Genomic DNA, 56,475 nt, shown 5'->3' on the forward strand with positions numbered 1-56,475 from the left:
CCACCTTGCGCGAACCGGCCACCCTCGGCGACCGGCTCGACATGGTCTTCAAGGGCACCGCCATTGCGCAGGGCAGCGGTCGTGCCGTGGTGACGGCGACCGGCATGGACACGCAGGTGGGCGCCATCGCCGAAATGCTCAAGGCGACCGCCCAGGAAGGCACGCCGCTGCAGAAGGAAGTCGCCCGCATCGGGCGCATGCTCGGCATCGCAGTGATCATCATTGCCCTGGTGGTGGTCGCAACCGTTTTGCTGCTGTCGGAGATTCACAGCGCGGCCGATGTCATCGATGTGCTGCTGCTAGGTGTTGCGCTGGCCGTGGCAGCCGTTCCCGAAGGGCTGCCGGCGATCCTGTCGGTGGTGCTCGCCCTGGGGGTTCAGCGAATGGCCAAGCACAACGCGATCATCAAGAACCTTTCGTCGGTGGAGACGCTGGGCTCCGCCTCGGTCATCTGCTCGGACAAGACCGGCACGCTGACCCGCTCGGAGATGACCATTGAACGGGTCATGACCGCTTCCGGCGGAACCCGTATCACCGGGGTGGGATACGCTCCCCACGGCCAGGTGGAACACGAGGGCGCCAGGCTCGGTGCCGGAGCGCTGCATGCCGAGCACGTGGTGGTGCTCAGCGGGGGCAGCCTGGCCGGCAACGCCGACCTGCGCCAAAGCGAGGATGGCGCCTGGGAGATCCACGGCGACCCCACCGAAGCGGCCTTCCTGGTGGCCGAGCGCAAGCTGGGCCACGCCGAAATGCGCGAGCGGCGCGAGCGGCGTTTCGAGCGCATTGGCGACATCCCGTTCACCTCCGAGCGCAAGATGATGTCGACGATAGCGCTCGACCACGAACACGGCGATACGGTTGTTGTGGTCACCAAGGGCGCGCCGGATGTCCTGCTCCAGAGATGCAGCCTGGCGCGGGTAGGAATGGAGTCGGTCGAACTCAACGACGCGCTGCGGGCGAAGATTCTGGCCGACGTTGAGACGCTATCCGATGCCGCGCTGCGCACGCTGGCTGTGGCCTACCGCCCCCTCGGCCCCGACGAGAACCCGCAGCTCACGGACACCCTGGAACACGACCTCATCTTCGTCGGCACCGTGGGCATGATCGACCCGCCGCGCGAGGAGGCGGCGCAGGCCATTGCCGAGGCGCGGCGCGCCGGCATCCGGATCATCATGATCACCGGCGACCACCCGCGCACCGCCGCCCGCATTGCCGCAGACCTGGGCATCGTCGATGCCGGCGCCACGGCGCTGACGGGCGCCGAGCTCGATGCGCTCGACGATGCGGGGTTCGCGGAGGCGGTGCGCAAGACGTCGGTCTATGCCCGGGTGGCGCCCGCGCACAAGCTGCGCATCGTCGACGCGCTGCAGGCCCACGGAGACATCGTCGCGATGACGGGCGACGGCGTCAACGACGCGCCGGCGCTCAAATCGGCAGACATCGGCATCGCGATGGGCATGACCGGAACCGAGGTGACGAAAGAGGCGGCCAAGATGATCCTCGCCGACGACAACTTCGCAACCATCATTGAGGCGGTGCGCGAAGGTCGCGGAATCTTTGACAACATCCGCAAGTTCCTGCGTTACCTGCTGTCCTCGAACATGGGCGAGGTGCTGACGGTGTTTCTCGGTGTGGTGGGTGCAGGCGTGATCGGACTGACGGGCACGCAGACCGCCGCCGGCGGCGCAGTGGTGCTGCCGCTGCTGGCCACGCAAATCCTGTGGCTCAACCTGATCACCGACTCCTGGCCCGCGCTGGCGATGGGCGTGGACCCGCCAGCGGACGACGTCATGGCCCGCAAGCCGCGCCAGTTGGGTGAGCGGGTCATCGACGCCCGCATGTGGGCCGGGGTACTCCAGATTGGCGTGGTCGTGGCCATGGTGACCCTGCTGACCATGGACCTGTACCTGCCGGGCGGGCTGATAGAAGGCACACAAGACCTCGCCACCGCACGCACCGCGGGCTTCACGGTACTGGTGTTCGCCCACCTGTTCAACTGCTTCAACGCCCGCTCCGAAACCACCAGCGCGTTCACACGCCTATTCGTCAACCCCTGGCTGTGGGGCGCGGTTGCCCTGTCGGCGCTGCTGCAGGTGGCGGTCGTCAACCTCGGTTTTCTCAATCTGGCTTTCAGCACCGTGCCGCTGACACTCGATCAGTGGCTGGTCTGCGCCGCGATGGGCAGCGTCGTGCTGTGGTTCAGTGAACTGCGCAAACTGGTGGGTCGCGCGCTGGACCGGCGCGCTGACGCCCGGGGCGCGCGCCTCCGGTCGAAGCCCTGAATACTGGCCTGATCTGACCACTCACACCCCTCCAACACTGGAACCTTCCGTGGAACTCCTGCCCTCCTCCGTGATGTCCATCGTGTCGGCCCTGGCTGCGGCGCTCGCCGCCGGCGCCGTGGTCGGCCTTGAGCGCGGCTGGCGCGAGCGTGAACGCGCTGAAGGCAGCCGTGTCGCGGGACTGCGGACCTTCTCGCTGTTTGGCCTGCTGGGCGGCGTGCTGGGTGTCCTGAGCGAAACCCTGGGCCCCTGGCCAGTGGCCATGGGGCTCGCCGGCCTGTCCCTCCTCGGGGCGGTGTCCTATCGCGAGAACGTTCGCATCCATGGCAGCCTGAGCGCGACCACCGCCGTCGCCGCGCTGCTGACGTACGCGCTCGGCGCGCTGGCCGGCACAGGCCATACCGCCATCGCGGTGGGCACGGCGGTCGTCGTCGCGGTGCTGCTCGACCTCAAGCCCACACTGCACCGCTGGCTGCGGCTCGTGGAGCACAGCGAGCTCAGCGCGGCGCTGCAGCTGCTGGTGCTGTCGGTCGTCATCCTGCCGCTGCTGCCGGACGCCGGCTACGGCCCCTACGCCGCGCTGAACCCTTATCGCCTGTGGTGGGCGGTGATCCTGATTGCCGGCATGTCCCTGTGCGGCCATATCGCGATGCGGTTCACCGGCCCCCAGCGCGGCATCTTCTGGACCGGCTTGCTCGGCGGCCTGGCCTCCTCGACCGCAGCCACGCTCATGCTCGCCCGGCGTGCCCGGGCGGAACCGGCGCTCACCGATGCCGCAGCGGCCGGCACATTGGCCGCGTGCGGGATGATGTTCCTGCGCATAACGGTGATCGTGTTCACGCTTCAGCCTGCGCTCGGGCGGCCGCTCGGGGTTCCCATGGTGGCTGCAGGCGCCACCCTTCTCGGCCTGGCCGCGTGGCAGCGAAAACGCGGCACGTCTGGCGCTGTCGCGTCGGAGGGCGATCCTATCGCGCCCTTCGGCCTGAGCACAGCGCTCGGCTTCGGCGCGTTTCTCGGCCTGATGGCCGTGCTGACCCAGGCCAGCAAGGCGTGGTTGGGCGACCCCGGCCTGTATGCGCTGGCCACACTGTCGGGGCTGGCCGATGTCGACGCCATCATCATCAGCGTGATGAAAATGCAGGCGGCAGGCGGCTTGGCAGTGACCACCACCGTGGCCGCCGTGGGCCTCGCAACCGCTGCCAACATGGTGGCGAAGGCTTGCATTGCTGCCGTGATCGGCGGGATGCCGCTCGGTCGCCCTGTCGCAGCCGGTTATGGCCTGTCGATCGCTGCCGGCTCGGCCGCCGCCGCTCTCATGATGCTGAGGTGAGCGAGGCGGAGTTCAAAACTGCCAGCGGAAGATCCGTGGTGCAGCTTCGCCCTGGCGCGCCAGCTTCAGCTCAATCGCCGTGGGCCAGGGCGCGGTCATGGCGAACTCGAGCAGGCCCTCACGATGATGTCCGCCGGGGGCAGCACCCGTCCAAGCCAGCGGCCTGATCTCCCGGCCATCGGCTGTGACCAGCGTTGCGGTATTTACCAGGTCATCGTTAAGGTCGCTTCTTCGCAGGAATGCGACGCCATGCCAAAGAAACGATTGCCATGTTGTGCTCCTTGTTCATACCGTCTTGAACGACGCAGCGCTCGCCGAATCCTTCACCATGCGCGTCACGCACCAGTCCGCGTAAACGGTGCCCAGCAGTCTGCCGAGCCAGCGTCCCGGCCAACCAGACGGCAGGTTGTAGTCGATCCAGACGCGCAGCTGGGTCTTCCCGCCCTTGGGCGTCAGGTCAAAACCCATCCGGTACGGGCCGATCAGCAGCAAGTGCGGTTCGCCCCGGGTTTCCCAGGTTTTCAGGACAGGGGGGTTGGTACTCACTCACCACCTCTTCAACGCTTAGCGCAATACCCAGAACCCGCCCTTCCAGGCGTATCCATGAGCCGACAGCCTGGCCCTGCTGACGGTCGGTCGTGATTTTCATCGCGGCGCCGGCCATCATCAGTGACGGCTTTTCCATGTGCGCCGCCAGCCGCCGGTGATCACCCAGAAAGGCAAACAGGTCCGGGGGGCTGGCCGCAATGCCGGCCGTCGCCTCCCGATGGAACTGAAAGCGCGGGCTCACAACCGGCTCCGCCGCAGGCGCAGGGCGTTGCCGATCACCGACACCGAGCTGAAACTCATGGCCAGCGCGGCGATCATCGGCGACAGCAGCCAGCCGGTCAGCGGGTACAGCACACCGGCCGCGATGGGAATGCCCGCTGCGTTGTACAGGAAGGCGAACATCAGGTTTTGCTTCATGTTGCCCACGGTGGCTTCCGACAGCGAACGCGCGATGGCGATCCCGCGCAAATCGCCCTTGACCAGCGTAACCTGCGCGCTGTTCATGGCCACGTCGGTGCCGGTGCCCATGGCCACGCCGACATCGGCCTGGGCCAGCGCGGGCGCATCGTTGATGCCGTCCCCCGCCATCGCCACCACGCGGCCTTCCTTCTGCAGGCGCTCGACCAGCCGCAGCTTGTCGGCCGGCTTGACCTCGCCATGCACCTCGTCAATGCCCAGGCGCGCGCCGACAGATTTGGCCGTGGTCAGGCCGTCGCCGGTCGCCATCACGATTCGCAGACCGGCCGCTTTGAGCGTTGCCAAAGCCTCGGGCGTACTGGACTTGATCGGGTCGGACACGGCCAGCAGACCAATCAGCCGTCCCTCGGCGGCGAGGTGCATCACGCTGGCGCCTTCCGCGCGCAAGGCCTCGGCCTGCGGCACCAGGCTATCGACCGGGATGCCCATTTGCTGCATCAGGGCGGTATTGCCGAGCGCCAGTTGGCGCCCTGCCACCTCCCCGCGCACGCCGATGCCGGAGCCGGACTCGAAGTTGTCCACCTTGTCCAGCGCCAGGCCCCGCTCGCGGGCCGCGGCGACGATGGCGTCGGCCAGCGGGTGCTCGCTGCCCTGGTCCAGGCTCGCCGCGAGGCGCAGCACTTCTTCAGCATCAATTCCGGGGGCCGGGATGGCGCGATCGAACCGCGGGCGTCCCTCGGTCAGGGTGCCGGTCTTGTCGATGATGAGCGTGTCGATCTTGCGCAGGTTCTCGATGGCCGCCGCATCGCGGAACAGCACGCCCCGCGTCGCGCCAAGACCCGTGGCCACCATGATGGACATCGGCGTGGCCAGGCCCAGGGCGCACGGACACGCGATGATCAGCACCGCGACCGCGTTGATCAGGCCGAAGACCCAGCGCGGCTCGGGCCCGAACAGCCCCCAGCCAAAGAACGTGAGCAGTGCAACCAGCACCACGGAAACCACAAAATAGCCCGCGACCACGTCGGCCATGCGCTGCATCGGGGCTTTGGAACGCTGGGCCTGCGCAACCATCTGGACGATTTGCGCCAGCATGGTGGCCGCGCCGACCCGCTCGGACCGCATCACCATGGCGCCACTGGTGTTGAGCGTTGCGCCTATGACCTTGTCACCGACGCGCTTGGTGACCGGCAGCGGCTCACCGGTGAGCATGGACTCGTCCACCGAGCTGCCGCCTTCGACAACCACACCATCGACGGGCACCTTCTCGCCGGGTCGAATGCGCAGCATGTCGCCGACATGGACGTGGTTCAAAGGCACGTCCTCCTCACTGCCGTCGGCCCGGATGCGCCGGGCAGTCTTGGGTGCCAAGCCGAGCAGGGACCTGATCGCGGCCGACGTCTGCGACCGCGCCTTGAGCTCCAGCACCTGGCCCAGCAGCGTCAGCGAGATGATCACGGCAGCCGCTTCAAAATACACGGCCACGCGTCCCATGGACACAAACGAGGCCGGAAACACCTGGGGTGCAACGGTCGCCACCATGCTGTAGACGAAGGCGGAACCGGTTCCCAGACCAATCAGCGTCCACATGTTGGGGCTGCGATTCAGCACGGACTGCCAGCCACGCTGGAAGAACGGCCAGCCAGCCCACAGCACGATGGGCAGGGACAGGACCAACTCGATCCAGCTTTGCACAGCCATGTCAAACCAGTTCAGCCTGTGGCCGAACATCGCCATCACGGTGACAACCCCGGTCAGCGGCAGCGTCCACCAGAAGCGCCGCTGGAAATCGACAAGCTCCGCGTTCTCGCCCTCTTCGAGTTCGGGCAACAGGGGTTCGAGGGTCATGCCGCACTTGGGGCAGTTGCCGGGATGGTCCTGGCGTATCTCCGGGTGCATTGGGCAGGTGTAAATCGCGCCAGCGGGCGCTGGCGCCTCCTGCCCGGGAGTCAGCTCCGGGGCGACGAATCGAGCCGGGTCTGCACCGAACTTGCTCTTGCAGTGCGCGCTGCAGAAGTAATAGAGCCGTCCATCATGCTCGTGCCAATGCGCGGAACGCGCTGTGACGGGCATGCCGCACACCGGGTCGTTCAGGGACGTTGATTCAGCGGCCCCAGCGCCATGCGCATGGGGCATGGCAGGGTGCCCGCTGTCTGCCGTTTCAAGATGCATGGGCTCTGGCGAACGTAAGGATGGCGTGTGAGGATTCATGTCTATACCTGAGTCTGAAATTCATGACATTGCCTGCCAGGTATCCTGATCCAGAATCACCTTGCGTTTTTCATATTCTTCCGCGCTGATTTCGCCGCTCGCCAGGCGACGGCGCAACACCTCGTGAGGCGTCTCACGCGGAGGCTCACGGTGCACGGGAGATCCACCCCGACCCCAGAAGACCAGCGCGATCACCACGGCAATCCAGAACAACCACCACAGGGTATGCATGCCCATCATGTAACCGTAAAACATACAGAATCCTTTGACCGTTGCCTTTTACTTTTACCTTTAACGTTTGGTTGTCACAGGCTCAGCCTGCGGTTGAAGCCTGACTCCAATGAGGGAAGAACCGGGGCGTTCGCCGGGCGTAGCTCTCGTAGGCGTCGCCGAATTGCGCACGCATTTCCGCTTCTTCAGTGATCGCCAGACGCCCGTACATGGCCAGCAGCATCGGGAACATCAACAGCGTGAGCAAGGTGGGCCACTGGAACAGGAAGCCCAGCATGATCAATGCAAACGCAACATACTGCGGATGCCGGATGCGCGCGTAGGGGCCGGTGGTCGCCAGCGCGCCGCGGCGCTGGGCGTGGTACAGCACATTCCATGCGCTCGACAGCAGCCAGAAGCCGCCGCCGAGGAAGACATAGCTGGCGATGTGCAGCGGTCCGAGGTGCGGATCACCTTTGGCGCCCAGCAGCGTCGACCACAGGTGACCGGTGTCATGGGACAGGATGTCCAGACCCGGATACCGGGTCTGGAGCCAGCCCGACAACAGGTAGAGGGTCAGCGGGAATCCGTACATCTCGACAAACAGGGCCACGATGAAGGCCGAAAATGCCCCAAAGCTTCGCCAGTCACGCGTCGTGGCCGGCTTGAAGAAGCTGAAGGCAAACAGGATGAAGACGGCCGAGTTGAGGATGACCAGCAGCCACAGCCCGTAGGCCGGTTGATCGTGGCTCATGATGGTCCTCGCTGGTCCGGTTGATCCGGCTGGTTTGGTCTTTGTGGCCCGGCTCTGGGCCGGTGATGGCCATGGTGATGACCATGCCCATGGTGCATGAAGAGGTGCATCAGGGGACAGGCCAGCAACAGCAAATACGGCAGCGCGCCGAACACATGGGCACGGTGTTCTCTCAGCAGGAAATACGCGGCGATGGCACCCAGCACGAACAGGCCGAGGGCGTAGCGCGAACGCCAGAAGCCCCTGGGTTCAGCGTCATGCTGGTCGTGGCCCGGGTCGTGGCCAATTTCGTGGTTCATTTCGTGGTTCATTTGCTTCTCCGGAAATGCAAGGCGATCAACGCGTCAGGCGGTTGAGCACCCAGGCGAAGAATGCCCCGGCAAGCAGGGCCACGCGCTGAGCACGAAAAGCACCGCCAGGAACCCGGCCCAGGCGAAGGGCCGCTGTTGCACCAGCGGGCTGAAGTCCATGCCGTGGAACAGGTTGTTCATGAGCCCCAGGAACGGGCCGGGTGCCAGCGCCCAGACCAGTGCGCACAGGGCATAGAACACCCCGACGGTGATGGCCAGCGCAATGCCTGTGCGAAGGGGCGGCAGGGTTGTCGGGTTCATGATGAGGGCGCCTTCATTTGGTAGCCGGTGGGGGCAGTCGATCCATCATCATCTGCATCATGGACTGCATCATGTCCATGCGCTTTTCCATCATCTGCTGGCGCTCGTTCATGGTTCCCGCCATGGGTTTGCCGCCCTGCATGCCGCCCATGGGGCCCATGCCCGGGCCGCCCATCATGTTCATCGTCGCCATGCCCTCCTGCATGGTCTTCATGTGCTCGGCCATCAGCGCGTTGCGCTCTTCCGGCGTCTTGGCGTTGGCCATCTTTTCGCGCATCTCGCGCATGGCTTTCATCTGGCGGTCCATGGCGGCCATGCGATCGGCACTGGCCGGCCCGGGGGCAGGACCTGCCTGCCCGGCCGGAGGCTGGCCGGCCGCGGCAACGTTCGGGTGATGCTGCGCATGTTCTGCAGCGGTCTGCGCCCAAACGCCGACGCCTGCTGAAGCCAGGGTGATACCCAGTACGGTTTGATGAAGGTGTGACATGGTTAACTCCAATCGTGAAAGTCAAGGTGAACAGGCAACCGCCCCGGGGTAGCGACAGGCCGGCAAGCCAGCCCGGCGCCAATTTCATGTGTCTACGCCCTCGCCGGCGTACCGTTCGTGCCCGGGCAACTGGGCCTGCAGCGACCGCACCTGGCGCTCCAGTGCCTCGATGCGATTGAGGTAACCGAAGAGCAGCGCCACGGTGAACAGGTCCAGGTCGAAGTCCATACGCAGCCTGCCGACGCTACGCAGCGGCATGACGTATTCGGCGCTGAAGAGACGCTCCACCCGGTGCTGCTCCAGCGGCCGCAGTGCGCCGTACTCCACCAATTCGTCCAGTTCGGCCGCACTCAGACCGCAGGCCCGGGACAAGTCGGAGATCGTCACGGTTTCGCGGGCGTCCAGCCAGGTGTATTCAAGCGACTGTGTTTTCATGTTGCTTCTCCTTGTCCACGACGTCGTGGGTTGAAGTGCGAGCTACGGGCCAACTCCTGGAACAACTCACGCTCCCGCGCGGTCAGGGTGGCGGGTACGTCAACATGGATGACGGCATACAGGTGGCCGCGCCCGCTGCGGCCGTTGGCCAGGCCCCGCCCGCGCAGGCGCAGCTTGCGCCCCGAGCGCGTGCCCGGAGGCACCGTGAGCATCACCGGCTCGTCCAGCGTGGGCACTTCCACATCGGCGCCCAGCGCCGCCTCCCACGGCGCAAGCGCCAGGTCGAAGTACAAGTCGTGGTGGTCGGCGCGGAACACCGGATGCGGTGCCAGCGTGATGTGCAAATAGATATCGCCGTCGGCGCCACCATGGCTGCCCTTGCCACCCTTGCCGCGCAAGCGCAGCTTCTGGCCTTCACTCACGCCCGGCGGAATGGTGACCTCCAGGGTACGCGAGCCGCCCGCCTCGTGCGCCAGATCCAGGTTGAGCCGGGTGCCCCGGTGCGCCTCTTCCAGGCCAATGCGCACAACCGTCTCGTAGTCGCGCCCATGCAGGGGCACCGGCCCGCGCCGCGAGCCACGGTGCCCGCGGCCCAGCGCAGCCAGCAGGTCGGCCAGGTCGATGTCCTCGAACGACTGTCCGTCCGAGGCGTATTCATGGCTCCATTGCGGCGGCGGCGCGAACTCTTCACCGGCCGGGCGGCGACCGAGCTCGTCGTACGCAGCGCGCTTCTCGGGGTCCTTCAGCGTCGCGTACGCCTCTGCCACCTCCTTGAACCGGGCTTCGGTGCCGGGCGCCTTGGAGACATCCGGGTGGTGCTGGCGCGCCAATTTACGGTAGGCCTTCTTGATCTGTTCGGCATCGGCGTCCCGCGGCACATCCAACGCGGCGTAATAGTCCTTGTATTTCATACCGGTGCCGCCTTCAGTGCACGTGCATCTCGAAGACCCGCGTCAGGCCGACCAGGTTGACGATGCGGATGTGGCGCTTGTCGACTTCAAGCAAACCCTGCTGCTGGAAGGCCGAGAAAGTGCGGCTGACGGTTTCCAGCTTCATGCCCAGGTAGCTGCCGATTTCGGCGCGCGTCATCCGCAGGTGAAATTCGCTGGCCGAGTAGCCGCGGGCCTTCAGGCGCTGCGACAGGTTCAGCAGAAACGCCGCCAGCCGTTCCTCGGCGTTCATGCTGCCCAGCAGCAGCATCAGGCTGTGCTCCCGGATGATCTCGCGGCTCATCAGCCGGCTGACCATGTTCTGCATGCTGGCGTTACCGCTTGCCAGCCGGGTCAGTTGTGCATAGGGAATGACGCAGACCTCGGTATCCTCCAGGGCGACAGCGCTGCTGGCGTGCTTGCCGTAGGCCACGCCGTCCAGGCCAATCAGCTCTCCGGCCATGTGAAAGCCACTGATCTGCTCGCGGCCATCGGCCAGCATCAGGCTGGACTTGAAGGTGCCGCTGCGCACGGCATAAATGAACTGAAAGTGGTCGCCCTCGTCAAAGAGCGTCTGGCCAGCCTTGACCTTGCGACGCCCGAACGTCAGGCTGTCCAGGCACTCCACGCCGCCGTCTGTCATGCCGCAGGGCAGGCACAGATCGCACAGGTGGCAGCTGGAGCAGGGTATCCCCAAAGGCGCGACCTGCGCGTCCCCCATGGCCTGTCGAATCGGAATGACCCGCAGGTCGCTGGCGGGTGCTTCCTGCGTACGCTCCTGTGTGCGCTCCTGGGTGCGTGTGAGTGTGGCGGTTGACATGATTTTCCCCTTGGTGAGACGGTCGTCAATGCGCAGGGTGCTGCGATGCTCCCGCAACAGCCTGGGCAAGTTGATCGGATTCGGTGCTTTTGTCGAGGAAGCGGACAGCACCCTCGCGCAGGTAGCGCTTGCGGTAGGCAGGGCCCGCGTTGTTGCTGAAGACGACGAAAGCGATTTGGGGTGCGGCCTGACGCACGGCGCGCAATACCTGCAGGCCCGAACCACCGTCCAGCTGGGCGTCCAGCACCACCACATCGGGCGCCGTGGCCAGAATGCCGTCGATCGACGCCTGCGGCGTCTCGGCCTCACCAACAATGGTCATGTCGCTGACGCCGAGCATCGTAGCGACACGACCGCGGATCAGGGCCGAATCGTCGGCCAGGAAAACCTTGACGGAGGAGGGGACATCAGCCATTGAGTCAGTGTGCTCGTGCCTGGGCCGATGCACCATCGGTGGTGGCTGAATTCCCCCGTCGGAAAAATCCGGAACGGCGATGTCCACTGCACCGAGGCCGCCTAGGAATTGTCCGAGCGGCAAGCAGGCTTGCCCGGGTCTGGGGGCTGGCAGAGGGTCGGCCCCGGCGCCCTGTGACCCGACGGCGGACCGGGCCGGCGGTCAGTGCGCCATCAGCACCGGCAGGGTCATGGACTGCAAAACTGCCCGCGAGGTGCCTCCCACCAGCCACTCGCGCGCGCGGCTATGGCCGTAGCAGCCCATCACCAGCAGGTCGGCTGTGAGGTCGAAGGCGCATGACAGCAGCAGCTCGCCCAGCCCGTCGGGTTCGTCGCCCTGGCGATGCCAGGTCGCCTCAACGCCATGGCGCTTCAGATAGCCAGCCAGGTCCAGCGCAACGCCACCGACGACGGGCTCGTCAGCCGACCAGCTGACCACATGAACACGCTGCGCACTCTGCAGCAGGGGCATGGCCGCGGTGACAGCATGCGCCGCCTCCCGCGTCGGCTTCCAGGCGATCACCACCGCCTCGCCGACGGTCGGCGGCACCACGGCGTAGGGCAGGATCAGGGCCGGCCTGCCACTGATCGCCATCACGGTTTCCGCGAAATCGGATGGCACGTCCGAGGACTCGATATCCGAAGGGTCGTGCTGGCCCAGTACCAGCAGGTCGGCATAAAACGCCTGCTGCGCGAAGGCACCGGCCACGGGATAGTCGGTCAGCTCGCCCCAAGAGACCGGTACGCCGGTCGAGGCCAGCGCGCGATCGAAGGTGGTGCGCGCCCTGGCCAGCCGCTCGTCGTCAACCTCGCGCAAGCTGACGGCGGTACCGGGGCCGAGCGTGGGCGCAAACGGCGGCATCGCGAAACTCGGTGTGACCGCATAGAGCGCGGCCACCGCGGCACCGTGCCGCCGCGCGAGCTGGCGTGCGAACTCCAGGCGCGGCGCCGCGCGCCGCGAGGCGTCAAAGTGAACCAGCAATTGCATCAGGGAGGATTTCATGGAAGCACTCCATCGAGAAGTTGCGGTCCCCCCACGGTAACGCGCCCCGCACCGGCGCCTGTTAACAATCGTCAATCCCCTTCCCGAAAGTGGGGGCAGCACCCCACAAGGATGAGGGCGCAGCGCCGCAGACCGCCGCGCCCCGGCGTCACGGTATCAGCCCGGTTGCTCCGGGCCGGGCCTGCTTACCTCCCTGCCTGCCGACCTGTAACCAGGCTCACGCCGGCAAAATCCGCTTCACTTTTCATGGCAGCTTCGGCAGGCAGAAAGCGCGCTGGAGAGCATATTTTTCAACAGAGGCTGGATGCGGGAAGCCAGCGCCTCGTCGTAGGCGAAGGGCGGCACTTCTTGCATGTACAGGCTCTGGCACATCTCCAGCTGCACAGCGTGCACATTGCTGGACGGCTGGCCATAGTGGCGCGTGATGTAGCCGCCCTTGAAGCGGCCGTTGACGGCTGTCGTGATGCCGGAAAGCGCAGCGCAGGCCTGCGCGACCGATGCGGTGATGGCTTCATGGGCGCTGGCGCCGTCGGCCGTCCCGATGTTGAGGTCGGGCAACGTGCCATCAAACAGCCAGGGAATCTGCGAACGGATGCTGTGGGCATCCCACAGCAAGGCATAGCCGTGCAGGGCCTTGAGACGCGCCAACTCGGCGGCCAGGGCCGCATGGTAGGGCTGCCAGTAGGCCTCGCGCCGCCTTGCGCGCTCATCGGGAGTGGGCTCGCGACCGGGCTGGTAGAGCGGCGCACCCGAGAAAAACCGGGTGGGGCAGAGTTCGGTATTGGACGCACCGGGGTACATCGGGGCGTCATCCGGTGGGCGGTTGAGGTCAATCACATAGCGTGAATAGTGCGGCGTCAACACACTGGCGCCGATTTCCGGCAGGAAGCTGTAAAGCGTCTGCAGGTGCCAGTCGGTGTCTTCCACTTTCAGCGCCTCGGGCATGTAGGCCGCCTGCAGCTCCGGTGGAATGGCCGTGCCGATATGCGGCATGCTCACCAGCAGGGGAACCGTGCCGTGCCGCAAGGTACAGGCCGGGTTCTGATCCCCCTGCCCCACCTGATTCGCCTCGCTTGCCCCGCTGACTTCATTCATCTGATTCACTCCATTCATCTCACTGACTCCATTGATCATTGATATTGACAAGGTCACTTCCCCGCTCATTTCCCGCTCATTTCACTGCTTCCTCATGCCTGGAACTTTCCGGCAAAGCTGTAGCGCGAACCGGGGTACACCAGCCGTGCCACGCTGGCAATGTGGGCGCCGCTCACGGTGCGGCGCATCATCGCCAGGCAGGCTTCGCCTGGCTTGATGTCGAGGTGCCTGGCCTCCAGTGCTGTCGGCAGGCAGGCTTCAATTGAATAGCTGGCTTCGGTGAGCGGCGCTTCTTCCAGCAGGTGGTAGGTGGGCGTCGTCTGCGTGAAGTCGGTCTTCAGGTAGTTGGGTGCCGCCGCCGGGTTGACATAGCGGTCTTCGTACTGGATGGGCACGCCGTTTTCCAGATGAATCAATATGGTGTGAAACACACGCCCGCCCGTGCGCAGGCCCAGGGTGCGCGCCACGTCGGCGCTGGCTTTTTCGGACTCCGCCCGCAACACCCGCGAGCTATGGGTGTGGCCCCGCTCAATGACTTCCTCATGAATATCACGAATGGTCAGCGTTGAAGAAATGCGGTGCAGCTCGGCCACGAAGGTTCCCGAGCCCTGGATGCGCGTGACCAGGCCCTCGCCCATGAGCTCGCGCAGCGCACGGTTGACCGTCATGCGGCTGACGCCAAATTGCGCCATCAGCACGGCCTCGCTGGGCACCGGATCACCGGGCCTCCAGGTACCGGCACTGATGCGCGTTTTGATGAATGCCTTGACCTGCCCATAAGCGGGCAATGGAGTGGTTGCCATTTTTAGCCGGAGTAAGAAAAAACAATTGGCGCCCTCTAAAAGAGGCTGCCGCAGGCCGTAGATTACTCCAGTTGACACAAGTTGTATAGACAACTACGATTTAACCAACCAAAGCCTGAAGCCCGGGCCCGAAGCTGCGCCAAAGTTTTTTCTTTTTGTTACATGGAGCCTGTCTCATGTCGGATCTCATGCCGGATCTTTCCAACACCCCCTTCCAGGGTAGCCAGGCCCGCCCGGTCCGCGCCCCCCGGGGAAGCTCCCTCACCTGCGCCAACTGGCAGATCGAAGCGGCTTACCGCATGATCCAGAACAACCTGGACCCGGAAGTCGCGGAAAACCCCGACGAACTGGTGGTGTACGGCGGCATTGGCAAGGCGGCGCGCAACTGGCCGGCGTTTGATGCCATCCTGGACTCGCTGCGCAAGCTCAAGGCCGACGAGACGCTGCTGGTGCAGTCCGGCAAGCCGGTCGGCGTGTTCCGCACCCATGCGGGCGCGCCGCGCGTCCTCATCGCCAATTCCAACCTCGTGCCCAAATGGGCCACCTGGGAACACTTCAATGAACTCGACCGGGCCGGCCTCATGATGTACGGCCAGATGACGGCCGGCAGCTGGATCTACATCGGCACGCAGGGCATCGTGCAGGGCACGTATGAGACCTTTGTGGAAGCGGGCCGCCAGCACTTCAATGGCGACCTGGCGGGCCGCTGGGTACTGACGGCAGGGCTGGGTGGCATGGGTGGCGCGCAGCCGCTGGCAGCCACCTTTGCCGGCGCCTGTTCCCTCAACATCGAATGCCAGCAGTCGCGCATCGACTTTCGCCTGAGGACGCGCTATGTGGACAAGCAGGCCGCCAACCTCGACGAAGCGCTGGAGATGATCCAGCACCACACGTCGCGCAAGGAGGCCATCTCCATTGCGCTGTGCGGCAATGCGGCCGAGATCGTGCCGGAACTGGTCAGGCGCGCGCAGGCCGGCGGCATCCGCCCCGACATCGTGACCGACCAGACCTCGGCCCACGACATCATCAATGGCTACCTGCCGGCGGGCTGGACGGTGGCCCGATGGCAGGCCGCGCAAAAGAACCCGGCGCAGCATGCCGCGCTGACAAAAGCCGCCGGCGAGTCCTGCGCGGTGCACGTCAAGGCCATGCTGGCTTTTCACGCCATGGGCATTCCCACCGTGGACTACGGCAACAACCTGCGCCAGGTTGCCAAGGACTTCGGCGTGGCCAATGCCTTTGACTACCCCGGCTTTGTGCCCGCCTACATCCGGCCGCTGTTTTGCCGCGGCGTCGGGCCTTTCCGATGGGTGGCGCTGTCGGGCGATCCGGAAGACATCCGCAAGACCGATGCGAAGATGAAAGAACTGTTTCCCGACAACAAGCCCCTGCACCGCTGGCTTGACATGGCCGAGGAGCGCATCAGCTTCCAGGGCCTGCCGGCGCGCATTTGCTGGATTGGCCTGGGCGAGCGCCACCGGGCGGGCCTGGCCTTCAACGAGATGGTGAAAAGCGGCGAGCTGAAGGCGCCCATCGTGATCGGCCGCGACCACCTCGACAGCGGCTCCGTCGCCTCGCCGAATCGCGAAACCGAGGCCATGCAGGACGGCAGCGATGCCGTGAGCGACTGGCCGCTGCTCAATGCCCTGCTCAACACGGCCAGCGGCGCCACCTGGGTCAGCCTGCACCATGGCGGCGGCGTGGGCATGGGTTACTCGCAGCACGCAGGCGTGGTCATTGTGTGTGACGGTACCCCCGAAGCGGCCGAACGCATCGAGCGCGTGCTGTTCAATGACCCGGCCACCGGCGTCATGCGCCATGCGGATGCGGGCTATGAGATCGCCCGCCAAAGCGCCAGAGACAACCACCTGAACCTGCCCATGATGGGAGCCTGAAACATGTCCGACCATAACGTTGACGCTACCGCCGAAATCTACCTGACCTACCTGAACCACCCTGACGTGCAGGCACTGGCCCTGACCGATGCCGAAATCATCGGCGCCGTGGAGCAGGCGCTGCATGCGCAAGGCCTGCAGCAAACCACCATCGAGCCGCGCATGCACCTGGTGCCGGAAAAGGATTACCCGGGCCACTTCAATGTGTTGCGCGGCTACATCCGCCCGTTGGGCCTGGCCGGCGTGAAGGTGGTGGGCGACTTTTACCGAAATTATGAAATCGGCCTGCCGTCGGAGCTGGCGGTGCTCAACCTGTTCAACCCGAAAAACGGCTCGCCGATCGCCATCATCGACGCCTCCGACATCACCGACATGCGCACCGGTGCCATCACCGCGCTGGGTGCAAAACACCTGGCGCGCAAGGACTCCAAAGTGCTGGGCCATATCGGCGCACGCGGCACGTCTTACTGGAATGTCCGCCTGCTCGACTCGATCTACCACTTTGACGAAATCCGCGTTCATTCGCGCCGGCCCGACAGCCGCAACGCCTTCGCCGCGCGGCTTGAAAAAGACCTGGGCAAGAAAATCACGGTAACGGAAGACTGGGAGTCCTGCGTACGCGGGGCCGACATCGTGGTGGAGGCTTCGCGGCTGGAAAAACCCGAACCAATGCTCAAGACCGAATGGATCAAGAAGGGCGCCTGCGTGATTCCCTACGGCACCATGAGCGCGGTGGAACTGTCGCTCACCGACATCATGGACAAGATGGTGATGGACGACTGGGGCCAGGCCAAGGCCGGGCCTTTTGGCGCCCTGCGCGCCCATGTGGACAGCGGCAAGCTGTCGGAAAAAACGCTGCATGCCGAACTGGGGCAAATCGTCGCGGGCCTCAAACCCGGCCGCCAGAGCGATGAGGAGACCAATCTCTTCTGGCACCGCGGCCTGTCGCTGTCGGACATCGCCCTCGGTGCGTTCATGCTGGAAAAGGCCAAGCGCATGAACCTCGGGCAACAGCTGCGCTTTCGCTGACCGCAGGCCATCGCCACACCGCCATGAGCGCCATCAGCACATCACCCGTCGCCTCCCTGCCGGTGGCCAACGCCCGCATGTACTCGGCGACCCCATCGGTCAAGGCCGACTGGAAACAGCTGTTGGACTGGGTGCTGGCCCGCGCCGGCCTGCCGTGGGACGTGATCGACTACGACGCACCGGCGCCCCTGTCGACGCTGTGGGCGCGCGATGACCTGGGCCTGGCCATGATGTGCGGCCTGCCCTTCGCGCAACGCGCAGTCCGGCCCACGCTGGTCGCGGCACCGCTGCCGTCACCGACCCGCTACGGCGGCCGGCCGGTGTATTTCACCGACATCGTGGTGCGCACCGACGCGCCTTACCGGACGCTCGAAGACACCTTCGGCGGCGTGCTGGGCTACACGCTGGCCGATTCGATGTCGGGCGGCGTGGCCCCGCGCCACTACCTGGAACGCTACCGCACGGCCGACCGGCCGCGGCTGTACCGCCGGGCGGTGGGCGAGCTGATTCACGCCCGCGGCGTGATCGAGGCGCTGGCCGAAGGCCGCATCGACGTCGGCCCCCTGGACAGCTACTACCACGATCTGCTGCGGCAACGGGAGCCGGACTTTGCCGCCCAGGTGCGCACGGTGGCGAGCACCCCGGCACTGCCGATTCCCCCGCTGGTCGCCACCGCGGCCCTGACCGCAGGCGAACTCGCGCGGCTGCGCGCGGCCCTGCTGGCAACGGCCACCGCGCCGGGACTGGCGTCGCTCATGCAGGGCCTGCTGCTGACGGGCTTTGCGGTGCCCGACCCCGCCGATTACCAGCCCCTGGCGGCCATGGCCGCTGCGGCCGCCATCCCTTTCGAGGAACTCTGATGCGCCGCTTTCGCTTTCGCTTTCGCTTTCGCTTTCACTTTCACTTTCGCTTCTTTCTGCCGGCCCTGTTCAGTCTGCTGGCCAGCCTGCTGGTGACGGCGACGCCCTTCGGCGCACTGGCGCAAACCTATCCGTCCCGGCCACTGCATGTGATCGTGCCCTTTCCACCCGGCGGACCGACGGATGTGCTGGGCCGCGTACTGGCCCAGGGCCTGTCCGAAGCCCTCGGCCAGCCGGCCGTGGTCGACAACAAGGTTGGCGCGGCCGGCAACATCGGCATCGAGCAGGCGGCCAAGGCCGTGCCGGACGGCCACACCCTGGCGATCGTGCCCTTGGGCAATATCGCGGTCAACCCCACGCTGTTTCCCAACCTGCCCTACAAGGCCTCGGATCTCGCGCCGGTTGCCATGCTGGCCACGGTGGACAACGTGCTGGTGGTGAATGCGGCTATCCCTGCACGCTCGCTCCGGGAACTGCTGGCCCTGGCCGCGCAGAAGCCGGATGCGCTCTCCTTCGCCTCGCCCGGCGCCGGCAGCCAGGCGCATCTGGCGGGCGAGTTGCTCGCGCTGCAGAGTAAGGTGCAGCTGCTCCACGTGCCTTACAAGGGCATCGGGCCGGCGCTCAACGACCTGCTCGGCGGCCAGGTGTCGATGATGTTCGCGCAGATGTCCTCGGTGCTGCCCCACATCCAGAGCGGCAAGCTGCGCGCGCTGGGAGTCGCCAGCCTCAAGCGCTCGCCGGTCATGCCTGAAGTCCCGACCCTTGCCGAGCAGGGCCTGGCCCGCTTCGAGGCCGTGTCCTGGTATGCGCTGATGGTGCCCGCCGGCACGCCGCGCCCGGTGATTGACCGGCTCAACGCGGAAGCCACACGCCTCCTCGCCCGTCCCGAACTGAAAGACAAGCTGGCCGCGCTGGGCATGACGCCGGGCGCCGGCAAACCGTCAGACCTCGCCGCCACCATTCAGGCCGACACCGTGCGATGGGCCGAAGTGATCCGGCAAAAGAACATCAAACCCGAATGAGGTAATACCCACGCGGCACCTCCCCCTCCCGCTGTCACTGCTTGCCAACGAGTCACCCATGAACATCCAGCCAGGCTTTTTAACCTTGGCGCAACTGCGCCAGATCCACGCAGGCAGCGAGCCGCTGACGATAGATTCGTCAGCCACCGCCGGCATTCGTGCCAGCGCCCAGCTCGTCCAGCAGGCCGCGCAGGGCGGCGCCGCCGTCTATGGCGTGAACACCGGTTTCGGCAAGCTGGCCAACCAGCGCATCGCCCAAACCGATCTGAATACCTTGCAGCTCAATCTGTTGCGCTCGCACGCTGTCGGTGTGGGCGAGCCCATGCCGGAGCGGGTGGTGCGGCTGGTGCTGCTGCTCAAGGCCGCCAGCCTGGCGCGCGGCTTTTCGGGCGTGCGTGAATGTGTCATCGACCTGCTGCTGGCCCTGTACAACCAGGGCTTGACGCCGGTGATTCCCTGCCAGGGATCGGTCGGCGCCTCCGGCGACCTTGCACCGCTGGCGCATCTGTGCCTGCCGCTGATTGGCGAAGGCGAGGTGTTTTATCGCGGCGAGCGCCTGCCCGCCGCAGCCGCGCTGCAACAGGCCTCGCTGGCGCCGATACAGTTGTCGGCCAAGGAAGGGCTGGCCCTCATCAATGGCACGCAGGTCTCCACCGCGCTGGCGCTCGACGCCTTGCTGGCGACCGAGCGCCTGTTCGAAGCCGCCGTGATTTCCGGGGCTGTCACGCTCGACGCCGCACGCGGCAGCGACGGCCCATTCGACCCACGCATTCACGCCGTGCGCGGCCAGCCCGGGCAGATCGACTGTGCCGCCGCCTACCGCGCGCTGATGGTCGGCAGCGAGATCCGCCGCTCCCACCTGGAGGGCGACGACCGGGTGCAGGACCCGTACTGCCTGCGCTGCCAGCCGCAGGTCATGGGCGCCTGCCTGGATCAGATGCGCTATGCATCGCAGGTGTTGATGCGTGAAGCCAATGCCGTGACCGACAACCCGCTGGTGTTCGCATCCACCCGGGAAGTTGCAGTGCAAGCAGGGACGGTGGAGGCGGCTTTGCCGGGCGACAGGAGCCGTCCCCCTGAGGGGGAGGGGGAGGTGGCCGCAGGCCACGTCGGGGGGGAGCTTTTATCCGGCGGCAATTTTCATGCGGAGCCGGTGGCGCTGGCTGCCGATGCGCTGGCCGTGGTCATCGCGGAAATCGGCGCCATCACCGAGCGACGCATCGCCATGCTGGTCGACACGGTGGCGTCGCGCCTGCCGGCTTTCCTGACGCCCGAGCCCGGGCTGAATTCGGGTTTCATGATCGTGCACGTGACCGCCGCCGCGCTGGCGTCAGAAAACAAGTCGCTGGCCCATCCGGCCAGTGTGGACAGCCTGCCCACCTCGGCCAACCAGGAAGACCACGTGAGCATGGCGACCTTTGCGGCCCGCCGCCTTCAGCCCATGCTGCGCAACACGGAGTACATCGTGGCCATTGAACTGCTGACGGCCGCGCAGGGGATCGAATTTCTGCGGCCGCTGAAAAGCGCCGCTGCACTGGAAGGCGTGCTGCAACTGGTGCATTCGGTATCGCCAGCCATGATGCACGACCGCAGCCTGGCGCCTGACATCGGGGCGGTGCATCAACTGGTGGTACAGGGGCGCATCGGCCTGGCGGGGGAAGCGCAAATCACCGAGCTGACCGCCTTGCGGCTGGTGTAAAGCCGCGGATAAGCCACGGATAAGCCGCGGACCTCATCCGGCAGGTGGCTCCGCAGCTACAGGCCCAGCCGCAGCGTCACAATGGCGGCCAGCACCAGCGAGGCGATGAAAACCGTCTCGCCCACCAGCATGGCAACCGGTTGCCAGCCGAGTTTGAGCAGGTCTTCAAAGCTGGTCTTGATGCCCGCCGCCGCAATGGCCGTGACCAGCAGCCAGCGCGAGGTGCTGCTCGCCAGCTGCGTCATGTCGGGTGTGAATGTGCCGATGCTGGCCAGCAGCACCAGCACAATGAAGGCGAGCAGGAAGCCCGGGACCAGCGGCACTTCATCATCGGCCGCCTTGGTGTCCGGATGGTTTCGGTAGCTGATGGCGACGAACACCACAATGGGCATCAGCAGCATGACGCGAAACAGCTTCACCACGGTGGCGGTGTCGCCTACCGCGGGGCCCAGCATCATGCCGGCAGCCACCACCTGCGCCACATCATGGATGGTGCCGCCCAGGAAAATGCCCGCCTGCTCAGGGGGAAGGCCGATGGCCTTGAGCGCGAAGGGGTAGATCACCATGCTCAGGGTGGACAACACCGTCACGCCCACCACCGCCAGCAGCGTGAAGCGTTCGTTCTCCCTGGTTTGGGGCAGGACGGACGACAGGGCCAGCACCGCCGATGCCCCGCAGATGGCCACGGCGCCGCCGGAGAGCAGGCCTTCCTCGCGGGGACGTTTCAACCACCGGGCCAGCAGCAATCCAAAAAGAATCGTCAGCGCCACCCCCACCGCGATAACCACCGCGGATTCGAGGCCTAGCTTGGCGACCTGGGTCAGGGTAATGCGCACGCCGAGCAGCGCCACGCCGATACGCAGCAGGCTTCGGCCACAAAAGTCAACGCCTGGCCTGACGCGGGGATTGCTGCACAGAAAATGAAATCCCAGGCCGATCAGCAAGGCATACAGCAGTTGCGGCCCGCCGTAATGCTCCGACAAAAAAGTGGCCGCCAGGGCGATGACCACGCACACCAGGGTGCCAGGCAATCGGAGGGTCAGGGAGGCAAAAAGTGAAGACGGTGAGGAAAAAGGCACTTGCTGGAGTCCGTTTTGAGGTCTGGCATGTCTGCGAAAAAACGGCTGTTGCAGAGTGATTTTTCGTCTTGCACGGGCAATTTTCGTATGCTACTATTATTCTCTTGTATATACAAGTTGGTGCGCCGGAATGGGTGATTTTCAGGGGCGCAGGAGGGCCGGGGTTCCAGGCACAATTCCGGAAAAACAGTTAATGTCCGCTGTCACTGCCGCAATATCTGACGCTGTTCTTCTCACTATTCCTCCGATATTCATCTCGATATTCCTCTAACCATTCCTGTCGCCATCCTCAAACGGAGATCATCATGAAGATTCGTAAATTTCTGGCCTTTTGGGCATTGGCCTTCGCCACCGTGGTGCCCCTTGCCTCGCAGGCCCAGCAAGTGGTCCGCGTGGGCTCCAAGAATTTCACCGAGCAGTTTGTGCTCGCAGAAATTTACGCCCAGGCCCTGGAAGCCGCAGGCATCAAGACCGAGAAAAAGCTCAATCTGGGTGGCACGCTGATTGCGCAAAAAGCCATGGAAGAAAAACAGATCGATTTCTACCCCGAGTACACCGGCACCATGCTGCTTGCCGTGCTGAAGCAGGAGCCCATGACGGACCCCAAGGCCGTTTATGACAAGGTGAAAGAGGCCTACGCCAAGATGGGCTTTGCCGTGCTGAACCAGTCCAACCTCAACAACGGGTATGTGATGGTCGTCCGCCCGGAGACCGCACAGAAGTACAAGCTGGAAACCCTGTCGGATCTGGCGAAAGCCGCCAAGGACCTGAAGATCGGCGCCGGCCCTGAATTTCGCGATCGCAAGGACGGGCTGCCTGGCCTGAAAGCCAAATACGACATGGTGTTCGGGGAAGACCTGCAGATGGCCATTGGCCTGCGTTACCAGGCGCTCAAGAACGATCAGATCCAGGTGGTAAACGGCTACTCCACGGACGGCATGATCAGCGCCATGAAACTGAAGCGGCTGCGCGACGACAAAAGCTTGTGGCCACCGTATTTCGTGGTGCCTGTCATTCGCCGCGAAGTCCTCGATGCCAACCCCAAGATTGGTGATGTCCTGAACCGGGTCAGCGCCCTGCTCGACGAAACCACAATGGCCCAGATGAACTACCAGGTCGATGGCGAAAAGCTCGAACCCAAAGACGTGGCACGCGATTTCCTCAAAGCCAAGGGCCTGGTCAAGTAAGCCCCACAGGTCGCAAGCGCATCAACGGACCAGAACTGATAGCCCATGACGATTGAAGTCGGCGAAACATGGGTGGGCATAGCCGATCTGGTGCGCGTCGCCCGCCAGGGTGAAGCCGTCGCACTGGCCTCCGCAGCCCGGGCGCGGGTGACCGCGGCGCGCGATGTGGTGGTCCGCCTGGCGGCGTCCGGCTCGCCTGTTTATGGCCTCAATTCCGCGCTGGGCGCCAACACCGGCGCACTGCTGGCGGAAGATGATCTGGAAGACTATCAGCGACGGGCCGTGCGTGCCCGCGCGGTGGCTGTCGGACCGGCTTATGAGCAGTCCAGTGTTCGAGCCATGCAATTTGCCCGCATCGCCGGCCTGGCGCGCGGTGGCTCCGGCGTGTCACCCGGCGTGCTGGATGCCTGTATCGCGCTGCTGAACCACCGGGTGCACCCGGTGGTGCCACGCTTCGGCTCCATCGGTGTGGCTGACCTGCCCCAGCTGTCGCATCTGGCCCTGCCACTTTTCGGCGAAGGCGAGGCCGAATTTGGCGGCGAGGTGCTCAAGGGCGGCGTCGCCCTGGAGCGCGCCGGGTTGCAGCCCGTCAAGCTCGGCGCCAAGGACGGCCTGGCGCTGATCAGCTCCAACGCCGCCACCACCGCGCGTGCCGCACTGGTGCTGCATGACGCCACTGCCGCACTGGCCGCCTGGCTGGCCGCGGTGGCGCTGGGATTCGAGGGCTTTCGCGCCAACCTGTCCCCGCTCCATCCCAGCGCGGTCATGGCCAGGCCTGCGACCGGCCAGGTGGAAGTCGCCAGCCAGCTGCGCGCGCTCCTGAAGGGCAGCGCACTGCTCGCGCCGGGTGCCGCCCGCCGCGTTCAGGACCCGGTCTCGCTGCGTGTCGTGGCCCAGGTGCATGGCGCCGCCCGGGGCACGATAGCCCTGGCCAGGGAGCAGGTCGAAGTGGAGCTCAACAGCGCCGCCGACAGCCCGCTGGTGCTGGCAGACGACGGCATCATGCTGTCCAACGGAAACTTTCACGTGCCGGCCCTCGCGCTCGCGCTGGACGCCTGCGCGATTGCGCTGGCACAGGCTGCCAGCATGTCTGTGGCCCGCTGCCAGCGCTTCATGTCCCCCGCGCTCACCGGCCTGCCCCTGCAGCTGACACGCCACGGGCCGGCCCATTCCGGCTTCGCCACGGTGCAAAAAACTCTGACCGCCTTGTGGGCCGAGATACGGTTGCGCGCCAACCCCGGCTCGCTCGATTACCTGCCGGTCTCCGAAGGGCTGGAGGATCATGCCTGCATGGCGCTGGGCGTTGCCGAAAAACTGGGCGAACTGCTTGAGCGCGTCCACTACCTCATTGCCATTGAACTTCTGATCGCCGCCCAGGCCGTGGACCTGCGTGAAACCGATCAGGCCGCCATGGGGGAAGGCGCGCGCGCGACCTACCTGCAGCTGCGCGACCTGGTCGCCATGCTGGACGAAGACCGTCCGCTGGGCCCGGACATTGACCGGGTCCAACGCGCCGTAGCCTTGGGCTTGTTCAGTTCATGGGCCGTCAGTCCAGGGGCCGCGTGACACCAATATGAAATGGTTCCTGCGCAACTGGACTGACATTGTGTATGCCCTGTGGGAACACATTGCCATCTCCCTGACGGCGCTCACGATTGCATTCGCCCTGTCGCTGGTGATTGGCCTCGTGGCCGCCCGGCGAGAACGGCTGTACGGGGCCGTGATGACGGTCTCCGGGATTTTGTACACCATTCCGACGCTGGCCTTTCTCGCTTTCCTGATTCCGCTCGTCGGGCTAGGCCGTACCAATGCCATCATCACCATGGTGGCGTTTTCCTTGATGATCCTGATCCGCAGTGTGGCAACGGGCATTCGGGAGGTTCCTGCGGACGTGATCGATGCCGCCCGTGGCATGGGCATGAGCGCGGCCCAGATCATGCGGCGCATCGAATTGCCGCTGGCGCTGCCGGTGATCGTGGCGGGTCTGCGCGTATCCGCCGTGACGGTCATCAGCGTGACCGTCGTCGCGGCCTACGTCAACGCGGGCGGGCTGGGCACGTTGATCTTCAACGGCATTGCCAGCGATCACCCCGCAAAAATATGGGCAGGCGCCTTGACCGCGTGTGCCCTGGCGGTCAGTGTCGACCTGCTGCTCGCACTGCTCGAGCGACAGCTCAAACGCCGGCGCGCGGCCTGACCTCCAGGAAAAACAATGCTCGCCGACACCTGGAACTTCCTGGCGACCCATCCGACCCAGTTCTACCGGGCCCTGGGCGTGCACATTGCTCTGTCAGGGTCGGCGCTGTTTTTGGCCGCGCTGATCAGCATACCTGCCGGTATTGCCGTGGCACGGCGCGGCGGCCTGGCGCTGGCCGTGGTCAACGCGGCGAATGTCGGACGCACCCTGCCGTCGCTGGCCGTGCTCGCGCTGGTCATGCCGCTTCTGGGGACCGGCTTTGCGCCTGCGCTGTTCGCCCTGACGCTGATCGCGCTGCCGCCCATCGTGACCCACACCATCGTCGGCATGCGTGGCGTGGACGCCGACGCCGTCGACGCGGCGGTTGGCATGGGCATGACGCGGACCCTGTTGTTGCGGCAGGTCGAGCTGCCGATGGCCCTGCCGGTCATCTTTGCGGGCCTGCGCACCGGCGCTGTGCAGGTGATTTCCGGGGCGGTGCTGGCGGCCTTTATTGGCGGCGGCGGGCTTGGCGACTTCATCACCGCGGGCATTGCCATGATGGCCATCCCCCAACTGCTGGTGGGCGCCATCCCGGTGACCCTGCTGGCGCTGGGCACTGATTTTCTTTTTGGCGCACTGCAGCGCCGCATGACCCCTCAAGGCCTTCGCGCATGATCACACTCGACCGCCTCACCAAGAGCTTCGGAACCAGCGGCCAGACTGCCGTCGACGGACTGTCGCTCACCATCAATGCGGGTGAAATCTGCGTGCTGATCGGCCCCTCGGGGTGCGGCAAGACCACGACCATGCGCATGATCAACCGCATGGTGGAACCCGATTCGGGGCGGATTGAAGTCGACGGGCAGGATGTGACCCGGATCGACGCGGTAGAGTTGCGCCGCTCGATCGGCTATGTGATCCAGCAGGTGGGGCTCTTCCCCCACATGACCATCGGCGAGAACGTGGCGACCGTACCGAAAATGCTGGGCTGGGACGCGCCGCGCATCGCCCGGCGCGTGGATGAGTTGCTGGCGCTCGTCCACATGGAACCCGGCCTGTACCGGGACCGTTTTCCGCGGGAACTCTCTGGGGGCCAAAAGCAGCGCGTGGGCGTGGCACGGGCGCTTGCCGCGGACCCGCCGGTGATGCTGATGGACGAACCCTTCGGGGCCATCGACCCCATCACCCGCGCGAGCCTGCAGGACGAGTTCCTGCGCATCCTGCGCGAACTCGGGAAGACCATTGTCTTTGTCACGCACGACATCGACGAAGCCATCAAAATGGCCACGCGCATCGCCATCCTGCGTGCCGGAAAAGTCGTTCAGTACGACACGCCGGAACGCATCCTGGCGCTTCCTGCAAATTCGTTTGTCCAGGCTTTTGTCGGCGAAGACCGGTCGCTCAAAAGACTGTCACTGCTGACAACCGGGCTGTGCACCGATGCTGGTACACCTGCCAGCAGCGCGCCGCGTGTGCCGGCTGGCGCACCGCTGCGCGATGCCCTGTCTGCGATGCTTGACGCCGGCGCCGATGAGGCCGCGGTTGTCAACGCGGGCGGCGATGTCGTGGGCCGCGTGACGCTGGACGCCATTCGCCAGGCGGCGAGTGTGAATGTCGCTGAAACATAGTCTCTGAAATCGGACCCTGCCGGCGCTGCTGGCAAATGAGGTCCGCGCGCCTGCACCTTCAGGTGGCGGGTCAGTCACCGTGACCCCTGTCTGCGGGGTTTTCGCCGCAAGCCGGCCCAACGAAAAATCCCGCCAGGCTCGCACCTGACGGGATCTCCTTTGCACCTTTGCATCAGGGGCGCGAGGCTCTGCATCGCCTGCCCTGCTGATGGCCTTTCAGCCCTCTATTTCATGCCGTATTTGCTCTTGGCGTCACTCTGGCAGGTGTCTTTGGCCGCGCCAGCCAGGCTGTCGCAGCGCTCCTTGGCCGCCTTGTAGTCCGCTTCACGTTTTTCTTCAGCGGCGTCCTTTTTCACATCAGCCATTTTTTCGGTTTTCTTTTTGCTGGTGTCGGCGCCAGCCTTCATCACTTTGGCATCTTCTTTGGCCTTCACATGCGCAGCCTTGGCGTCCTTCACGCACACGTCCTTGGCATTACCCGACAGGTCGTCGCATTTTTCCTTGGCGGTATCGTAAGCGGCATCGGCTTTGGCGAAAGTCACTTTCTCGTCATTCTTGGGGCTGGGCTTGTACTGGGCTTCCAGTTCCGCCTTGGCCACTTTTTCTGCACCTTTTGCCTCGGATACGCAAATGTCCTTGGCGTTGGCTTTCATGGCATTGCATTTTTGCCAACCCGCCTTGTAATCGGCCGAGATCCGGTCTTTCTGTGTTTTGTATTCCTCTTTGGTCATGGCCACAGCGTTGCCGGCAAAAGCACAAGACATCACCACAGTGAGCATTAGCAATTTGGTTTTCATGATGATTCCTTTGGTAAGTTTTAATCATTGATCAGATGGAAATCAGCCATTCATGACGACTCGATAACGTTCGGCTCAGTAGCGTTCAAAGAAGTTGGTGGGGTTGCGCTCATGCCACGCCTTGAACTGCTCTTCAGCCTCTTCCTTGCTGAGGCCGTGCCGCTCCTGAATCTTGCCCAGCAACTGGTCACGCTTGCCGGCAATCACATCAAGGTCGTCATCGGTGAGCTTGCCCCATTGCTCCTTGATCTTGCCCTTCAACTGAAGCCAGTTGCCTTCTAGCTGGTCCTGGTTCATGGTTATCTCCTGAGGATGTTGACGAACTCCGTCTGACGGCTTGCGCAGCTATGAACCGCAGTAAGCACGTTACGGGTGAATAAACCTTACTCTCGGGGCGGCGGGCGAGCCGTAGTCCCGCGCATTTGCTACGCGTAGGCTCATACTTACAGGCTCCCGCAGCGCCGCACCTGTGCCCCCCCGGAAATTCCATAAATCCCGGAATGATTTGCGAAGAAACTAGTTGCATAGCTAACTATTAAATGCTAAGCTGCACCGCATGTTCGATCACTGCCTTTATTTCAATACCACCGCGCTGGCCCGCCTGGTCGACAAGGAATGGACACTGGCCTTCAAGCCATTCGGTGTGACGCCCTCCCAGGGCTTCCTGTTGCGGCTGGTGCTCAAGCACCCTGGCATGTTGCAACACGAGATTGCCGATGAGTTGACCATTTCACGACCCACCGCCACGCGCCTGCTGGACGGGCTGCAGGCGCTCAAGCTGATTGAGCGCAGGGGCACGCAAGCCGATGGACGGCATTGGGTCGTCTACCCCACAGGCCGGGCCGAAGCGCTCCATGCAGGTATCAACAAGGCCAGCGGCGAAGTCACCCGCCGCATTCAGCAACAAATAGGAAAGGAGAACTTCGATGAGACCGTCGCCCGGGTCAGAAGCGTGTCTTCCGCCTTGAAATAGCGCGTTCACTGCCCCGTCTTTTTTTAATGTTTTAGTTGCATAGCTAACCATATGGAGTTCTTCAAATGCCTATCCTGAATGTCAAGATCAGCCAGCCCGCCAGTACCGCCCTCACCCATGCGGTCTCGGAAACCCTGCTGGAGCTGACCACCAGAATCCTGCGGAAAAAGCGCGAACTCACCGCCATCGCGATTGACTACGTCCCGCCCGAGCACTGGATCGTTGGGGGCCGCTCGCTGGCCGAGCAGGGGAAAAACAGCTTTTACTTCGACATCAAGGTCGTGGACGGCACGAACACCAAGGACGAAAAAGCCCAATACATCGCCGAGGCGTTTTCAGCACTCGGCAAGCTGCTCGGCAATGTGCATGAAGAAAGCTACATCCACGTGCAGGATGTGCGGGCGGAAGCCTACGGTTTTGGCGGCCTGACCCAGGAATACCGCTACATCAAGGCCAAAACCTGAAGCCGAAAACCGGCCTGCCGCCGGCCTACCTCGACCGCAGGGTGCGGCTCAGCAGGGCCACCGGCAGCAGCCCCACTAGCACCAGTGCCAACGCCGGCAGGGCGGCCTCCCCGAGCCGCTCGTCCCGTGCCAGCTGGTAGGTCACGACGGCCAGGGTGTCGCTGTTGAAAGGGCGCAGCACCAGCGTGGCGGGCAACTCCTTCATGACATCGACAAACACCAGCAGACCTGCGGCCGCCACCGAGCGCTTGAGCAGCGGCCAGTGCACCCGGGCAAGAATGCCGGCGCCTGTCGTGCCCAGCATGCGCGCACTGTCATCAAAGCTGGCGGGAATGCGTGAATAGCCGCTTTGCATGGTCTGCAGTGCTACCGCACTGAAGCGAACCAGGTAGGCCCAGACAATCCCGAGCACCGTGGCGGTGACCCAATAGCCCGCGCCGGTCTGCGGCGCCGCCGCCTGCAGCCAGCCCACGGGCAATAGCAGGCCCACCACAATCACCGCGCCCGGAACGGCATAACCCAGGCTGGCCAGGTGCACAGCCAAGCGGGTGAGTACATGGGGCTGGCGGCGCATGGCAAACGCCAGGCTGACGGCCAGCGCGGTGGCCAGCAGTGCGCTCAGCCCGGCCAGCCAGACACTGTTGAGCGTCCAGCCGAGGAATTTGTCCCACAGCAGACTGTCCCAGCCCAGAACCAGTGGGCGCAGCATGAAGAGCACGGGCAGCAGGAAACCCATCGCGATGGGCAAGGCGCAGACCAGCCACGCCAGGGCGGCACGGCTACCCCGCAGCCGCACCGGCGCGGCGTCCTGGGCGCCGGCGCGCGCACCCCGGCCTGCGGCAAAACGCATCCGTTTTTGCGCGCTGTGCTCAATTTTCAGCAGCATGGCCACAAAAATCAGCAGCACGGTAGCCAGTTGTGCTGCGGCAATGCGGTTGTCCATGGACAGCCAGGCCTTGTAAATCCCGGCGGTGAAGGTCTGGATACCGAAATAACTGGACACGCCAAAATCAGCCAGGGTTTCCATCAAAGCCAGGGCCACCCCGGCGGCCACGGCAGGACGCGCCAAAGGCAGGGCCACAGCGCGGATACGGCGGGAAAGCGGTGCACCGAGCAGGCGGGCCGCCTCCATCAGGTGCACAGCCCGCTCTGACAGGGCTGTACGCGCCAGCAAATACACGTAGGGATACAACGCCACGGTGAATACCAGCACGGCGCCACCGAGGCTGCGCACCTCAGGCAGCAGGCGGCCCTGAAGACCAAAGGCAGCACGTAGCCAGGTCTGCAGCGGGCCCGCGTACTGCAGGAAGTCGGTGTAGGCATAGGCCACCACGTAGGCCGGCATGGCCAGCGGAAGCAGCAGGGCCCACTCAAACACGCGCCGACCGGGAAATTCGAACAGCGTGACGGCGCTGGCAGTGGCCATGCCCACCACCGCAACACCGAGGGCCACGCACAGGCACAGCAGCAGTGAGACGCCGGTGTAGGCGGGCAAAACCGTTTGCAGCATCTGGATCAGGATGGACCTGGCTTCGTCGTTGAACTGCAGCCATGAGAAGGCCACGGCCAGCACCGGCAAGGTCAGCAGGCTGACCAGGGCAAAAAGAAGCGCGGAGGGTAGGAAACGGCGGAGCATGTAGACCCGAAAAAAGGCCTCTGCCGGAGCGGGCTGTGCCCAAACCAGCGTGCGCCATGGTTTTTGCAGTCAGTCACTGCAAATGAGAATTGTAAGCATCTACAATCAACCCATGTTCTTGGATGTCTCCCAGTTGGGTGTGCACTACGCGGGCCGCTCAAAACCGGCTGTCGACAGCGTGACCTTTGGCCTGCGGGCGGGCGAAATCGGGGTGTTGATCGGACCTTCCGGCTGCGGAAAAACCACCCTGCTGCGTGCGGTGGCCGGCCTGGAACGCGCACAGGCGGGCACCATCAAGCTGGCACAGCAAATCGTCAGCAGCCCTGATACCCATGTGCCTGCGGAATCGCGCCGCATCGGCATGGTGTTTCAGGATTACGCGCTGTTTCCGCACCTGAACGCGGCGCACAACGTGGCTTTCGGCCTGACCCATCTCCCCGCTGCCAAGCGGGACCAGCGCGTCAATGCGGTGCTGGAGCTGGTGGGCCTGGGCAATGTGCACAAGCGTTTTCCGCACGAACTCTCCGGCGGACAACAGCAGCGTGTGGCACTGGCGCGGGCGCTGGCTCCCGAGCCGCGCCTGCTGCTGCTGGACGAACCTTTTTCCAACCTGGACGTGGATCTGCGCGAGCGACTGGCCCATGAAGTGCGCGGCATCCTCAAGGCGGCCGGCGCAACCGCCTTGTTCGTCACCCATGACCAGCTGGAGGCATTTGCCATCGGCGACCGCATTGGCGTGATGAATGAAGGGCATTTGCACCAGTGGGAAGACGCCTATGCCCTGTACCACCGGCCGGCCACCCGCTTTGTCGCCGACTTCATTGGCCACGGGGTGTTCGCGCAAGCGCACATTGAACAGCGTGGCAACGAGGTGGTGGTGCACACCGCGCTCGGTGACCTGACAGACGTCCGCGAATGCCCCCTGCCCGAGGCCTATCCCGATGGCTTGTGTGATGTACTGCTGCGCGCCGACGATATCGTGCATGACGACAACGCGCCGGTCAAAGCGCAGATTCTTCGCAAGGCTTTCCGCGGCTCGGAATTTTTGTACACCTTGCGGCTTTTGACGGGCGAGACGGTGGTGGCCCATGTGCCCTCACACCATGACCATGCGCTGGGCGAGTGGATTGGCATTCGCGCCGAGGTCGATCACGTGGTGACCTTTGAGCGGGAGGCTGTGGCGGTCACGGGCGCCTCCGCCAGCCCCCTGACCTCAGCGACCCCCCTGCCCCCCACCACTGCCGGGCCTTTGCAGCGCCCGCCGCACGCTACACCCGTCTGAGGCGCTCAATGTCCTCGCGCAGGGCCTGGGCCCACAGACGCCGGGTCTGCCCCTCGGCGCCCTGAGCCACCCCAAAAGTCACCACAGCCCTCAGCCCCGGTGCCGTCAGGGTTCGCCAGATCGATCCGATCAGGGTTTCATCGCCCACATAACTGGGTGCCAGACTCGTCGCACCCGTTGYCGGGTCGACAAATTTGAGCGCCACCGGCTGCACCGGCACAGACGCCTCGATGGCGGCCTGGATCAGGTTGGCGTGAAAGGGCATGAGCGTGATGCCGTCCCCGGTGGTGCCCTCGGGAAACACCGCAAGGATGTCCCCCGCTCGCAGGCGTTCTGCCATTTGCACCACCACCCGGTGCGCATCGCGGCGCGACTCACGCTCAAGGTACAGCGTGCCGGCGCCATCGGCCAGCGTGCTGACAAAAGGCCAGCTCTTGACATCGGACTTGGAGACGAACCGGCAATGGCGTGATGCGTGCATCACCACAATGTCCAGCCATGAAATGTGGTTGGCCACCAGCAGCACCGGTCCGGCCACGGGCGGCGTGCCGTTCACCACCAGCTCGATACCCACGATGCGAAGCAATTCGCCCGCCCACACCTGCACGCGTGCTTCGCGGTGGGCCTGGCTCAATCCCGGAAACAATATCTTGATGGTCAGGAAACCCACCACCGCGTGGGCCGTGGCTCGCAGCAGCTTCCAGCAAACGCCCAGCAACTTCATGCAGTCCGGGACGTGTGCTTAACGCGACGCTTCGTAAGCCAGCTGCCCGCCAACCACCGTCCAGCGCACGCGCGCAGGGAGCTGATAGCCGGAAAAAGGCGTGTGCTTGCCCTGGCTGCGCAAGGCTTGCGGCTCAACCATCCACTCGCTGGCCGGGTCAAACACGCACAAATCCGCCATGCCCCCTTTGACCAGCCGGCCGGCACTGGCCTGCAGCGTGCCCAGGGAGTTGCCAAGTACGCGTGCCGGCTCGCTCGTCAGCACCGCCAGTGCACGGGCCATGCCGGCCTGACTGTCAGCACCCCATTTGCAGGCCAGGCCCAGCAACAGTTCCAGGCCGGTCGCGCCTGCTTCGGCCTCGGCGAACGGCAGGGTTTTGGCATCCTCGTCGACCGGGTTGTGGTCGGACACCAGCGCATCGATCGTGCCGTCTGCCAGGCCCTGGCGAATGGCATCCCGGTCGCGCTGCTGGCGAAGGGGCGGGTCCAGCCGCATGCGGCTGTCGAAGTAGCCGATATCGACATCGGTCAAATGCAGGCTGTTGATGCTGACGTCGCAGGTCACGTCCAGCCCCTCCGCCTTGGCCTTACCCACCAGCGCCACCCCTGCGGCGCTGCTGATCCGGCACAGGTGCACCCGCGCGCCGGTGGCGCGCATCAACTCGAAAATAGTGTGGAGGGCGATCGTTTCGGCGGCCACGGATACACCGCTCAAACCCAGGCGGGTCGCCAGCGCTCCGCTGGCGGCCACGCCCTGACCCAGGTGCATTTCCTGCGGGCGCAGCCAGACGGTGTAGCCAAAGGTGGTCGCGTATTGCAGGGCACGCATCAGCACCTGGGTGTTGGCCAGCGGCACTTCGGCCTGGCTGAATCCCACGCAGCCGGCTTCGGTCAGCTCCACCATTTCGGTCAGCGCCTCGCCCTTCAGGGCCCGCGTCAGCGCGCCCAGCGGGAACACGCGCGACTGGTGCAGCTTTTCGGCACGAAACTTGAGCATTTCCACCAGGCCAGGCTCATCGAGGACCGGGTCGGTATCCGGCGGGCAGACCAGGCTGGTCACACCGCCGGCAACCGCCGCGGCCAGCTCGCTCTCCAGCATGCCTTCATGTTCATAGCCGGGCTCGCGCAGGCGAGCCGACAGGTCGATCAGGCCGGGCGCCACGATACAGCCCGTGGCATCCAGGGTTTTGTTAGGCGAAAAATCGGCCGCCGTGTGGTTCAGCGAGACAATGCGCCCCGCCGCAATGGCGACGTCACAAACTTCATCCAGCCCCGAAGCGGGGTCGATCACTCGGCCGTTTTTAATGAGAAGTTTCATTTTGTTTTTCCGAAAAAAGGCCGCTGTGCCGGGCCGCCCCAAGCGAGGCCAGCCCCCTTGGTGGGCAGAGTAGTACGCGAAGCGACAAGCGAGGGGGTCACGAACGAAGCGCCGGGCCGCCCCAAGCGAAGTTCAGCCCCCTTGGGGGGCAGCGCAGTACACGAAGTGACAAGCGTGGGGGCCATGTTCATGCTTCATTCCCTGCAACGATGCCCATGACAGCCATGCGCACTGCGATACCGAAGGTAACCTGCGGCAGGATGACGCTCTGCGTGCCATCGACCACCGCCGAGTCAATTTCAACACCCCGGTTGATGGGCCCCGGGTGCATGACGATGGCATCGGGCTTGGCCAGTTGCAGCTTTTCGTTGGTCAGGCCAAAGCTCTTGAAGAACTCCTGGCTGCTGGGCAGCAGGGCGCCCGACATGCGTTCGTTTTGCAGCCTGAGCATGATGATCACGTCAGCGTCCTTGATGCCCTCTTCCAGCGTGTTGCAGACGCGCACACCCATCTGCGCCATGTCAGCAGGCACCAGTGTCTTGGGGCCCACCACGCGCACTTCGGGGCAACCCAGCGTGGTGAGCGCATGAATGTCAGAGCGCGCCACGCGCGAATGCAGCACATCGCCCACGATGGCGACCGTCAGATTGCTGAAGTCTTTCTTGTAGTGGCGAATGGTGTACATGTCCAGCAGGCCCTGCGTCGGGTGGGCATGACGGCCATCGCCCGCATTGATCACATGCACGTGCGGTGCGACATGCTGGGCGATCAGGTAGGGCGCACCGGATTCGCCGTGGCGCACCACAAACAGGTCGGCGGCCATGGCGCTCAGGTTGGCGATGGTGTCCAGCAGCGACTCACCCTTGGAGGCCGACGAACGCGCGATATCGAGGTTGATCACGTCGGCCGACAGGCGCGTGGCCGCAATTTCAAAGGTGGTGCGGGTGCGGGTGGAGTTTTCAAAAAACAGGTTGAAAACGCTCTTGCCGCGCAGCAGCGGCACTTTTTTGACCTCACGGTTGTTCACGCTGACAAAGTTGGCGGCCGTGTCCAGAATCTGCGTCAGGATCGCCTTGGGCAGGCCTTCTATCGACAGCAGGTGGATCAGCTCGCCGTTCTTGTTGAGTTGTGGGTTTCGTCGGTACAACACGCTTGGGACTCCTCTTTTTCTTTAAATTACCGGTCCTGGACCTGAAAGCTGAAGCGGCCGTCTTCAGCACGCGCCAGCTCAAGGGTTTGCGAGGCAGGCAGGGCCACCCGCGCCACGGCCAAGTCGGGTTGCACCGGCAACTCGCGCCCGCCCCGGTCCACCAGCACCACCAGCTTGACGCTGGCGGGCCGGCCGTAGTCAAACAGTTCATTGAGCACCGCGCGGATGGTGCGGCCGGTATAAAGCACATCGTCCACCACAATCAGGTGGGCACCGTTCACATCAAAGGGCAGCAAGGTTTGCCCACTGGAGGCCAGGCCGCGCTGTGAAAAATCATCACGGTGCATCGATGAAGACAGAATGCCGGCCTCTTGCGCCAAACCCAGGTCCTTTTGCAAGCGCTGTGCCAGCCAGGCACCGCCTGAGGCAACCCCCACCAGCAGCGGTGGCTGGTCGTAGGAGGTCAGTTGCAGTCGCAGGCCCCGCAGCAAATCGCTGTACAGCGCCTCAGCGTCCAGTGTCAGACTGCTCATGGAAGACTCCTTAAAAATTGCTCAAGAATTATGCAGGCAGATGCCGCATCAGCGTCCGCCGCGCCGCCGGCCAGGGCCTCGGTCGTGCTGTAGCGCTCATCGACCTCGAACACCTTGAGGCCGAAGCGTGCCCGCAACTGGCGGGAAAATTTTTGCGCGCGTCGGGTATTTTCGTGGCTCGCGCCATCCGGATGAAACGGAACACCAACGACGAGCGCATCGGGCTGCCATTCCCTGATCCGGAGTTCAATCGCCTTGAGGCGGGCATCGCCCGTGGCGGCAATGGTTGCCTGGGGCGTGGCGGTGCGGGTCAGCACATTGCCGGTCGCAACGCCGGTGCGTTTGAGGCCGAAGTCGAAAGCCAGAAATGTTTGAAGACGCGCAGTCGAAAGAGGCACGGCCGCCAGGCTCATGCGTGACCGGCGTCGGGAGACAGCATCCAGCTCTGCAGGCCCAGCAGCATCAGGGCCTTGTCGTAGCGCTGCTCCACCGGCGTGTCAAAAATCACCGCCACATCGGCAGGCACAGTCAACCAGCTGTTGTCCGAGATTTCCGATTCCAGCTGACCCTCGCCCCAGGCTGAATAACCGAGCGAGACAAACACCTTGCGCGGGCCGGCGCCGGTCGACAGCGCCTCCAGAACATCCTTGGAGGTGGTCATTTCCAGCCCCCCGGGAATCGTCATGGTCGACGCATACACCGACTCGCTGCCGGGCATCATGGATTCGTGGAGCACGAACCCCCGCTCGGTTTGCACGGGGCCACCCTGAAACACCGGCGCCTCGGTGAGGTCGTCGCGGTGTAGCGGTAACTCAACCTTGTCAAACAGGTTCTTGAGGTTGATGTCGCTGGGCTTGTTGATGACCAGGCCCAATGCCCCGCGGTCGCTGTGTTCGCACATGTACACGACGCTTTTGGCAAAGGCTTCATCCTCCAGCCCGGGCATCGCGATCAGGAAATGATGCGTCAGGTTGATCAGTGCGGAATCCGTAGCCATGCCATGATTTTACGCGCACTCTAATGGAAAACACCGAGTTGGCGGCAGGCTCCGCGGAAAACCCGCCGGCAGAGCCCGCCTGCCCCAACTCGCCCCAGTTCGCCCTACTTGGCTACCATCGATTCCATGTCAAAAAAATACCGGACCGGCCTGATGTGGTTCAAGCGGGATTTGCGTGCCGAGGACAATGCCGCGCTCTACCACGCCCTGAAGTCGTGCCACCAGGTGTTTTGCCTGTTCCTGTTTGACCGGGACATCCTGAACGGCCTGCCCCGGGCTGACCGGCGCGTGGAATTCATCCGGGAATCCCTGGTCGACCTGAGCGGGCAATTGCACGGCCTGGCCCGCCAGGGCGGGTGCGCCGCCGGGACCGCCTTGCTGGTGCGCCATGCCAGGCCCAGCGAGGCCCTGGGAACGCTGGTTACAAAGCTTTCCATAGATGCGGTGTTCACCAACCATGACGACGAGCCCCAGGCCCTGGCGCGCGACGTCGCGGTGCAAGCGCTGCTGGCCAGCCACGGCGTGGCGTTCCACAGCTTCAAGGATCACGTCATTTTTGAACGCACGGAGGTGCTGACGCAGGCCGGCAAACCCTACAGCGTATTCACCCCCTACAAAAATGCCTGGCTGAAAAAGGTCGACAGCTTCTATTTCAAGCCCTATCCGGTGGCGCGGTATGCCGATGCCCTCGCCCCCCTGCCGGGCGGTGAGCCGCCTGCTATTCCATCGCTGGATACGCTGGGATTTGAGAAAACCAACCTGTCGGCGCTGAAAATCCCCACAGGAAGCCGGGGTGGAACTGCGCTTTTTGAGGAGTTTCTGGGCCGCATCAGACTCTACCGGGACACGCGCGACTTTCCGGCCGTCAAAGGCCCAAGCTACCTGGGCGTGCACCTGCGTTTTGGCACGATCTCGATCCGCAAGATGGCTTCAACGGCCTTGCAGCAGCAAAACGAGGGAAGCGAAGGCGCCGCCACCTGCCTCAGCGAATTGATCTGGCGGGATTTTTATGCCCAGATTCTGAGCAACTACCCCCATGCTGCAACCCGTGCGTTCAAGCCCGAATATGACGCCATCGTGTGGGAAAGCGGCGAAATAGCCACCACCCGCTTCCAGGCCTGGTGTGATGGCCGCACGGGCTACCCGCTGGTAGACGCGGCCATGGCGCAGATCAACCAGACGGGCTACATGCATAACCGCCTGCGCATGGTAACCGCCAGTTTTCTGGTGAAGGACCTCGGCATAGACTGGCGCTGGGGTGAGCGCTACTTTGCCGAAAAACTCAATGATTTTGACCTGTCAGCCAACAATGGAGGCTGGCAGTGGGCGGCCAGTACCGGTTGCGATGCGCAGCCTTATTTCCGCATCTTCAATCCGGTCAGCCAGAGCGAAAAATTTGACGCGGAAGGCAAGTTCATCCGTAAATACCTGCCGGCCCTGGAAAGACTGCCCACCCCATGCCTGCACAGCCCCTGGCTGGCCAAACCGGTTGAACTGAGCGCGGCGGGCGTGTTGCTCGGGCAAAACTACCCAAGGCCCATCGTCCAGCACGATGAAGCGCGGGCACTGACGCTACAGCGCTACGCGGTGGTCAAAAAAACCCTGACCCTGCTCCGCTCTAATCCGCTCTGTTTTTGACAGCTTCCCATGCCCTCCCGGCATGGCAAGGCTGCCTCTTACTTTTATGCAGACGCAGGGATGTCTGCTGCGCAGTAATGACGCACCAGGCTCATCAACTCTTCTTCGGAATAAGGTTTTCCCAGGTAGTGGTCCACCCCCAGCTCCTTGGCATGCTCGCGATGCTTCTCGGCAATCCGTGAAGTGATCATGATGATGGGCAGGCTGTTGAGGCGTACATCGGCACGGATGTTACGCGCCAGATCAAAACCATCCATGCGCGGCATTTCAATATCCGACAAGACCACCGTAGGCCGCTCTTCCTGCAACCTTTCGAGGGCCTGCAGGCCGTCGGCCGCCATGGCCACCCGGTAACCTTCGCGCTGTAACAGGCGCTGCGTGACACGCCGCACGGTAATCGAGTCGTCAACCACCAGGATCAGGGGGATTTGCGGTGCGGCAGGAAGCAGTGCAACCGCCTTGTCGGCGCCGCTACCCAGCTCCTCGAGCATGTGCGGCTCCGCCCGGTCAGTACTCCAGGCCCGTGCCTGCTGGCCATACACGGAAGCCAGCGCGACCGGGTTGTAGATCAGCACGACGGCACCCGAAGCCAGCACAGACATGCCCGCCAAACCCGGCAGGCGCGACAGCTGCGGCCCCAGGTTTTTCACCACGACCTCCTGGTTGCCCAGCACTTCATCGACATGCAAGGCCATGCGCTGGGCCGCACTTCGGAAAATAACCACCGGCGTGGTCTTGCCCTGGGTCTCGCTGCTGTGGTGCGAAGCTTGCAGCAATGCACCCGACCAGAAGAAGGGGACGGCTTCGCCAGCGACCTCAAGCGTGCCGCTGTTATAGGCCTGCTGCAGTTCCTTGGCAGTAGCGCGGCGCACGGTTTCGACCACATTGGCCGGCACGCCCACCGACTGCTTGCCGGCTCGAATCATCACCACCTGGGTCACTGCAGTGGTCAATGGCAGCACCAGTTTGAAGTGCGTCCCCTTGCCGGACACGGTAGTGGTTTCAATCCGGCCGCCCAGTGCGTTGACCTCCGCGCGAACCACATCCATGCCGATGCCACGCCCGGCAAGTTCGGTCACCTGTGCGGCAGTCGTAAAACCAGCCGTGAAAATCAGGTTGGCGGCTTCCTGGTCATCCAGGGATTGTTCTGGCGTCACCAGCCCGAGGCTCACGGCCTTCTCGCGAATGCGCTGCAGATTCAGGCCGGCGCCGTCATCGCTGAAATCCACCGAAACGTCGTTGCCCTCATGGCGCAGATGAACGGTGATGAGCCCCACAGGGTCCTTGCCGGCTTCGGCACGAACCTGCGGGTCTTCAATACCATGTGCCACGCAGTTGCGCAGCAAATGCTCAAACGCGGGCGTCATGCGGTCCAGCATGCCGCGGTCCATCTCGATGGTGCCACCCAGCAGGTCCAGCTTCACCTGCTTGCCGGTTTCCTTGGAGGCTTGCCGCACCACACGGTACAGACGCTCGGAAATCCCTTCAAACTCCACCATGCGCGTGCGCAGCAGGTCGCGCTGCAATTCGCGGGTCTGGCGGGCCTGTGCAATCAGGTCATCCTCGGTGGCTTCCACCGTACGCTGCAGGGTACGCTGCACGGTTGCCACGTCATTGACCGACTCGGCCATCATGCGCGTCAACTCCTGCACGCGGGTGAACCGGTCAAACTCGAGCGGATCAAATCCGGCCTGAGCCTCCTTGGCCTGCGCCAGTCGCGACTGCATCTGCGTTTCAGCCTGCAATTCAATATCGCGCAGCTGCTGGCGCAAACGGTTCAAGTTACCGCTCATGTCATTCAGCGAACCGCGCAGCTGGCCGAGTTCGGCTTCCAGGCGGGACCGCGTGATCATGACTTCACCCGCCTGGGTGACCATCCGGTCAAGCAACTGGGATCGCACACGGATGGAAGCTGTTGCCGCCTGGCGCAGGGGCTGCATGGCCATGGCCTGCGGCGCGGGGATGGCCAGTTTCCCGGCGCTGGCGCTGGTACTGATGGCACTGATGCTGTTGCTTGCGTCAGCTGCAGCAGGCTCCTTGGCCGGGGACTGTTGGGCGTCCTCCGAAATTGTTGACGCCACAGGGGCTGCGGCCTCGGCTGGCGGCTCAACGGCAGCCAGGGGAGTCAAGGGCACTGCAGCAGCCGCGGCGTCTGCACGTCGCAAGTCTTCGAAAGTGGCCTGCATGGCGTCAAAACGCGTCAACAGCGATTCGAAATCCTGGGTGACTGCGGCGTCGGACCCCAGATGCTCGATTTCCGATTCAATGCGGTGAGCCATTTCACCCAGCCGCAAGGCGCCCGCCAGACGGGCACTGCCCTTGAGCGTATGCAGAGCGCGCAGAACCTCCATGCGTGCACCCAGGTTGTCGGGCCGGGCCGACCATTGCCGCAGCGCGCCGCCCAGTTGGGGCATGAGCTCTGCGCCTTCCTCTTCAAAAATCGGAAACAGATCAGGATCGATGGCGTCAATCGCGTCGATGTCGTCTTCGTCTTCCTCATCCCGGCGTGCGGCGGCTGCGGCGGCCATGGAGGCCCTGGTCGCAGTCGACACCAAAACAGGCGCTGGTGGCACCAGCCGCACCGGCGAAGCGATGACTACTGGGGATGCCGGGGGTGGCACGATCGGACCTGACGCCACCGCCATGCTGGCGTCCGCGATTTCAGCTTCAGCTTCCCGCGGTTGAGTCGGCTCAATGCTGACCTCCTCGGCCGGCGGGGCTTCAAATGGGAAGTCAAGCTCGGAAGATTCGCCCGCAGGGGGCAGAACCGAGTCAAAGAAGTCAAGTTGCCGCAAGCGTTCAAGCACGCCGCTGTCGGACTCCTTGAGGAAGCCGGCGGCAAACTGGTGCAGCAACCGGCGTATATCTTCCGCCGCATCCACGAAGACCTGGCCATACTTGGCGGCGCCATTGCGGTGGTGAGCCTGGGACTGCTGCAGTGCATGTTCGAGCGCCCGGGCCATTTCCGACAATGCATAAAACCCGACCGTCGCAGAACTGCCCGCGAGGGAGTGGGCAAGCGCCACCGTGGAATCACTGACCGGCTGGTGGCGCTCAATCACCCATTCGGCGACTTCCAKGACCAGTCGGCGCGACCACTCATCAGCCTCGTTCAAATAGACGTTGTAAAGAGGGATGCCTATGCGCAGCGCCCCAATGACCTTGACCTGCTCATCACCATTGCCGTCGACCTGCAAAAGATCACTGAGGGAATCCTGAAACGCCGCAATGTCCAGCGCCGCCGGGGCTTCGTCAATTTGCGGCGGAACAGGCTCAACCTCCTCAAAACTCACGGTCGCATCAACGACCTCGGGCACGGCTGCAAGCAGTTCGGCGGAAGGAATTTCAAACCCGGCGGGTATAGCCAGGTCAGGCATCAGAATGTCCACAACGTCTACAGCATCCACAGCGTCCAGTTGGAAGTGCTTGTCAAACTCTTCCACCGACAATTCAACCGCCTGCCCGGACTCGGATTCGAGCGACAGGCTCAAAAGCTCACCCTCAGCCACACGCTGGGCAGAATCGGCCGGCGCATCGCTCTCCGCAGAAAGCGCAGAAAGGCTGTCGAAATCAATGCCTTCGATATCGATATCCATTGCAGGTGCGCCTGCCTGTCCGACAGCCACGACGACCGGCGCTGCGGCAGCAATAGCATCGTCAAAGTCGAGATTGAACTCAAAAGGAGATTCAACGGCTACGTCGGCAGGTGTTTCACTGCCGACGCTGACAGGGTCAGGTGTGCCAGACTCCAGTTGAAGTTCTGGCAGTTCAAGCGTTCCAGCCGTTGCCGTGTCATCGACGGTTGGGGCAGGGCCAGGCGCTTCAACCGACACAAACAGGTTCAACGGGACGTAGCGCCCGGAGGTACCCATGGCGTCAGCACTGCTGCTGAAGGCAGAGGCGGACCACGAAGCATCCTCGTTCGCGGCAATATCTTCAATCCACTTTGCAAAGCCGTTCATGGCCTCCGTGGCCAGGCTCTTGAACGCATCGGTCGCCGTTTTTTGGTCCGCCAACCAGCTATTGAGCATTTGTTCGAGCGACCATGCTGCTTCACCGAACTCGTTGAGTCCGACCATTCGCGAGCTGCCTTTGAGCGTGTGAAATGCGCGCCGCAGCACCGTCAGCTGGGAAACATCGCCGGGATCGCTTGCCAACGCCAAAAGCGCTTCCTGGCCGTTGCCGACGACCTCGCGCGCCTCTTCAAGGAAAATATCGCGCAAGTCATCTTCTTCAAAATCTGCCGAAGCGAGCGGACCGGCCGGCGCGGCTGGCGCCTCCTGCGTCATCGAGGATGCCAGCGATGTCAACGCAACAGCGGTGGCGTCGGCATTGTTGGCCGACACGGCCTTCGCCGCCTCACGGGCGCTCTGGGCCAGGGCAGGCTGTTCGGCCAGCGCCGCATGTGTGGCCAACGCATCCAGTCTGCCCGTGAGGTTTCCATCGCCCCCGCCACCCCCCGCGTCCTGCACCACCGAGATCAGTTCACGCGACAGCAGATCGCTGTTCACCGTCACGGCAGAAGCTGCGCTCGCCGGGCTTTGCGTGCGGCCCATCAGCGGCTTGAGTTCGCCTTTTTCTTCATCATAGACAAACAGCTTTTTCGCCAGCACTGGCTGGTAATTGAGCATGTCAATCAGAAAACTCAGTGCACCGAGGTTATTGCCGAGATGATCAAATGTGCCGGCGGATCGCACCAATTGCTCATCGATTTCGGTGACGAGCATTTGCTCCACGCTCTCCTTCATGCGTAAAACCGCATGGGATGCCTGGTCAAGCCCCAGCACCGACAACACACCACGCATCTGTGAGAGCTGCCCGGGTACCGCCTGCAGTGCGGTCTTGTCCTGCGGGTTGCGAAAGAACACATCCAGTGACTTTTCGAGCTCGCCCAGAGATACGCGCAACTCACCCACCACACTGCCCATGGTCTGCTTGTCGCTGACACGGCGGTATAACTCCTCCATCCAGCCTTCCATCGGCTGCGGCTCACCACCGGCCCGGACACCCTCCAGACGTTCTGCCAGATTGGCCGTTCGCACGGTCAACTGGGGATCGTTGGGATCCAGGTCGTCAAAGGCAGCTTCCAGATAAAGCACCGAGGTCGCCACCTCCATGGCCAACTCAATACCCGGTGGCTGGCCGGAGCGAACCGTGGTTTCGATCGCACGGGTCAGGGCTTTTGCAAAAGGCTCGCTCGGTGGATGGAGTTTGAGCAGGGAATCGGTCACCAGGCTGAATTGGTCGACCACCGTCTTGAACTTGCTGGCATCCCCGGCAGAAAGTGACGACCATGTCTCCTTGGCCGAGGTGATCCGTTTGCGCGCTTGAGCCAGCAGTGCCGGATCGAAGCGGCCAAACTGAACAAGTTCGTAATCGACCGGTTTGAACCGGTTGAGACCATACACCGATCGAACGGCGGACAGTACCGGGGTATCAGCGGCCTGAGTGGAAACCGCCTGCGCGCAGAAAAAGAGCAGATCCAGCACCAACCGGTCCGATATCGCCACATCGCCTTTTCCCAGCGAGGCATATTGAAGCAATATCCGGGACGCAGCGCGCCGGACATACAGATCAGAGCCCAGCAAATCATGCTCGACAGCTTCAAAGTAAGCCGCCGCAATTTTCCAGAAAATCCGGGGCTGGCGATCGGCTTGCCTGGCAGAAAAGCCAAGACTCAAGTCCTTGAGATTCCGGGCAGCCTCGGGCGCTTTGCCCTTCATGAGCTGGAGCACCGACTGGTCCAGCAAGGCACGCGCGCCGCTGTCGTAGTTCCGGGGTTCAGCCATCGCGGCCAGCTCAGGCTCGAGCCAGCGCCACTCAAAGGGCCACAAGTCGGCAGGGTGGATGCGGTCCGCACGCACCAGTTCCTGGACTTCGCGATACTGCGGGAACAGTGAAACCGCAGACACGGGCTTGTCCGCCAGCACACCTTCGAGGTATTCCGTCAACGCAAAGCTGGCACGCTCAATCCTGGCAGCGGCATCCTGACTGCATTGCTCAGGTTGCTGCACAAACTTCTGCACCGCGGCTTCCATGGCACGCAGCACCAGCGCGGGCCCTGGCAGCCCCACCATCTCCAGCGCACCTACAGCCTGGTGCAACTGCTGGCGCGCGATCCGCAACTGGTTCGCGTCAATCGCCGCGAGATCGGAACCCCGTGCGGCCTCGGCGTCCCGAACAAAGCGCTTGAGCGCCTTGGCCGCACCCTCCAGTGACTTGCGAAGTTCGTCCAGCACCCAAGCCAGTGGACCCAGATCGTTGACGGCGAGGTCAGGCTCGGCAGCTTTTGAATTCGGGACGTTGGATTGCATAGGTAACGGGCCGGTTCAGGAATCAGTGGCAAAGGCTGGGGTTGCTGTCAACGCACAACAGGCTGTCATCAGGCGATTTTGAATCGGGACACTGACTGGCGCAGCTCTTCGGCCATCCGGGAAAGGTCACGCACCTGCTGTGCCGTAGAACGGGTACCTTCTCCGGTTTGCTCCGTCACGGCAAAAATGTGCTGGATGTTACCGGCCACCACGTTGGCCGATGCGGCTTCCCGGGATGCTGAATTGGAAATCTGCTCAATCAGGTCGGCAAGGCGGCGTGACACCTGGTCAATTTCAGTGAGTGCCGTACCGGCGTTATCGGACAGCTTGGCTCCCTCAACCACACCCTGCGTGGAGCGCTCCATGGCGGCTACCGCATCCTGGGTGTCGGTCTGAATCGCTTTCACCAGCGCCGAAATCTGGCGCGTCGCATCGGCAGAACGTTCGGCCAGTCGCTGCACCTCTTCGGCAACCACCGAGAAGCCACGTCCGGCTTCACCGGCTGACGCCGCCTGAATGGCCGCGTTCAGCGCCAGGACGTTGGTTTGCTCGGTAATGTCCGAGATCAGCTCGGTAATCTCGCCAATCTCCTGGGACGATTCACCCAGCCGCTTGATCCGTTTGGAGGTTTCCTGAATCTGGTCCCGGATGGAGTTCATACCACCGATCGCGTTTTGCACCGCCTGCAAGCCGGATTCAGCGGCCGTCAGCGATTGGCGCGCCACCTGGGAAGATTCCTGCGCCTGGGTGGACACTTCGTTGATTCGGGACGCCATGTCAAGCACCGACTGGCCAGTCTCGCGAATCTCGCGCAGCTGTTCGGTCGACGCTGCCAGCAGCTCCGTGGATGTGCTTTCCACCTGCGCCGTCGTCTGCGCCACCCGGGTCGCCGTGTTCTGCACGTTACCCACCAGCTGGCGCAACTCCTCCACCGTGTAATTCACCGAGTCGGCAATGGCGCCGGTAATGTCCTCGGTCACCGTCGCTTCCTGGGTCAGATCGCCCTCAGCCACCGTCTGCAACTCGTTCATCAGGCGCAAAATGGCAGCCTGGTTGGCGTCGTTGACGCGCTTGGCGTCCTGCTCCTGGCTTTTGGCTTCCTGTCGCTGCGTCTCGGCAACCGCCTGCCGCTGCTGGCTGTCCTGCACCTGCAAACGGGCCAGACCTGCCGCGCACAGCAGCGCGAAGGCCGCCGCAATAACCAGAATCGTCAACGCCCCGACGCCCAGGCCGGTCTGGGAAGACAGCTTGCCCTGCAGATCCTCAAGGCCACGACGCAGCGGCTCACTGTCCGCAATGATCGAAGACTGGGCTTCGCGGGCCGACACCAGACCCTGCAAATTGCCCAAAATGGCGCCCGCCTGCACGCGCGTCTGCTCATAAAGCGCCATCAAGGCCTCCAGCCGCTCGCGGGTCTGCGGGTCTTTGGAGCCGGTCAGGCGCAGTTCGGGACTGCCATCCTGCAGACCCTGGGCAATTTCCTTGAAGGAGTTCAAATCCTTGCCCAGCAGGAACACAGCCTCGGGGCTCACACCTTCCATGGTCAGGAACTCGTTGGCAGACTTGCCGATCCGCTGGGTCAACATCACCAGCTGGCCGGACGCTGAAATTTCAGCGGGCGCCGCATTCTGCTGGAGCTTGAGCGAGGATACGGTTTCGGCGATTTCCAGCAAATCGGAAGACTGACGGTTAATGGTGCGCAGCGCGTTGCCCACCTGCGTCAGGATGTTTTGCTGACCCATCACGGTTTTGGCATTTTTCTCGGCCCGCTCCATGAAGGGCGTGACCTTTTCAACGTCCGGCTGCAATACATCGGCAACCGGCGCCAGGCGCAAGCTGTCCTCGCCGGACTTCAGGCCGCGCACGGTTTTGGCCAGCACGTCCGAGCTCTCGCGCACATCGGGGAAAGCCTGGGCACTGCCCACCAGAGCCTGCGATACAGACTTCGCCAGACGCTGCGACTGCATCAGTGACTGACCGGTTGCCGCCACCTGCTGGGCGACCTTGTCGGCCTGGTTCAGCGCCAGGAAGGTCACGGTACCCAACACCACCACCGCCAGAGCCAGCAAGCCCACCAGAATTCTCTGGTGCTGGCCTATGGTACGGCGACCCAGCAGGGGCAGCGAGAGCAGGTCGGGACTTTCCACCGACTCGCCCTCCTCGGTTGCCGCCACCCGGCTCGGTGCAAAGGCATCCAGGTTGCCGTCCATCTGGCGCATGGTTGCGGCATTGAGGGAGGCGGCTCCGCCCACGGTGGAGCCAAGGGGATCACCGGGCATACCCACGGAAGCCATGTCCATGCTGTCTTCGGGCTGGACAGACTTCGGTTTAAACAGCTTCTGGATATTTTCAATAACAGACATGGGGGAGCCTTCCGGGAGAAACACGTGCGCGCTATGCGCCGATCGTCAAAAAATGAGCTTGCTGGGCAAGCAGCTGAAGATTGATTTCCTGCCAGCTTGCACCATTGAGGTCAACGTACTGGTTGCCAAAAAATTCGGGCGCGTCAGGCGCCTTCTCGGAGAAATCGATGAAGGCATCCTGCTTGCGCAAACCGGCCAGCCTGTCGATCAGCAGGGCGCAATTGACTTCAAGTGCACTGTTGAGCGCAACAAGCCTCGACTCCGTGCGCGCAAGTTCGGTCTTCGGAGGCGGTGCCTCGCCGCTCACATAGCTTGCCAGGTCAACCACGCCAAAGAGGCCGCCGCGCAAATTGGCAACACCGGCAAACCAGGCCTGGGTGTAAGGGACCGTCTGCGTGTGAACCCATGGAAAAATTTCACCGGACTGGCTCAGGGGAAACAGGTAGTTCCTTCCGCCAGCCTCCACGGCCAGCCAGGATGCAGCAACGCCCTGCGTTCGCGCAACCTGCAACCTGTCGGCCAGCCGGGTTTGTAGCTCTCTGAGGGCTTGTCTGTTCGCCATGCTCTGGTTTTATGCGTGTGATCAGCCAAGGGCTTTGATTTTGGCCATCAACTCATCCGCATCCACAGGCTTGGTGATGTAGTCGCGAGCCCCCTGACGCATGCCCCACACCCGGTCGGTTTCCTGATTTTTACTGGTGCACATCATGATGGGGATGTCCGAATAAAGGGGATCGCGCGTGATGGCGCGGGTCAGCTGGAAGCCGTTTTGCCCTGGCATCACCACGTCCATCAGAATCAGTTCCGGCTTGTCTTCGGCCAGGCGGCGAAAGGCGTCTTCCGCGTTTTCTGCGGTTTTGACGGTGAAACCATTCTTGACCAGCAGATCGGTCAGATACATCAACTCAGTCTTGGAGTCATCAACTACCAATATTTTCTTAATCGCCATCAAACTACTCCTTGTTTTGCACTGCCAAGCGCCTGAACGGTCTGCAGCAGCTGATCTTTGGTAAAAGGCTTGGTCAGGTAGTCCTGTGAACCCACCATGCGACCCCGCGCCTTGTCGAACACGCCATCCTTGGAGGACAGCATCACAATGGGTACACCCGAAAACTTCGCATTGCGCTTGATAATCGCACAGGTTTGATAGCCATCCAGTCGAGGCATCAAAATGTCGCAAAAAATCAGGTCGGGCTCGTAGTCGTTGACCTTGGAGAGGGCGTCAAAGCCATCTTCGGCCAGCAATACTTCGTGACCTCCCTGCTTGAGGAAGATTTCGGCGCTGCGCCGGATCGTATTGCTGTCATCGATGACCAGGACCTTCAATCCGGAATTGGGAATGCTCACTGCCTTTGCTCCTGTTTTTGCGGACCCCCGGCACGATAGCACCAGGCGGCGACTGGACTGTTCAGGCAGGTGCCCAAACGCCTATATCTGAACCATTTCGAAATCTTCTTTACGCGCTCCGCATTCCGGGCAGGTCCAGTTCATGGGCACTTGGGCCCACGGTGTTCCCGGGGCAATGCCATGCTCGGGCGCACCAGCAGTTTCATCATAAATCCACCCACAGATCAAACACATCCACGTCATTGATTGAGTCACAGCTTAAGTTGCCTTCGAATAGAATGCAACAATTGTATCGAGGCGGCGTTGCTTATTCGCGTACAAGGCAAAATCGCAGCCTATGGCAAACCCCAACACCTCTTCACTGGACAGTCGGCAACTGCAAACCGAGGACAGCGACGCGTCTCCGGCATGCGTCATGACATTCAATGCCAACGATCCGAGCGGAGCGGGCGGGCTGGCGGCAGACATAACGGCGATTACATCCGCAGGAGCTCATCCGCTGGCTGTCGTCACCGGCACCTACGTGCGCGACACCGCGGAGATTTTTGATCATTTTGCATTCGACGAAGAGGCTGTCACCGACCAGGCGCGATCCGCACTCGAAGACATGCCGGTGTCGGCCATCAAGGTCGGCTTTGTCGGCAGCCCGGAAAACATCAGCACCATCGCCGAGATCGCGACCGACTATGCCGATGTACCGCTTATCGCTTACATGCCCAACCTGTCATGGTGGGACGAAAGCGAGATTGACAGCTACCTCGATGCCTTTCGCGAGTTGATGCTGCCGCAGACGACGGTGTTGGTCGGCAACCACAGCAGCCTGTGGCGCTGGTTGCTGCCTGACTGGCCGGGCGAGCGCAACCCCTCGGCCCGCGACATTGCCAAGGCCGCGGCCGACCTGGGCGTGCCCTACACGCTGGTGACCGGCATTCCCCTGCCGGACCAGTTCATCGACAACGTGCTTGCCACGCCGCAAGCGGTGTTGTACAGCGAAAAATTCGAGCGCTTCGAGGCGGTATTTTCCGGTGCCGGCGAAACGCTGTCTGCCGCCCTTTCGGCCCTGCTGGCCAATGGCCACGATCTGCAGGCCGCCACCGCCGAAGCCTTGACCTACCTTGATCACAGCCTGGATGCCGGTTTTCACCCCGGCATGGGCAACATCGTGCCGGACCGTCTGTTCTGGGCACAGGCCGATGTCGATGATGAAGAATCCGAAGACGAAGCAGGCGACACGCCAGACGATGCCGCACTGACGTCCAAGCCCCCTTTTGACCTGCCGCCCAATGGAACCACGAAACATTAAGCCCCACACTCCCGAGCACTCCCGCAACACCGAGTTGTTTGAGCGCGCCAAAAAGCTGATTCCCGGAGGCGTGAATTCACCGGTCCGGGCGTTCAAGGCCGTGGGGGGCACGCCGCGCTTTGTGCAGCGCGCCCAGGGCGCCTACTTCTGGGATGCCGACGACCAGCGCTACATCGACTACATCGGCTCGTGGGGGCCGATGATTCTGGGGCACGGACATCCCGCCGTGCTGGCGTCCGTCCAGAAAGCGCTGCTGGACGGTTTCTCGTATGGCGCACCGACGGAGCGCGAAGTGGAGCTGGCCGAGGAGCTTGTGCGCCTGGTGCCGTCCCTCGAGATGGTGCGGCTGGTGAGTTCCGGTACCGAAGCGGCCATGAGCGCCATCCGCCTGGCGCGCGGCGCAACCGGCCGCAGCAAGATCATCAAGTTTGAGGGCTGCTACCACGGCCACGCCGACGCCCTGCTGGTGAAAGCCGGCTCCGGCCTGGCCACCTTCGGCAACCCGACCAGCGCCGGTGTACCGCCCGAGGTGGTGCAGCACACCCTGGTGCTCGAATACAACCACCTGGCCCAGCTGGAAGAGGCCTTCGCCCTGCATGGCAACGCCATCGCCTGCCTGATGATCGAGCCGATTGCCGGCAACATGAATTTCGTGCGGGCCAGCATTCCTTTCATGAAGCGTTGCCGCGAGCTATGTACCCAGCATGGTGCGCTGCTGGTATTTGACGAAGTCATGACCGGCTTTCGCGTGGCCCTCGGTGGCGCGCAAAGCGTGTACGCCAAAAGTATTCCCGGTTTCAAGCCCGACATGACGGTGCTCGGCAAGGTGATTGGCGGCGGCATGCCGCTGGCGGCCTTTGGCGGGACCCGCGCCGTGATGGAACAGCTGGCGCCTTTGGGCCCGGTCTACCAGGCCGGTACGCTGTCGGGCAACCCGGTGGCCACCGCTTGCGGCCTGGCCACCTTGCACGAGATCCAGAAACCCGGTTTTTACGAAGCACTGGGGGAGCGCACGCGCAGCCTGGTCGCAGGCCTCACGCAGGCGGCCAACAAGGCGGGCGTGCCTTTTTGCGGTGACAGCGAGGGAGGCATGTTCGGTTTTTTCCTGCTCGGGCAACTGCCTCAAAACTACGCCACGGTCATGACGACCGATGGCCCGGCCTTCAACCGCTTTTTTCACGCCATGCTGGCCAGCGGGGTGTACTACGCGCCGGCGCTGTACGAAGCCGGCTTTGTCAGCTCGGCGCACAGCGCGGCGGATATTGATGCCACCGTGGATGCTGCCGCAAAGTTTTTTGCCGGGAGCTGAACTGGCCTCATGAGGTGAGGCGTTCTTTCGCTGAATACCCGGCGGATGGACCTGCCCGGGCGTCGCGGCATCACCGAAGATCGGGACCGGAACAGCGCATCAGGTCGTCAACTTCCGGCTGGGTCCTGAGAGCCCGCAGCCCAACATCAAAATGACCCGCCTCAATCTGCGCTAGCCCGCGATCAATTCAATAGCTGATCAATGGCTGACGATGCCCATTTAATCGGGGCCAGCGCTTTTCCTGATCAGGCAAACGCCTCTCAGTGCCTGAAGTGCCGCACACCGGTCAGCACCATCACCACCTCGCGGTCGTTGGCCGCGGCGATCACCTCATCATCGCGCATGCTGCCACCTGGCTGGATGACGCAGGTCGCCCCCGCATCCACCACCACATCAAGCCCGTCGCGGAAGGGAAAGAACGCATCGCTGGCAACCGCTGAACCCTGCAGCGTCAGGCCGGCGTTCGCAGCCTTGATCGAGGCGATGCGTGCCGAGTCGATACGGCTCATCTGGCCCGCACCCACACCCAGCGTCATGCCGCCCGAGCAGAACACGATGGCGTTGGATTTCACGTATTTCGCGACCTTCCACGCAAACAGCATGTCATGCAGTTGCTCCTGCGTCGGCTGCAGCTTGCTGACGACCTTCAGCTCGCCGATGGCCAGCGCGTGGTTGTCCGCAGTCTGCATCAGAAGGCCTGAACCCACACGCTTGACGTCGATCAAATTGCGGCCCTGCTTCCACGCCGTGTCGCCGCCGGGCGGCAGGTCAATCTGCAGAATCCRCACGTTGACCTTGGCTTTGAACACTTCCAGCGCTTCGGGCGAAAAGGCCGGCGCCATCAGCACTTCGACAAACTGCTTTGAAATTTGCAGCGCGGCGTGCTCGTCGAGAGGACAGTTCAAGGCGATGATGCCGCCGAACGCGGATGTGGGGTCGGTCTTGAAGGCCTTGCTGTAGGCCTCCAGCCCGTCCTTGCCCACGGCCACGCCACAGGGGTTGGCATGCTTGACGATCACGCAGGCGGCACCATCCTTGAGGAAATCAAAGCTCTTGACACATTCCCAGGCGGCGTCGGCATCGGCAATGTTGTTGTAGGAGAGTTCTTTGCCCTGCAACTGCCTGGCCGTCACGAGGGAGCCTGGCGCCGGGTACAAATCCCGGTACAGCGCGGCCTGCTGGTGCGAGTTTTCGCCATAACGCAAATCCTGCACCTTGATGAAACGGCCGTTGGCCTGGCCCGGGAACAGGCTGTGCGTGCCGTCGGCCTGAATGCCGGAAAGATAGTCGCTGATGGCGCCGTCGTACTGGCTGATGCGGTTGAAAGCCGCCACCGACAGGGCGAATTTGGTCTTGTCCGTCAGCTTGCCACCGGCCTTGAGTTCGTCCAGAACCCCTGCGTACTGCGAGGCATCGGTCAACACACCCACGTCTTTCCAGTTTTTGGCGGCCGAGCGCACCATGGCCGGACCACCGATGTCGATGTTTTCAATCGCGTCTTCCAGCGTGCAGCCGGCCTGGGCCACCGTCGCCTCAAACGGATAGAGGTTGACGACCAGCAGGTCAATCGTGTCGATCTGGTGCGCTTTCAGGGCGGCCATGTGCTCGGGCACATCGCGCCGTGCTAGCAGTCCACCATGCACCTTGGGATGCAGCGTCTTGACGCGACCGTCGAGCATTTCCGGAAAGCCCGTGAGTTCCGCCACCTCGGTCACCGGCAGGCCGGCATTGGCCAGCAATTTTGCCGTGCCGCCGGTGGAAATCAGCTTGACGCCCAGCGCATGCAGCGACTGGGCGAATTCGAGGATGCCGGTCTTGTCGGAGACGGAGATCAATGCGTTCATTTTTTGTCTTTGAAGAAATGCAGGTCCGGAAAACCGGACGGTGAAAAGTGAAGGGCTTATTTGATGAGCTTGTGCTCGACCAGCTTCTTGCGAAGGGTGTTACGGTTCAGCCCCAGCCATTCGGCGGCACGCGACTGGTTTTGCTCGGCATGCTGCATGACCACTTCCAGCAGGGGTTTTTCAACCACCCGGACCATCATGTCGTACATGCCGTCGGGATCGGTACCGCGCAAGTCCCTGAAATACCCTTCCAGACTGGTGCGTACGCACTCTTCTATGTGCTTTTTGCTCATGCAGCAGCTTCCTCCTGATTTTTATCTTTGTTCGTCCATGCCTGCCCCGGCCCGTTCCCGGCGTCTCCGATTGCCGGAATGCGGTCCATCCGGTCGCCAAGCTCCTCGAAAAACCCCCCGACCGCGCGCAACTGCGCGTCGCAGTCTTCCAGCAGATTCATCTTTGCGCGAAACACTTCACCCCCCGGCAAGGTCCTGACATACCAGCCGATGTGCTTGCGCGCCGTGCGCACGCCGGTGTAGCCGCCATACAGATCATAGTGATCCAGCAGATGGTCGAGCAACAGGCGTTTGACTTCCGCGACCAGCGGCGGCGCAAGATGCGTGCCGGTGGCCATGAAATGTGCAATCTCGCGAAAAATCCAGGGCCGTCCCTGCGCCGCACGACCAATCATCACGGCATCGGCACCGGTGTAAGCCAGCACATCGCGGGCCTTTTCGGGACTGCTGATGTCGCCGTTGGCCACCACCGGAATGCGCAGGGCAGACTTCACCGCGGCAATGGTGTCATATTCGGCCAACCCCTTGTAACCCTGCTCGCGCGTGCGGCCGTGCACGGTGACCATCTGCACGCCGGCACTTTCAGCCGCGCGCGCAATCACCAGGGCATTTTTGTGGGCCTGGCACCAGCCGGTGCGCATCTTGAGGGTGACGGGAACGCCATGGGGCGCGCAGGCGGCAACGACGGCCTGCACAATTTGCAGCGCCAGCGTTTCGTCCTGCATCAGGGCCGAGCCGGCCCATTTGTTGCACACCTTCTTGGCCGGGCAACCCATGTTGATGTCGATGATTTGTGCGCCGCGATCCACGTTGTAGGCCGCGGCTTCGGCCATCATCTGCGCGTCGGTGCCGGCAATCTGTACCGCAATTGGCGCAGCTTCGCCCACATGGTTGGCGCGACGTGAGGTCTTGAGGCTATCCCATAGATCGCGGCGCGAGGTCACCATCTCGCTGACCGCATAGCCCGCCCCCAGCTTTTTGCACAGCTGGCGGAACGGCCGGTCCGTCACACCAGCCATGGGCGCAACAAACAGTCTGTTTGCCAAAGCGTAGGGGCCAATGTTCATGGAAAAAATGGGGGCGCTGATTGCTGAAAACCGAAGGCATGATTGTAGCTGCCTAATATTTCAGCAATTGAAATTTGCATATGGGATTTTGTAAGCGCCCTGCCGACAGGCCTGCCTGCAGAACTTGCGCTGGCTGCTGCCTATACTCCAACGCTTATGCTCCAACGCTTATGGAAACCTGGATCCACCACATCGTAAAACTCCTTGCCTTGCCGGAATATGGTCTGAGCACGGTGTTTGTGGTGTCGTTCATCTCCGCCACGCTGTTACCGCTGGGTTCCGAGCCCGTGGTGTTCGGCCTCGTCAAGCTCAACCCTGAGATGTTCTGGCCGGTGGTGCTGGTCGCCAGTGCCGGCAACACCCTGGGCGGCGCCGTTGACTGGTGGATGGGCTACGGTGCGCACAAGGTGGTCGACAAATACAAACATTCGTCACACCATGGACACGCCATTCGCTGGCTGGAAAAACTCGGGCCCAAAGCCTGCCTGTTCGCCTGGCTGCCTGTTGTGGGAGACCCGCTGTGCGCTGTCGCCGGCTGGCTCAAGTTTCCCTTCTGGCCCTGCCTGGCCTACATGGCAGTCGGCAAGTTTGTACGCTACTTTTTGATGACGGGCACCTTGATCTGGGCATTTCCCGGTGTGATCGGCCCCTGAACGGCGGCCTTCCCGCCTGCCATCCGGGGCGATCGGGCCCGCCTCAAAACCGCTCGTGGGGCAACAGGTAGCGCCATTGGCCGGGCTGCAGGTTGCTCATGGGTACACGGCCAATGCGCAGGCGCTTCATGGCCTCCACCCGGAGCCCGACGCTTTCGCACATATAGGCCACCTGCCCGGGCCGCTCGCCCTTGAGCGCAAAACGCAGGCGCGCCTCGCTTTGCCAGCTCACCTTGGCCGGCGGCAGCAGCACGCCATGGAAGGTGAAGCCATGGTCAACGCGGTTCAGGCGCTCCAGGCCGCCGGGCTTGATCTCGCCCGTCACCTCCACGATCACCTCATGCTCAAGCACACCAGCATCTTCGCGAAGCTTGCGTGCCACACGCCAATCCTGGGTGAACACCACCAGCCCGCTGGCCGCCGTCGCCAGGGGCGTGACCAACTCAGCGGCGGAAAAATGTTTTTTGAGCGGACGAATGCCGGACCGGTCGTCCGGCGACTGGTTCGCGGCAACCAGAAGCCCGACGGCGGAGGGGACGCCACCGCCTGCCGGTGCGTCCAGCGCTGCCTCGTGGCCCGCCGGTTTGTGCAGCAGCAACGTAACCGGCGCGAGGGCCAGCAGACTGGCGTCTTTTGACAATTCGATGGTCTGGTCCAGCACGCGGAACTGGGGTTCTTCCACCACCACGCCGTCGACCGTGACCCAGCCGCCTTCGATGTACTGCTCTGCCTCACGGCGCGAACAGGACAGCATTTCAGCAAGACGTTTGGCGAGGCGTACAGGTTCCATGGAAAAAATCGTCCCGGTGAGTACGGTGGGCAGGAAGCGCCCGATGGCCATCAAAAATCAGCTTTCGGCCCTCGTTCTGCGATGACCATGACAAGAGGCCTGAAAGATCCCCTGCCGGGCGGTTATCGGCCAGTTAGCTGCTGAACAGGAAGTTCATCACGTCGCCATCCTTGACGACGTAATCCTTGCCTTCACTGCGCATCTTGCCAGCGTCTTTGGCGGCCTGCTCACCCTTGAAGGTGATGAAGTCATCAAATGCAATCGTCTGGGCACGAATGTAGCCCTTCTCAAAATCGGTGTGAATCACGCCGGCGGCTTGCGGGCCGGTATCGCCCACATGGATGGTCCAGGCGCGCACTTCCTTCACGCCTGCCGTGAAGTAAGTCTGCAGGCCCAGCAGCTTGTAGGCGGCCATGATCAGGCGGTTCAGCCCGGGTTCGTCCTGGCCGATTTCAGCGAGAAACATTTTTTTATCTTCTTCGTCCATGTCGGCCATTTCGGCCTCCATCTTCGCGCAGATTGCCACCACGGGGGCCTTTTGCGCGGTTGCGTAGGCTTTCAGGCGATCCAGGAACGGGTTGTTCTCAAATCCATCTTCCGCCACGTTGGCCACGAACATCGCGGGCTTGGCGGTGATCAGGAAAAACTGCGCCAGCAGCGGCAGCTCTTCCTTGCTGAAATCCACGGTGCGCACGGGCTTGCCCTCGTTGAGCG

The 56,475-nt window shown here is 63.3% G+C and carries 54 protein-coding genes (2 of these 54 running past the window's edge); 19 read left to right on the forward strand and 35 right to left on the reverse strand.

From position 1 onward, the window contains the following. Together AC1DUB_RS03415 and AC1DUB_RS03420 are read left to right on the forward strand one after the other, a co-directional pair. Positions 1-2,282, forward strand: partial view of a cation-translocating P-type ATPase gene (locus AC1DUB_RS03415; protein ID WP_477728313.1) — the 3' portion only. It extends 607 nt beyond the left edge of the window; 2,282 of the gene's 2,889 nt are visible here — the last part of the coding sequence; its start codon lies beyond the left edge, outside the window; its stop codon occupies positions 2,280-2,282. Between the two features lie 73 nt (positions 2,283-2,355). Next, positions 2,356-3,612 (forward strand): MgtC/SapB family protein, encoded by a 1,257-nt coding sequence (locus AC1DUB_RS03420; RefSeq protein WP_477728369.1) that lies wholly within the window; start codon positions 2,356-2,358, stop codon positions 3,610-3,612. Positions 3,613-3,897: 285 nt separating this feature from the next. Here the strand turns inward: AC1DUB_RS03420 and AC1DUB_RS03425 are convergent, their stop codons facing one another. The 14 genes from AC1DUB_RS03425 to hutC all read right to left on the reverse strand — a co-directional run bounded on the left by AC1DUB_RS03425 (position 3,898) and on the right by hutC (position 14,389). After that, a complete protein-coding gene (locus AC1DUB_RS03425; protein ID WP_477728314.1) occupies positions 3,898-4,158 on the reverse strand; it encodes a hypothetical protein in 261 nt (86 codons plus the stop codon). A 240-nt stretch (positions 4,159-4,398) separates the two neighbouring features. Continuing rightward, positions 4,399-6,714 carry a heavy metal translocating P-type ATPase gene (locus tag AC1DUB_RS03430; RefSeq protein ID WP_477728370.1) on the reverse strand — a complete coding sequence of 772 codons (2,316 nt, stop codon included), beginning with the start codon at positions 6,712-6,714 and terminating at the stop codon, positions 4,399-4,401. Between the two features lie 96 nt (positions 6,715-6,810). Beyond that, the gene (locus tag AC1DUB_RS03435) at positions 6,811-7,044 is read right to left on the reverse strand and encodes an SHOCT domain-containing protein (protein WP_477728315.1); all 234 of its coding nucleotides are present in this window, start codon (positions 7,042-7,044) and stop codon (positions 6,811-6,813) included. Positions 7,045-7,102: 58 nt separating this feature from the next. Beyond that, a complete protein-coding gene (locus AC1DUB_RS03440) occupies positions 7,103-7,753 on the reverse strand; it encodes a methyltransferase family protein (protein ID WP_477728316.1) in 651 nt (216 codons plus the stop codon). Then, entirely contained in the window at positions 7,750-8,052 is a 303-nt protein-coding gene (locus AC1DUB_RS03445) for a DUF2933 domain-containing protein (protein ID WP_477728371.1), read from the reverse strand. The genes AC1DUB_RS03440 and AC1DUB_RS03445 overlap by 4 nt, the downstream gene beginning before the upstream one ends. A gap of 45 nt (positions 8,053-8,097) precedes the next feature. Continuing rightward, a complete protein-coding gene (locus AC1DUB_RS03450; RefSeq protein WP_477728317.1) occupies positions 8,098-8,364 on the reverse strand; it encodes a DUF5676 family membrane protein in 267 nt (88 codons plus the stop codon). Between the two features lie 13 nt (positions 8,365-8,377). After that, complete coding sequence (locus AC1DUB_RS03455) at positions 8,378-8,851, reverse strand: hypothetical protein (protein WP_477728318.1); 474 nt, start codon at positions 8,849-8,851, stop codon at positions 8,378-8,380. Between the two features lie 84 nt (positions 8,852-8,935). Beyond that, positions 8,936-9,286 carry a chaperone modulator CbpM gene (locus tag AC1DUB_RS03460; protein ID WP_477728319.1) on the reverse strand — a complete coding sequence of 117 codons (351 nt, stop codon included), beginning with the start codon at positions 9,284-9,286 and terminating at the stop codon, positions 8,936-8,938. Next, complete coding sequence (locus tag AC1DUB_RS03465; protein WP_477728320.1) at positions 9,283-10,197, reverse strand: DnaJ C-terminal domain-containing protein; 915 nt, start codon at positions 10,195-10,197, stop codon at positions 9,283-9,285. Before AC1DUB_RS03465 ends, AC1DUB_RS03460 begins: the two co-directional genes overlap by 4 nt. A gap of 13 nt (positions 10,198-10,210) precedes the next feature. Further along, positions 10,211-11,035, reverse strand: a complete 825-nt coding sequence (gene fnr, locus AC1DUB_RS03470; RefSeq protein WP_477728321.1) for a fumarate/nitrate reduction transcriptional regulator Fnr — start codon at positions 11,033-11,035, stop codon at positions 10,211-10,213. A gap of 25 nt (positions 11,036-11,060) precedes the next feature. Further along, positions 11,061-11,450: a response regulator gene (locus AC1DUB_RS03475; RefSeq protein WP_477728322.1), complete on the reverse strand. Its 390-nt coding sequence runs from the start codon at positions 11,448-11,450 to the stop codon at positions 11,061-11,063. Positions 11,451-11,651: 201 nt separating this feature from the next. After that, positions 11,652-12,491 carry a universal stress protein gene (locus AC1DUB_RS03480; RefSeq protein WP_477728323.1) on the reverse strand — a complete coding sequence of 280 codons (840 nt, stop codon included), beginning with the start codon at positions 12,489-12,491 and terminating at the stop codon, positions 11,652-11,654. A 237-nt stretch (positions 12,492-12,728) separates the two neighbouring features. After that, complete coding sequence (gene hutG, locus AC1DUB_RS03485) at positions 12,729-13,586, reverse strand: N-formylglutamate deformylase (RefSeq protein ID WP_477728324.1); 858 nt, start codon at positions 13,584-13,586, stop codon at positions 12,729-12,731. Positions 13,587-13,678: 92 nt separating this feature from the next. Next, entirely contained in the window at positions 13,679-14,389 is a 711-nt protein-coding gene (gene hutC, locus AC1DUB_RS03490; RefSeq protein WP_011482117.1) for a histidine utilization repressor, read from the reverse strand. A gap of 176 nt (positions 14,390-14,565) precedes the next feature. Here hutC and hutU point away from each other — a divergent pair, with 176 nt between their 5' ends. From hutU to hutH, 5 genes are read left to right on the forward strand one after another with little or no spacing between them, the layout of a single operon-like run. After that, the gene (gene hutU, locus AC1DUB_RS03495; RefSeq protein ID WP_477728325.1) at positions 14,566-16,284 is read left to right on the forward strand and encodes a urocanate hydratase; all 1,719 of its coding nucleotides are present in this window, start codon (positions 14,566-14,568) and stop codon (positions 16,282-16,284) included. A gap of 3 nt (positions 16,285-16,287) precedes the next feature. Continuing rightward, the gene (locus AC1DUB_RS03500) at positions 16,288-17,313 is read left to right on the forward strand and encodes an ornithine cyclodeaminase family protein (protein WP_477728326.1); all 1,026 of its coding nucleotides are present in this window, start codon (positions 16,288-16,290) and stop codon (positions 17,311-17,313) included. Between the two features lie 23 nt (positions 17,314-17,336). Next, entirely contained in the window at positions 17,337-18,173 is an 837-nt protein-coding gene (locus AC1DUB_RS03505; protein WP_477728327.1) for a phosphate/phosphite/phosphonate ABC transporter substrate-binding protein, read from the forward strand. Further along, entirely contained in the window at positions 18,173-19,195 is a 1,023-nt protein-coding gene (locus AC1DUB_RS03510; protein ID WP_477728328.1) for a Bug family tripartite tricarboxylate transporter substrate binding protein, read from the forward strand. The genes AC1DUB_RS03505 and AC1DUB_RS03510 overlap by 1 nt, the downstream gene beginning before the upstream one ends. Positions 19,196-19,253: 58 nt before the next feature. Beyond that, positions 19,254-20,894, forward strand: coding sequence for a histidine ammonia-lyase (hutH, locus tag AC1DUB_RS03515; RefSeq protein ID WP_477728329.1), 1,641 nt, complete (start codon positions 19,254-19,256; stop codon positions 20,892-20,894). Positions 20,895-20,950: 56 nt separating this feature from the next. On the opposite strand, the gene AC1DUB_RS03520 is transcribed toward hutH, so the two are convergent. Beyond that, positions 20,951-21,973, reverse strand: a complete 1,023-nt coding sequence (locus AC1DUB_RS03520) for a YeiH family protein (protein ID WP_477728330.1) — start codon at positions 21,971-21,973, stop codon at positions 20,951-20,953. Positions 21,974-22,278: 305 nt separating this feature from the next. Between AC1DUB_RS03520 and AC1DUB_RS03525 the strand changes: the two genes are divergently transcribed. Genes AC1DUB_RS03525 through AC1DUB_RS03545 form a run of 5 tightly spaced genes read left to right on the forward strand, consistent with a single transcriptional unit; the run spans position 22,279 to position 26,967 of the window. Further along, the gene (locus tag AC1DUB_RS03525) at positions 22,279-23,160 is read left to right on the forward strand and encodes a glycine betaine ABC transporter substrate-binding protein (protein ID WP_477728331.1); all 882 of its coding nucleotides are present in this window, start codon (positions 22,279-22,281) and stop codon (positions 23,158-23,160) included. A gap of 45 nt (positions 23,161-23,205) precedes the next feature. Further along, complete coding sequence (locus tag AC1DUB_RS03530) at positions 23,206-24,726, forward strand: HAL/PAL/TAL family ammonia-lyase (RefSeq protein ID WP_477728332.1); 1,521 nt, start codon at positions 23,206-23,208, stop codon at positions 24,724-24,726. 7 nt (positions 24,727-24,733) lie between these two features. Next, positions 24,734-25,357 carry an ABC transporter permease gene (locus AC1DUB_RS03535; RefSeq protein ID WP_011482108.1) on the forward strand — a complete coding sequence of 208 codons (624 nt, stop codon included), beginning with the start codon at positions 24,734-24,736 and terminating at the stop codon, positions 25,355-25,357. A 15-nt stretch (positions 25,358-25,372) separates the two neighbouring features. Next, positions 25,373-26,014 (forward strand): ABC transporter permease, encoded by a 642-nt coding sequence (locus tag AC1DUB_RS03540; protein WP_011482107.1) that lies wholly within the window; start codon positions 25,373-25,375, stop codon positions 26,012-26,014. After that, positions 26,011-26,967 carry an ABC transporter ATP-binding protein gene (locus AC1DUB_RS03545; RefSeq protein ID WP_477728333.1) on the forward strand — a complete coding sequence of 319 codons (957 nt, stop codon included), beginning with the start codon at positions 26,011-26,013 and terminating at the stop codon, positions 26,965-26,967. The genes AC1DUB_RS03540 and AC1DUB_RS03545 overlap by 4 nt, the downstream gene beginning before the upstream one ends. A gap of 224 nt (positions 26,968-27,191) precedes the next feature. Here AC1DUB_RS03545 and AC1DUB_RS03550 read toward each other — a convergent pair whose 3' ends face one another. After that, complete coding sequence (locus AC1DUB_RS03550; protein WP_477720619.1) at positions 27,192-27,764, reverse strand: hypothetical protein; 573 nt, start codon at positions 27,762-27,764, stop codon at positions 27,192-27,194. 75 nt (positions 27,765-27,839) lie between these two features. Next, positions 27,840-28,061, reverse strand: a complete 222-nt coding sequence (locus AC1DUB_RS03555) for a CsbD family protein (protein WP_477720620.1) — start codon at positions 28,059-28,061, stop codon at positions 27,840-27,842. 259 nt (positions 28,062-28,320) lie between these two features. Here AC1DUB_RS03555 and AC1DUB_RS03560 point away from each other — a divergent pair, with 259 nt between their 5' ends. Together AC1DUB_RS03560 and AC1DUB_RS03565 are read left to right on the forward strand one after the other, a co-directional pair. After that, positions 28,321-28,737, forward strand: coding sequence for a MarR family winged helix-turn-helix transcriptional regulator (locus AC1DUB_RS03560; protein WP_477728334.1), 417 nt, complete (start codon positions 28,321-28,323; stop codon positions 28,735-28,737). A 65-nt stretch (positions 28,738-28,802) separates the two neighbouring features. Further along, on the forward strand, positions 28,803-29,201 hold the full coding sequence (locus tag AC1DUB_RS03565; protein WP_477720622.1) for a tautomerase family protein: 399 nt from the start codon (positions 28,803-28,805) through the stop codon (positions 29,199-29,201). 25 nt (positions 29,202-29,226) lie between these two features. Here the strand turns inward: AC1DUB_RS03565 and AC1DUB_RS03570 are convergent, their stop codons facing one another. Beyond that, on the reverse strand, positions 29,227-30,837 hold the full coding sequence (locus AC1DUB_RS03570; protein ID WP_477728335.1) for an ABC transporter permease: 1,611 nt from the start codon (positions 30,835-30,837) through the stop codon (positions 29,227-29,229). A gap of 112 nt (positions 30,838-30,949) precedes the next feature. On the opposite strand from AC1DUB_RS03570, the gene AC1DUB_RS03575 reads away from it, so the two are divergent. Further along, complete coding sequence (locus AC1DUB_RS03575) at positions 30,950-32,119, forward strand: ABC transporter ATP-binding protein (protein ID WP_477728336.1); 1,170 nt, start codon at positions 30,950-30,952, stop codon at positions 32,117-32,119. Here the strand turns inward: AC1DUB_RS03575 and AC1DUB_RS03580 are convergent. From AC1DUB_RS03580 to AC1DUB_RS03605, 6 genes are all read right to left on the reverse strand, one after another. Continuing rightward, the gene (locus AC1DUB_RS03580; protein WP_477728337.1) at positions 32,106-32,843 is read right to left on the reverse strand and encodes a lysophospholipid acyltransferase family protein; all 738 of its coding nucleotides are present in this window, start codon (positions 32,841-32,843) and stop codon (positions 32,106-32,108) included. The two genes, AC1DUB_RS03575 and AC1DUB_RS03580, sit on opposite strands and share 14 nt — an antisense overlap. Before the next feature lie 18 nt (positions 32,844-32,861). After that, positions 32,862-34,160 (reverse strand): dihydroorotase, encoded by a 1,299-nt coding sequence (locus tag AC1DUB_RS03585; RefSeq protein WP_477728338.1) that lies wholly within the window; start codon positions 34,158-34,160, stop codon positions 32,862-32,864. 187 nt (positions 34,161-34,347) lie between these two features. After that, positions 34,348-35,310, reverse strand: coding sequence for an aspartate carbamoyltransferase catalytic subunit (locus tag AC1DUB_RS03590; RefSeq protein ID WP_477720627.1), 963 nt, complete (start codon positions 35,308-35,310; stop codon positions 34,348-34,350). 26 nt (positions 35,311-35,336) lie between these two features. Then, complete coding sequence (gene pyrR, locus AC1DUB_RS03595; protein ID WP_477728339.1) at positions 35,337-35,843, reverse strand: bifunctional pyr operon transcriptional regulator/uracil phosphoribosyltransferase PyrR; 507 nt, start codon at positions 35,841-35,843, stop codon at positions 35,337-35,339. Beyond that, positions 35,840-36,256, reverse strand: a complete 417-nt coding sequence (gene ruvX, locus AC1DUB_RS03600; protein WP_477728340.1) for a Holliday junction resolvase RuvX — start codon at positions 36,254-36,256, stop codon at positions 35,840-35,842. Before ruvX ends, pyrR begins: the two co-directional genes overlap by 4 nt. Continuing rightward, positions 36,253-36,840 (reverse strand): YqgE/AlgH family protein, encoded by a 588-nt coding sequence (locus tag AC1DUB_RS03605; protein WP_477720630.1) that lies wholly within the window; start codon positions 36,838-36,840, stop codon positions 36,253-36,255. Before AC1DUB_RS03605 ends, ruvX begins: the two co-directional genes overlap by 4 nt. 126 nt (positions 36,841-36,966) lie before the next feature. On the opposite strand from AC1DUB_RS03605, the gene AC1DUB_RS03610 reads away from it, so the two are divergent. Next, complete coding sequence (locus AC1DUB_RS03610) at positions 36,967-38,478, forward strand: cryptochrome/photolyase family protein (RefSeq protein ID WP_477728341.1); 1,512 nt, start codon at positions 36,967-36,969, stop codon at positions 38,476-38,478. Between the two features lie 44 nt (positions 38,479-38,522). On the opposite strand, the gene AC1DUB_RS03615 is transcribed toward AC1DUB_RS03610, so the two are convergent. The 6 genes from AC1DUB_RS03615 to AC1DUB_RS03640 all read right to left on the reverse strand — a co-directional run bounded on the left by AC1DUB_RS03615 (position 38,523) and on the right by AC1DUB_RS03640 (position 48,757). Beyond that, a complete protein-coding gene (locus AC1DUB_RS03615) occupies positions 38,523-44,792 on the reverse strand; it encodes a hybrid sensor histidine kinase/response regulator (RefSeq protein ID WP_477728342.1) in 6,270 nt (2,089 codons plus the stop codon). Between the two features lie 68 nt (positions 44,793-44,860). Continuing rightward, entirely contained in the window at positions 44,861-47,155 is a 2,295-nt protein-coding gene (locus AC1DUB_RS03620) for a methyl-accepting chemotaxis protein (RefSeq protein ID WP_477720632.1), read from the reverse strand. 31 nt (positions 47,156-47,186) lie between these two features. Further along, complete coding sequence (locus AC1DUB_RS03625; protein ID WP_477720633.1) at positions 47,187-47,717, reverse strand: chemotaxis protein CheW; 531 nt, start codon at positions 47,715-47,717, stop codon at positions 47,187-47,189. Between the two features lie 21 nt (positions 47,718-47,738). Continuing rightward, positions 47,739-48,104 (reverse strand): response regulator transcription factor, encoded by a 366-nt coding sequence (locus AC1DUB_RS03630; RefSeq protein WP_477720634.1) that lies wholly within the window; start codon positions 48,102-48,104, stop codon positions 47,739-47,741. Beyond that, a complete protein-coding gene (locus tag AC1DUB_RS03635) occupies positions 48,104-48,502 on the reverse strand; it encodes a response regulator (protein WP_477720635.1) in 399 nt (132 codons plus the stop codon). Before AC1DUB_RS03635 ends, AC1DUB_RS03630 begins: the two co-directional genes overlap by 1 nt. Before the next feature lie 81 nt (positions 48,503-48,583). Next, positions 48,584-48,757, reverse strand: a complete 174-nt coding sequence (locus AC1DUB_RS03640; protein ID WP_477720636.1) for a rubredoxin — start codon at positions 48,755-48,757, stop codon at positions 48,584-48,586. Between the two features lie 82 nt (positions 48,758-48,839). Between AC1DUB_RS03640 and thiD the strand changes: the two genes are divergently transcribed. After that, positions 48,840-49,805 (forward strand): bifunctional hydroxymethylpyrimidine kinase/phosphomethylpyrimidine kinase, encoded by a 966-nt coding sequence (gene thiD, locus AC1DUB_RS03645; protein ID WP_477728343.1) that lies wholly within the window; start codon positions 48,840-48,842, stop codon positions 49,803-49,805. Then, positions 49,786-51,114, forward strand: coding sequence for a glutamate-1-semialdehyde 2,1-aminomutase (hemL, locus tag AC1DUB_RS03650; protein WP_477728344.1), 1,329 nt, complete (start codon positions 49,786-49,788; stop codon positions 51,112-51,114). The genes thiD and hemL overlap by 20 nt, the downstream gene beginning before the upstream one ends. A gap of 260 nt (positions 51,115-51,374) precedes the next feature. Here the strand turns inward: hemL and purH are convergent, their stop codons facing one another. The 3 genes from purH to dusB are packed head-to-tail and all read right to left on the reverse strand — an operon-like array spanning position 51,375 to position 54,318. After that, positions 51,375-52,958: a bifunctional phosphoribosylaminoimidazolecarboxamide formyltransferase/IMP cyclohydrolase gene (gene purH, locus AC1DUB_RS03655; protein ID WP_477728345.1), complete on the reverse strand. Its 1,584-nt coding sequence runs from the start codon at positions 52,956-52,958 to the stop codon at positions 51,375-51,377. A 56-nt stretch (positions 52,959-53,014) separates the two neighbouring features. Further along, positions 53,015-53,251: a Fis family transcriptional regulator gene (locus AC1DUB_RS03660; RefSeq protein ID WP_011482085.1), complete on the reverse strand. Its 237-nt coding sequence runs from the start codon at positions 53,249-53,251 to the stop codon at positions 53,015-53,017. Next, on the reverse strand, positions 53,248-54,318 hold the full coding sequence (dusB, locus tag AC1DUB_RS03665; RefSeq protein WP_477728346.1) for a tRNA dihydrouridine synthase DusB: 1,071 nt from the start codon (positions 54,316-54,318) through the stop codon (positions 53,248-53,250). The genes AC1DUB_RS03660 and dusB overlap by 4 nt, the downstream gene beginning before the upstream one ends. A 170-nt stretch (positions 54,319-54,488) precedes the next feature. On the opposite strand from dusB, the gene AC1DUB_RS03670 reads away from it, so the two are divergent. Beyond that, positions 54,489-54,971: a YqaA family protein gene (locus tag AC1DUB_RS03670; RefSeq protein WP_477728347.1), complete on the forward strand. Its 483-nt coding sequence runs from the start codon at positions 54,489-54,491 to the stop codon at positions 54,969-54,971. Positions 54,972-55,014: 43 nt separating this feature from the next. On the opposite strand, the gene AC1DUB_RS03675 is transcribed toward AC1DUB_RS03670, so the two are convergent. Next, on the reverse strand, positions 55,015-55,761 hold the full coding sequence (locus AC1DUB_RS03675) for an rRNA pseudouridine synthase (protein WP_477728348.1): 747 nt from the start codon (positions 55,759-55,761) through the stop codon (positions 55,015-55,017). A 133-nt stretch (positions 55,762-55,894) separates the two neighbouring features. Then, on the reverse strand, positions 55,895-56,475 hold the 3' portion of the coding sequence (gene ychF / locus AC1DUB_RS03680; RefSeq protein ID WP_477728349.1) for a redox-regulated ATPase YchF. The gene runs 511 nt beyond the window's last position; 581 of the gene's 1,092 nt are visible here — the last part of the coding sequence; its start codon lies off the right edge, out of view; the stop codon is at positions 55,895-55,897.

It is taken from the genome of Polaromonas sp. P4_F9, assembly GCF_056401235.1.

Bases quoted from the DNA above. Each gene is read 5' to 3' on its own strand.
- AC1DUB_RS03420 (WP_477728369.1), top strand. From the start codon at position 2,356: ATGTCCATCGTGTCGGCCCTGGCTGCGGCGCTCGCCGCCGGCGCCGTG.
- AC1DUB_RS03430 (WP_477728370.1), bottom strand. From the start codon at position 6,714: ATGCCCCATGCGCATGGCGCTGGGGCCGCTGAATCAACGTCCCTGAAC.
- AC1DUB_RS03435 (WP_477728315.1), bottom strand. From the start codon at position 7,044: ATGTTTTACGGTTACATGATGGGCATGCATACCCTGTGGTGGTTGTTC.
- AC1DUB_RS03440 (WP_477728316.1), bottom strand. From the start codon at position 7,753: ATGAGCCACGATCAACCGGCCTACGGGCTGTGGCTGCTGGTCATCCTC.
- AC1DUB_RS03445 (WP_477728371.1), bottom strand. From the start codon at position 8,052: ATGAACCACGAAATTGGCCACGACCCGGGCCACGACCAGCATGACGCT.
- AC1DUB_RS03450 (WP_477728317.1), bottom strand. From the start codon at position 8,364: ATGAACCCGACAACCCTGCCGCCCCTTCGCACAGGCATTGCGCTGGCC.
- AC1DUB_RS03455 (WP_477728318.1), bottom strand. From the start codon at position 8,851: ATGTCACACCTTCATCAAACCGTACTGGGTATCACCCTGGCTTCAGCA.
- AC1DUB_RS03460 (WP_477728319.1), bottom strand. From the start codon at position 9,286: ATGAAAACACAGTCGCTTGAATACACCTGGCTGGACGCCCGCGAAACC.
- AC1DUB_RS03465 (WP_477728320.1), bottom strand. From the start codon at position 10,197: ATGAAATACAAGGACTATTACGCCGCGTTGGATGTGCCGCGGGACGCC.
- fnr (WP_477728321.1), bottom strand. From the start codon at position 11,035: ATGTCAACCGCCACACTCACACGCACCCAGGAGCGCACACAGGAGCGT.
- AC1DUB_RS03475 (WP_477728322.1), bottom strand. From the start codon at position 11,450: ATGGCTGATGTCCCCTCCTCCGTCAAGGTTTTCCTGGCCGACGATTCG.
- AC1DUB_RS03480 (WP_477728323.1), bottom strand. From the start codon at position 12,491: ATGAAATCCTCCCTGATGCAATTGCTGGTTCACTTTGACGCCTCGCGG.
- hutG (WP_477728324.1), bottom strand. From the start codon at position 13,586: ATGAATGAAGTCAGCGGGGCAAGCGAGGCGAATCAGGTGGGGCAGGGG.
- hutC (WP_011482117.1), bottom strand. From the start codon at position 14,389: ATGGCAACCACTCCATTGCCCGCTTATGGGCAGGTCAAGGCATTCATC.
- hutU (WP_477728325.1), top strand. From the start codon at position 14,566: ATGTCGGATCTCATGCCGGATCTTTCCAACACCCCCTTCCAGGGTAGC.
- AC1DUB_RS03500 (WP_477728326.1), top strand. From the start codon at position 16,288: ATGTCCGACCATAACGTTGACGCTACCGCCGAAATCTACCTGACCTAC.
- AC1DUB_RS03505 (WP_477728327.1), top strand. From the start codon at position 17,337: ATGAGCGCCATCAGCACATCACCCGTCGCCTCCCTGCCGGTGGCCAAC.
- AC1DUB_RS03510 (WP_477728328.1), top strand. From the start codon at position 18,173: ATGCGCCGCTTTCGCTTTCGCTTTCGCTTTCGCTTTCACTTTCACTTT.
- hutH (WP_477728329.1), top strand. From the start codon at position 19,254: ATGAACATCCAGCCAGGCTTTTTAACCTTGGCGCAACTGCGCCAGATC.
- AC1DUB_RS03525 (WP_477728331.1), top strand. From the start codon at position 22,279: ATGAAGATTCGTAAATTTCTGGCCTTTTGGGCATTGGCCTTCGCCACC.
- AC1DUB_RS03530 (WP_477728332.1), top strand. From the start codon at position 23,206: ATGACGATTGAAGTCGGCGAAACATGGGTGGGCATAGCCGATCTGGTG.
- AC1DUB_RS03535 (WP_011482108.1), top strand. From the start codon at position 24,734: ATGAAATGGTTCCTGCGCAACTGGACTGACATTGTGTATGCCCTGTGG.
- AC1DUB_RS03540 (WP_011482107.1), top strand. From the start codon at position 25,373: ATGCTCGCCGACACCTGGAACTTCCTGGCGACCCATCCGACCCAGTTC.
- AC1DUB_RS03545 (WP_477728333.1), top strand. From the start codon at position 26,011: ATGATCACACTCGACCGCCTCACCAAGAGCTTCGGAACCAGCGGCCAG.
- AC1DUB_RS03550 (WP_477720619.1), bottom strand. From the start codon at position 27,764: ATGAAAACCAAATTGCTAATGCTCACTGTGGTGATGTCTTGTGCTTTT.
- AC1DUB_RS03555 (WP_477720620.1), bottom strand. From the start codon at position 28,061: ATGAACCAGGACCAGCTAGAAGGCAACTGGCTTCAGTTGAAGGGCAAG.
- AC1DUB_RS03560 (WP_477728334.1), top strand. From the start codon at position 28,321: ATGTTCGATCACTGCCTTTATTTCAATACCACCGCGCTGGCCCGCCTG.
- AC1DUB_RS03565 (WP_477720622.1), top strand. From the start codon at position 28,803: ATGCCTATCCTGAATGTCAAGATCAGCCAGCCCGCCAGTACCGCCCTC.
- AC1DUB_RS03570 (WP_477728335.1), bottom strand. From the start codon at position 30,837: ATGCTCCGCCGTTTCCTACCCTCCGCGCTTCTTTTTGCCCTGGTCAGC.
- AC1DUB_RS03575 (WP_477728336.1), top strand. From the start codon at position 30,950: ATGTTCTTGGATGTCTCCCAGTTGGGTGTGCACTACGCGGGCCGCTCA.
- AC1DUB_RS03585 (WP_477728338.1), bottom strand. From the start codon at position 34,160: ATGAAACTTCTCATTAAAAACGGCCGAGTGATCGACCCCGCTTCGGGG.
- pyrR (WP_477728339.1), bottom strand. From the start codon at position 35,843: ATGAGCAGTCTGACACTGGACGCTGAGGCGCTGTACAGCGATTTGCTG.
- ruvX (WP_477728340.1), bottom strand. From the start codon at position 36,256: ATGAGCCTGGCGGCCGTGCCTCTTTCGACTGCGCGTCTTCAAACATTT.
- AC1DUB_RS03605 (WP_477720630.1), bottom strand. From the start codon at position 36,840: ATGGCTACGGATTCCGCACTGATCAACCTGACGCATCATTTCCTGATC.
- AC1DUB_RS03610 (WP_477728341.1), top strand. From the start codon at position 36,967: ATGTCAAAAAAATACCGGACCGGCCTGATGTGGTTCAAGCGGGATTTG.
- AC1DUB_RS03620 (WP_477720632.1), bottom strand. From the start codon at position 47,155: ATGTCTGTTATTGAAAATATCCAGAAGCTGTTTAAACCGAAGTCTGTC.
- AC1DUB_RS03625 (WP_477720633.1), bottom strand. From the start codon at position 47,717: ATGGCGAACAGACAAGCCCTCAGAGAGCTACAAACCCGGCTGGCCGAC.
- AC1DUB_RS03630 (WP_477720634.1), bottom strand. From the start codon at position 48,104: ATGGCGATTAAGAAAATATTGGTAGTTGATGACTCCAAGACTGAGTTG.
- thiD (WP_477728343.1), top strand. From the start codon at position 48,840: ATGGCAAACCCCAACACCTCTTCACTGGACAGTCGGCAACTGCAAACC.
- hemL (WP_477728344.1), top strand. From the start codon at position 49,786: ATGGAACCACGAAACATTAAGCCCCACACTCCCGAGCACTCCCGCAAC.
- AC1DUB_RS03660 (WP_011482085.1), bottom strand. From the start codon at position 53,251: ATGAGCAAAAAGCACATAGAAGAGTGCGTACGCACCAGTCTGGAAGGG.
- dusB (WP_477728346.1), bottom strand. From the start codon at position 54,318: ATGAACATTGGCCCCTACGCTTTGGCAAACAGACTGTTTGTTGCGCCC.
- AC1DUB_RS03670 (WP_477728347.1), top strand. From the start codon at position 54,489: ATGGAAACCTGGATCCACCACATCGTAAAACTCCTTGCCTTGCCGGAA.
- AC1DUB_RS03675 (WP_477728348.1), bottom strand. From the start codon at position 55,761: ATGGAACCTGTACGCCTCGCCAAACGTCTTGCTGAAATGCTGTCCTGT.